Genomic DNA, 57671 nt, shown 5'->3' on the forward strand with positions numbered 1-57671 from the left:
TTACAAGTTGGGGGCTTAATGATGTTTCCGTAATAGATGCTCTAAACAATGTTGTAACTGCAAACATAAAAGTTGGAATCTCGCCTATGGGGATAAAAGGGAATTTCACAACCAATAAAATATATGTTACAAATACGGGGAGTGAGAATGTTTCTGTTATAAATGCTTCAACTAACTCCTTAATAAAAAATATATATATTGGAAAGTGGCCTGGAGATGTTGCCGTAAATCCAAATACCAATAAAGTTTATATTTCAAGGGATGACCATAATGTTTCGGTAATAGATGGGGGAACTGATTCCGTGCTAAAAACCATAAGTATTAACGGAAGGTCCGAAGGAATAGGTGTAAATCTAGTAACGAATAAGGTATATGTAGCAAATATTGACAGCGCTATTCTTGTAATGGATGGCTCAACAGACTCAATAATAAAAATTGTAGGAGAAGGCAAAAAATGGCCTCACAGCATAGGTGTTAATTCGCAAACTAACAAAATATATGTTACAACCGGGGGAGGGAATCTTCTTGTAATAGATGGAGCCACCGATTCGCTTATAAAAACTATAAAAGTTGGTGAGTATCCATGGGGAATTGGCATAAGTTCGAAGATAAATAGAATCTATGTTGCAAATACCGATACTACTATTTCCGTAATAGACGGAACTACTGATTCGGTAATACAAACGGTTACTGTCGGAAGGTGTCCTTGGTTTATCGCTGTAAATGACAGTACAGGAAGGATTTATGTGCCCTGCCTTTTTGATGGCGCAGTTTGGGTATTAGTGGATACGAAAGGAATAGAGGAGAATACGCCATCGCTTGGGCAGGGTATTGCTACGCTCCGGATAACTAAGAATCCTTTTATTAAGTCAACAGTTATAAGTTATTACATCCCTGCTAAAAGTAAAGTGTCATTAAAGCTTTATGACGTTTCTGGTAGTTGTGTGAAAACATTAGTTAAAGAAGAGAAAGAAGCAGGAAATTACAGCGTGGGCGTGAGGGGGATGAGCGCAGGAATATATTTTGCTACCCTCATAGCAGGGAATTATAAGGAGACAAGGAAATTGATATTAATGAAGTAGGGAGAAAACTATGAAAAAACTAAATATGTTAATAGTTTTTACAATTACAATACTGAGTCAATGTGTATGGGCAAAAGTATCAGTAGTTGACAGTATAATGTTATGCCCGCAAACAGGAAATGGATTGGGCACAATTGGCGTAGCCATAAACCCAACAACTAACAAAATCTATGTGGCAAATTATAATACTTGTAATGTTTCGGTCATTGATGGGACTAATAATACAGTGATTGCTACAGTAACCGTCGGGTCTTCCCCCTATGCTATATGTATAAACCCGACAACAAATAAAATCTACGTAGCAAATGTAGGCAGTAATAACGTTTCAGTCATTGATGGTTCTAATAATTCAGTGGTTGCAACAGTAGTTGTTGTGTCTGGGCCTGCTGGGTCTGGTCCTCATTGTATATGTGTAAATCCAACCACAAATAAAATTTATGTGGCGAGTTGGTATAACAATAATGTTTCAGTAATTGATGGAACAAAAGATTCAGTGGTTGCGAAAGTGTCCGTTGGGTCTACCCCAGAGGGTATATGTGTAAATCCGGCAACGAATAAAATCTATGTGGCAAATTATAATGACGATAATGTTTCAGTAATTGACGGGACAACTAATTCGGTCATTGATACAGTAGCAGTTGGGTCTTATCCTCAGAGTATATGTGTAAATCCGACAACAAATAAAATCTATGTAGCTACTTATTATGCGAACGTTTCGGTAATTGATGGAGCGAATGATTCAGCTATTGCTGCAATACCTGTCGGTCAATATCCTTGTGGAATATGTGTAAATCCGACAACAAATAAAATCTATGTGGCAAATCATAATAGTAGTAATGTTTCAGTTATTAATGGAACAAATAATACAGTGATTGCAACAATATCCGTCGGGTTTTACCCTTTAGATATTTGTATAAATCCAACAACAAACAAAATCTATGTGACAAATTATGATAATAATAATGTTTTGGTAATTAATGGGACAAATAATTCATTAATTGGGACAGTAGTCATTGGGGTTCAGCCTTATGGTATATCTTTAAATCCGACAACAAATAAAATCTACGTGACAAATTATTGTAGCAATAATATTTCGGTTATTAATGGAACGAATGATTCAGTAATTGCTGCTGTAACCGTTGGGACTTCTCCCGCTGCTATATGTATAAATCCAACAACAAACAGAATCTATGTTGCAAATGCGGGTAGCGATAACGTTTCAGTAATCAATGGTACGAATAATTCAGTAGTTGCGACAGTAACCATTGGAGGTTCTCCTTATGGTATCTGTGTAAACCCGACAACAAATAGAATTTATGTGACAAATTCGGATAGTAGTAACGTTTCAGTCATTAATGGAACCAATAATTCAGTTATTGCAAGAGTAACTGTTGGGTCTGACCCTCGTGGTATATGTGTAAATCCGGTAACGAATAAAATCTATGTAGTAAATCGAAGTAACAATAATGTTTCAGTCGTTAATGGAACAAATGATTCAGTGCTTGGGAAAGTATCTGTTGGGGATTATCCTTGGGGTATTTGTGTAAATTCGGTAACAAATAGAATCTATGTATCAACAGAAAACAGTAAAAATGTCGCAGTAATAAATGGGACAAATGATTCGGTCATTGCTACAGTAGCCGTTAATAAGTGGCCACTTGGAATCTGCGTAAACCCTACAACAAATAGAATCTATGTGGCAAATTGGGATAGTCATAATATTTCCTTAATTGACGGGACAAATAATTCAGTTATACAAACAGTTTCTGTAGGGAAACAGCCGGGATTTATTGCAGTTAATCCACAGGACAGTTTGATATATGTAAGTTGTTATTACGCGGGTGGAGTTTGGGTGCTTAAAGAGGATGGAGTAGGGATAGAAGAGAATCCCAATCCTAAAATCTCAAATTCCAAATTACAAATCTCCCCAAACCCATTTATTAAATCAACAATTATCAAGTATCAAATACCTGCCACAAGTAAAGTTTCGTTAGCCATTTACGATATTTCAGGAAGCTGTGTGAAAACATTAATTAACGAAGAAAAACCCGCAGGGAGTTATAATCTAACCCTGAATGCAAAGGATTATCCGTCAGGGGTTTATTTCCTGAAGCTGAACGCAGGAGAGCAAAAGATTGTGAAGAAATTAACATTGATAAAATAAGAGAGGTACAAATGAAATACTTTAAGGTATGCTTCGTAACGGGATTTTTTACCCTTTTATTAACGAACGCTTTTTCTGCAGAAAGGCGTGAAACCCATAAACCATGGTTTATGGGAAAATTTGGGAAACCGGAAAGGATACAAACTTCTCGAGATAGTTCCTTTGTGAAAAAAGAGAATAATACATTTTTTCAGAGCGGTGATACACTTGGAACTATTATGGGAACGGTAACCGATACCTACGGGAATCCAATCAAGGGCGTAGGATTTAGGGTCTCTAATTTTATTGAGAATAGTGGCTACAGTAGTGGAAGTTGGAAAACTGATTCTCTTGGGCATTATACTATTCATTTCTTTGCGGGAAAGCCTCTTGAGTTCACTATTTGTAAGCTTCAAATCAACAATGCAAATTCAATAGGCTACATAAGTGAATGGTATGATAATAAATATAACGAAGGCAGCGCAAATATAATAACCGTAGTTTTTCCCGATACAATAAAAAATATTGATTTTGAATTGGAAATTGGTGGCTCTATATCAGGATATGTTACCAGCGCTAAAGGTCCACTTAAAAATGTCTATATTAATGTTTATGATGCCGTTATCGATGACAATAGTTCTTATGGTTACACGGATTCAATGGGATATTATATTGTAAAGGGCTTACCGACAGGAAGCTATAATGTTCACACCTCTTGTTGGGAAAGCGGTTATATAGACGAATGGTATGATAATAAGTTAAGTCGTGAAAATGCCAATATAGTCTCTGTTACAGTCCCTGATACTACAAAAAATATTAATTTTGAATTAGAATTTGGCGGTTGCATAGCAGGATATGTTACGAGCGCTAAAGGACCTCTTGCGAGTGTAAGCGTTGGTGTTTATAATGCAACTACTAAAGGATGGGTTGGAAATGGAGGAACAACTGATTCCAACGGGTATTATATTGCAACTGCCTTACCAACGGGAAGTTATAAAGTAAAAGCCGGACATGATAGTGGATATGTTACCCTTTACTGGAATAATAAACTTGACTGGAACTCGGCAGGTTTAGTAAACGTAACATTACCGGATACCGTAAACAATATTAATTTCTCTTTATATATTGGCGGGAAAATCAAAGGCAGCGTGTATAGTGCCAAAGGTCCAATTGGAAACGTAGAAGTTGATGCATTCAATATAAATTCAGGGGAAGTAGTAGGTGGTGAAGATACTGATTCAAGCGGGAATTATACAATTAAGAGTCTGCCGACAGGATATTATAAACTCTGGGCTTTCCCTAACATTTGGGGTGACAATGAAGATACTATTCATGCATTTGAATGGTATAATAATAAAAACAATTGGTTAAGCGCAGATTCCATATATGTTACTGCACCGGATTCAATAATTAACAAAGATTTCACACTTGAACAATGCGGTTTTATCACTGGCACGGTTTGTGGAACTCCAAAAACATCAATAACAGGTGCTGAGGTAGGAGGTTGGCTCTATATCAACAATTTTTATGGTTGGTTGCCTTTCTTTGTAGACGAAACAGGTACGGATGGCAAATATACCTTAAAAAATCTCCGCACAGGTAATTACAAAGTATTTGCAATGGCATCAGGATATGGAACTTTATGGTATAACCAGAAGCCTGATTCAAATACTGCCAATTTAGTTTCTGTTACAATGCCGAATGCTACTCCAAATATTGACTTTAATTTAACAGGTATTGAAGAGAGTGCAGGATTAAAAGATAGGATACCAAAGATAAAAACAACTCAAAATCCATTTATTCGGACCACAACAATTTCCTATCAGATACCGGTGAAAACTAAGGTTTTACTAAAAATTTATGATATTACCGGCAGACCCGTAAAGACATTGGTGAACAGTGAAAAAGAAGCAGGGAGTTATGATGTTAGTTTTAATGCCATGGGACTTTCTTCTGGTATCTATTTTGTAAGATTTGCCGCCGGCAACTATAAATCCACAAAGAAACTTATTTTAATGAGATAGGATTTACCGTCAATGCTTAGAGTTAGTTGACGGAAGGACTTTTTGTGAACTAACAAGGAGGAATTAATATGAATAAGGTATACAGAATTATAATAAGTTCTTTTGTTGTTCTCTTAATAACGGGAAATGTGTTTTCCAATGAGACTGTCGCAAATAAAAAAGATTTGTTAGTTAAGGGAAATAATACTTTTGCTTTTGATTTATATGCTAACTTAAAAAACAATGAAGGCAATTTATTCTTTTCGCCATACAGCATTTCAACTGCATTAGCAATGACTTATGCAGGCGCAAGAGGCAATACTCAAACACAAATGGCAAAAGTTTTACATTTTGACTTATTAGATACAACAAGTTTACACCCGGCATTTAAGAATTTAATTGTCGAAACCCAGAGCAAAAACAAAAACTACCAGTTAAACATTGCCAATACTTTATGGGGACAAAAAGGATATAAGTTTCTTAATGAATTTCTTAAAATTACAAAAGCTAACTACGGAGCAGGATTCAAAGAAATTGAGTTCGGGAATACGGAATTGGCACGCAAGACTATTAATAGTTGGGTTGAGGAACAAACCAAAAACAAAATTAAAGACATTATTCGACCGGGAACTATTAGTCCATTAACTCAGCTTGTTTTGACTAATGCGATATATTTCAAAGGCAATTGGGTTAAAGAGTTTGATGAGAAGGGAAATAAAAAGGGAACTCAAGAAGCTCCATTTTATGTGAAACCAGATAAAGGAATTCAAGTGCTTATGATGTCTCAAAAAGGAAACTTTAATTTTGTAGAAACGGATAAATTTCAGGCAATCGAATTGCCATATAAAGGGGGAAATTTATCAATGTTCGTTTTACTGCCGAAAAAGGTTGACGGGCTTGCTGAGTTGGAAAACTCTCTTGTATCAGACAATCTGAGCAAGTGGATAGAAAATCTCCAAAACCATGAAGTTAGGGTTTATTTTCCACAATTTAAAATGACTTCGGAGTTTAGCATGGCAGGAACACTTAATTCTATGGGAGTGACGGATGCTTTCTCTTCACAGTCTGCAGATTTTTCAGGAATGGCTGGCGACACGGGATTGTTTATTTCAACTGTAATCCATAAAGCTTTTATAGATGTAAATGAAAAAGGCACTGAGGCAGCAGCGGTGACGGTTGTAAAAATGCAAGTAGAATCGCGACGACCAATGGTTAGGCAAAAACAAATTCCGGTTTTCCGGGCAGACCATCCTTTTATATTTTTAATCCGGGATAATCGTTCTGGGAGTATTTTGTTTATCGGAAGATTAATAAATCCGATTAAATAAAATAAGAGAACAAAAAGACAAAACCCCTATTTTCTGTCCGTGCCATAGAACTCAAAGCCATAGAACTCAAAAGTCAGATACTCAGAGTTATTCATGGAAGGACTTTTTCATAAATACAGTATTTCCCCTATTGACAAGACTGACAAAAAAGCTCATATATGAATTAGAACATCGCAAAAATGAGAGACGGATTAATTTTTACCGGAAGTATTATAGCAATAGGAATTTTACTCCCTATTTTAGTTATATGTGGCATTGTATTGTTTTTTAGTCTCTTCAAAAGAGGAATTGAGATAGATTGAAAGCAAAGGCGCATGACTGGAAATCAGAAAAAGGCATTTCTCGAATGTCCTTGATAGACAAGGAAAATCGGTGCAATGGCTTGTTCTTAATAATCAACCTGAGTTGTTATCTATTTTGATTAGTTTTGATTTAGGTTTATGGGTTTTTATCTCTCTTAGTCACAAAAGATCCTATCCATTTGGCACAGGATTTTATCCCTGTTTATTTGTGAGAAAATGTTTATCTGTTCCTTCAAAAACAATAATGAAAAGAGAACGTCCAGTTCTCAGTCGGAAATTCATAAAGACGCGAATCCAAAGCAATATCCGCGCTTACCCCTTTAACCTTTATACCAAGACCAAAAGTAGGACCGCTCCTCTTGCCGGTTATGTCAGAAAAATATCCCCATCTTGCCGAGAAAATCTTATAAAACGTATATTCCAATCCAATCCCTTTCCATGTGTCACGGTAAATATAATCAAATCCCGATTCTTGCCAGTCTTGAAAAACCCCGACAAGGACTTTTGTTATATCTCCCGCAATAACGAGTTTATTGTTCGGCTTGTATGATATCCCGGCTCTGAGTATCCGTGGTAACGGCTCACCTATCCCGGCTTCTATATACGTTATGTCAGACCCGAGATTCTGTACTGATAACCCAAGCTGCAACCGTTTGCTAAAAACATAAAGACCGGAAAAATCAAATGCAAATGCTTGTCCTGAACCTCCATATCTGATGCTTTGTCCGTAAAGTAGCCTGATTGTCTCCACAGGGCAGAGAAAACTATAGATATATTTCACTCCCGCTCCTACGCTAAATTTTTTAGTTATCCTGTTAGCGTATGAAACTTTTGCTGAAAAATCCCAGTTTCCCCAGGGACCTATTTCATTTCCGCGGTTGTCCGTGCCTTCGGAAGTCCCGGTATGTAACCATATAACGTTCACGCCTATTGCCTGTTTGGATTCTTTTAGTGAATCCGGTTTAAAAATTGGAAAAACGGATGACAGGGTTTCGTAATATATACCGGGATATAATCCCGGCAGTAAGTTCATATGAGTAAACGCGATATTATGTTTCTGTTGGAACGCCATCCCTGCATCGTTATAATAAGTGGCCAGAGCGTCGTCTGCGACTCCGGTAAATACGCCTGCCATTCCGTTTTGTCTGGCATCAGGGAAAATGAGGAGAAAAGGCACGCTTAGCTCAGATACCCCGGAATAAGCACAGAACGGGCATAATATCACCGCTCCAAAGATTAGTGTTTTGTACGTTTTCATTTATCTATAAATTAATCAAACAGTCCCCTTTAGTCAACATTTTTCTTTTATTCTATGAATAGCCTCTGTTCTCAGCTATTCGTGTTCAACCGCGAACAAAATCTCCTTGATGTTAGAGACGCAATTCACCCCGATTCACCGAGGAATAAAAAAAGTTGGCATTAAAGATTGACAAAGATAGTTTTTGAGAATATTAAGTAATTGGTCTTGTTGGAATATGATTTTAATTAGGAGGAAAGATGAAAACGTATAAAACAATTGGAGCGCTTTTGTTAACATTAAGTATATCTTTTTTGGGAGGAACAAAAATTATTGGGGTAAATTTAAATATCCCTGGTGGTAATGAGACTACACAACTCAATAAAAAGGAAAATGAGAAAAAAAATATTATTCATGGTTCGGGAAGTAGTAGAAAACCTATAAATAAAATGTTTCTGAAAAAGAAATACAAAGAGGATGAGGGAATTGGGTTAAAAGAAGCTACACCCATAGAGATATGTAGTGCTTCGGTATTACACGATGGGCAAGGGCATGGAATACCAAATCAAATTAGTAGTAAGAGAAAATATGTTTTGCATAATTTTATGGCAAATGGAAATTTTCTTATGGACACCAATAATGATGGAACCCCAGATGGCTGGGGTTCAAATATCGAAGGAAAAATATTATATTCTCTTAATGGGGAACCTGTACGAAAATGTGCAAGGATATTGAGAAATGGGAAAGATATCTATCTTGCTCAATATTTAATAATTGAGCCAAGTGCCAATTACAGTTTATCAGTAAAATATAATTGTAATACAGATATCAATTTAACCATATATGAATATTCCAAAGAAAATAAAGTTATTAGTCCCCTATTTAGTAATGATATAGCAAAAAGCATCTCGTGGAATACGATAACAAAATCATTTACTACAAGTAAGAATGCAAAAAATTTGTTAATAAAATTTGAGTTAAAAAATGATGGAGTGTTATTAATAGACAGTACTTCAATTATTTCAGAAGATTATTACGAATTCTGATTCGACAAATATCGTTAGGTGTTAACAGCCCAATTATTGCTTTAATTTATAAAACGATAAAGAAGGTTTTTTTGTAGTAAGGAGGAAAAATGAAAAAAAATATAGGTTATTTATTAATTTTTGCTTCAATAATTGTTCTTAAGGGTGAATTATTGGGAAAAGTAGAAAATGTATACAATCTTTTACCCTGTAAGGCTTTAATAGATTCGGTAAGGAGTATTACAATAGCTGATACAAACATTGAAAATATAGAAGGAAAAGCCTTTTTATTTGCAGAAGCTCTTGTTTCTAAAAAAGATTCTTCTCTGCCATATCTTTCTGAGACAATAAAGGATAGTATGAATGATTGGAAACTTCGGTTTGTCTCTGTAGAAATGCTTTCTCAAATTTCTCAAAACGATGAATCGGCTGAAATATTAGCAAAAATCTTAAAAAATGAGAAAGAACACCCTTACTTACGGGGTGTATGTGCTTTTAGATTAGGATCTATGGGAAAAAAAGAATATTTCCCCCTTCTTATTCACAATCTAAAGGATAAAAATATATATGTGCGAGAAAGAGCAATTTGGGGATTAGATTTGCTCAATGATCCCAGAGCTATTCAACCTTTGATTCAATGTTTAGATGATTCATACTATATGGTACAGATATTAGCAATCCAAACATTAGGCAATCTAAAAGCTAACGAATCTTTTGCCCCATTAAAAAGGAAATTAGATGCTAATGATATTCCAGAATACCCTGAAATAGTGAAACATAAAGTAGTTCGTGCTATAACTTCTATTGGCGGGGCTGAAGCACGAACCATATTACTTGAAATTGTATCGGATCACAATTATGGAAAGCTTCGTGTCATAGCAGTTGAAGGGTTAGAAAATTATAAGGACGAAGAAGTTAAGAATAAACTTTTTTCTGTTTTAAATGATAAAGACGAACGATTTCAAGTTTGTGTGGCAAAGGTCCTTATGAAAATTACTCCACTTAAAGCAAAACCAGTTATAGAGGGAATACTAAATGATACTAAAAGTGAATATATAAAATCTGAAATAAAAGAGCTTTTAAAAACTTATTAAAACATAAAAATGGGGGACATATGAGACAAAAAATTATGATTATGGTATCATTGATTTTAGGCATATTTGTTGTGCCTCTTCCTATAAATGCTCATATTCCTACCCAAGCTACAAATCAAATTCTATATCCTTCTCCAGGGGATGTTATGTTTAGATATCTTACTGCTGCTGGTATGGAAGGAGGGCATGTTGCTATTTTTTACCGATATAGAAGCGATGGAGTTCGAGAAATTATGCAAGCGGTGGGACCAGGAAGCATTAGTGCGCTTGTTGGTTGGAATTTTTTTATGAATGATATGAAACCCGATACTTCATATTGGGGATCATATTGTCAGACAAGAGGAAAAACATTACAAAAGAGAGAGGAATTAATAGACGCCGCTTATGATTGTATAGGAATTGCATATCCTGCATGGCCTTATCTTATTGGATATAAAGATCACCCTACTACTTTAAGGTGTGATGGATTGGTTGAATGGACATATGAACATGTTTTCAATGAACCAATAAGCCCAGACGAGACCAGTTCAAATAACACTGGTATTGTTCCTCAAGATTATAGTAATGGTCTAGGACAACCAGTAGCTACTTGCCCTATTCATGGAGGACATCATAATATGTGTCCTACTCTACAACTGGAATGGCTCAATAATGAATCACAAGCCGTAGATGGACACGATATTTCTGGACCTCGCCACGGGGAACCATCCTATAATAGTTCTCCTATTCTATTAAATGCAACTGTTATACCATCAAATGGGAGTCCAAGTACAAAATTCTATTTTACGACTACTTATATAGATAATGAATTAGACGAACCTAATTATTCTTGTTCTGTTATAGTTGATGGGAATTATTATAATATGAGTAATGTTGGTGAAACTCGCTATAATGGAGAATATAGATATCCAAGTTCAGGAGGGCAGTCATTCAGTGTTGGAGAACATCATTATTACTTTTATTTTAGAAGTAACCGAGAAGGACAATACGATACAGTTCGTTATCCTGCTTCCGAAGATTTGATTTTCTATGTTACAAATTTACCAACAACAATTTTGGTTAGTGAAATAGTTAATCCTTCTACTTGTGAGCCATATCAGACAGTTAATGTTTCTGGAAGTGCAGTTTATGATAATGGCCCATCAGTAACAAGCGGAACAGTTACAATTACAATATCTGGTGTCAATGTATGGACAACACCCTTAGATGTAAATGGTAATTATAGTAGAAATATAACTGCTCCAGGTTCTAATGGTAATTATAGCGTAAATGTAAGCGTATCTGACGGAAGCATAGCAGGAACTACTTCTCAATCATTACAGGTTCAGCCGGGAGGTGGAGGGAGCGGATATACATTTTATCGTAGTACCGTTTGTAGAGATGTAGACGATCCTTCGCCCTATGATCCTATTCATGAGACAATAGCATTTAATGAAAATTGTGACAAAGTTTATGTTTGGGTACATCTTACGGATATATATAAAGCTTTGACAGTAAAATGGAAATGGTATAAACCCGATGGTAGTTTATATAAAACAAATACCTTTAATGTCCCGGACCCTTCTTCCGAAGGCTACGACTCTTGGGATTGGTATAAATGCTGGTATTGGTTGTCAAACATATCGGACATAGAGGGAGAATGGTCTTGTAGGCTTTATGTTGATGATGGTAGTGGATATGACCGTTGTGCAACAGAAAAATTCGTGATTAGGTATGACTTAACAGAACACAAGATGTGTAAAGACATTGAAACTTCAGACCCATATGACCCGATTAATCCTACAAATACATTTTATCAGACGGACAATAAGGCTATGACATGGATGAACATGGATGTGGCTTCGATTGGAGCCAAAGTGAAATGGCAATTCTATGAACCGGCAGGGAGTCTCTATTCTTCTTTTGAAGATAGCGGGGATGCGCCGACTGATGACTATTGGGATTGGTATAAGTTTTGGGGTTGGATAAATATAACCGGACATGATGCAGTAAATAAATGTGGAAATTGGCAAGTTAAAGTACTTATTGAAGACCCTTCGAGCAACTGGGATGAAGAGTATGTGGACTATTTTCAAATACTGGAGTCTCCTGATAGTATACCAATTGTTGATGTAACAGTATCTCCAGAACAACCAATTGAAGGGACCAATATTTCTTTAAATATTTCGGCTACCGATAATACCTATCTACAAAAAGTTACCTTATATTGGAATGACGGAACTCAACATATTCAAACATGGGATAGTATTTTCAGCAGTTCTTTTTCTAATACAAAAAATATTGGTACATATTCAGCAGGGCAGTCTATTTGGTACTATGCTAAAGTATACGATACTTCTGAGAATGAAGGACAAAGTATACTCAAAAATTTTGTTGTGTTGGATATTTCTCCTAACATAGTAGTTATACCAGATACTTTGCGATTTAAATGGGATGGGGGGAGCAAAAAAGAAACCTCTCTTCTTAGTTCCATTGAAGATACTATTTTCTATGATAATGGAACTCCATCATATATTAAACCTTACGACCCCTCTGATGTATCAAGTTGTAAATATTATGGAGTAAAGTTTACTCCAACAGAAAAAACAGGTTCTAAAGTTACAGGAGCAAAAGTTTATATAGGAAATCAAACAGGTTCTGCTTCAACATTTGAGATACATGTCTATGATGATAATGGTGGTAATCCTGGAACTCTTAAAAGTCAAGGGACGTTTAATGTTGGTTCAAGCAGTGGATATTTTTCACCAACTTTATCTACACAGCCATTGATAGTGGGAGATTTTTATATATTTGTAGGGCCGCAAACAATGGATGCTAATATAGGAATAGGGTTAGACAATGGACTTAGTTATGCTGATAGAATGGGTGCTACAGATATCTTACCTGGTTGGTATAATCCGGGATATCCCGGAGATTTTGTGTTAAGGGCGAACGTAACTTATGAAAGCAGTGACACTTGTGATACAGTAAAAACAATGATAGTAACCAATAATGGGAATGCAGACTTAACTGTATCTAATATTACAAAAAATTATAAATGGATAACATCAATTACCCCTACTAACTTTACTCTTATACCAGGTGATTCTCAAAATGTAATTGTAACAGTTGCTTGTAATGGATTGAGTAATGGAACTAATATTGGTTCTCTCAGTATTTTTTCAAATGATACTGATGAAAATCCATACATTGAACCAGTTAAGTTTGTAGTGACGAGTGTAGGCACAGAAGAAAAGCCCATATTCCCTGGTAAGTTTGTGCTCTTTTCACCATCTCCAAATCCTTCTATGGCAGGCACTGTAATTAAGTACGGCTTACCGGAGCAAGCAAACGTCTCATTAAAACTTTATGATGCATCGGGCAGATTGGTTAAAAATTTCTGCTCGGATGTCAAAGAAAAAGGCTATTACACAGCTAATATAAAAAATGGGGAGCTTAACGAAGGGATCTATTTCATTAAATTTGTTGCAGGCAATTTCAAGGCAACACGGAAACTTACGATATTAAGATAAAGTAGAAATTAAAAGGTAGATAAAAAGCCCTTCTCGGAGTTAGTTGACGGAAGGTGTATAGCGTTGAAAAATAGTTAGTCCCCCGTATTATCCCTTTCGGTACAAATTGAACGGCAATTCACTATTAATATCTGGAAGTCAGTTAAGTAGTAGTGATAGTTTTTTCTCAGTAGAACATTTTATAGAACAAAAATTGTTCTATCGTAACCCGCTGAAATATAAAAACTTAACGTATGTAAACCTGTGGAGAACATTCATGATTATATTCTTGATTATAAAGAACTTGAAGAATTGGGTTTGGAAGTAGAATTTTGCAAAAATGGAACTAGACACATAATGGGTGAGTTAATTAATTTTCTTGAAGAATATGATGGCAATGAGGTTATTGTTTGTAAGAAAAATTCTGCAAGGGAAAATAACATAACGCAACCGAGTTCCCCCATCGTTCCCGGGGGAGCTTTTTATTTATCGGGGGGGACAGAAACCTATTGACAGGGAAAGGTTTTGATATCAATATGTTTTATATATGATTCTTAAAATGTTTAACGTTGGTTTTGGAGACTGTTTTTTATTCTTAGATGGGGACAACTCTCTTTGGGTTGACTGCGGATCGAAGAGTTTTAATCCTAAATCTAAAAGTAATCATATACTTAAACTCTTAATAGACCAAACGTTATATAAATATTATGGTAACAAAAATAGTTCCGCATTAATTACGCATTTTCATGGGGATCATTATAATGGTTTCCGATATTTAGCTGAAACTAAGAATGAAGAGAAAATTTTTGATAAGATTTACGTTCCTTATTTAGACATTGAGGATGAAAAAACAGGGGAGTCAATGTTACTTGAAGTGGCGATTTGTTGTTACACTTTTCTGAATAAATTTACTTACTCACATATTATTTCAAAAAACATACTCAAACACATTGAAATGGTAACAAAATTAGCAAATAATATAGAGTATCTCTCTACTGGTAAAAAAATAAAATTTGGAAACCTAGAATTTGATGTTATTTGGCCTGACAAGAAATATGATTTTACCCAATTTAAATTCAAGGATTTCTTAGATAAGATAGATAGTATATTAATATTAAAAGGCGGACAACTTTTTAATGAATTTAATGCTCTTAAGAAAAAAATATTAAAAAATATGAAAGAATGGTATGTGTTAACGGAACATCCTGAATCTGATATGAAAAATTTCAATACTATTATAAGAACTCAAAACAGTCTAATTGGTTTAGAAGATGCGTCATATTATAGCTTAGAAGGTTTCAGACGTAGAAATAATATAAATTTATCAACGGAAAATACTATAAAAAAATTTATACCCTCTTATACTTCTCTTTTTTCAAAAAGTAACAACTCGACAAGCATTGTTTTTCACGATAAAAATAGAAAAATACTAATGACAGGGGATGTAGAGCGGAGTATAATTAATAAGCTAAATTTACAAGATAGTTATCAGTTTTTGAAAGTGCCACATCATGGGACCAGTAGCCATTACACTGATAGTTTACCAGCAGCATTACATTTTTTAATTTCTACAGGGAAGGGACGCGTTGGGAAAATAGGAGTGCAATATATGACACATTCTTGTCCTCTGGGAAAACGATATTGTACATCAGGCGGTAAGTGGTGTAATACTATTGATAATAAGCAAATTTGTTTCAACAATAGTTGCTTAAATAACCAAGAAGTTACATTGCCATTATAAAACGAAAAATATTATATCGAGTTAATATAAATGAAAAACCTATGTGACATGGATCCACGTAATGAAGGGCTTACCTTGGAACATTTTGAGAAGGCAATAAACAAAGAAGTCCCGATAAGTAATAAAGTTCCTGAAAAAATTTGTGAAATGTTGGAACTTGCAAAAAAGATATGTTTTTATGCATATTATGAGTATGATTTTTATTGGTTGTGTAACATTAACTTATTTCTTTTTACTGAAACGGCTATTAAGGAAAGATTTCTTGATGCATTGCCTCGAGAATGTAAGTTGATAAAGAAAGAACAATCAAGAACTATGATTAAAGATATAAATATTTATAAATTTCTTAGAGAAAGATGGAGAATTGTGGGTTATGAAGACGTAGATGCTTCCTTAAAGTCTATTTTGAAATGGCTTAAAAAAGAGAAAATTATACCTAAGCGTATTGATAATGATAGGCAATTAGAAGCTATTTCAAACTTACGTAACTCTGCCGCTCATCTTCACGGAAAATCAGTTTATAACTTTGCTATGGCAATCCCAATATTGTGGGTAACTATAGACTTTGTAAACTGTTTATTTGATACTGAATGTCATGACAAAGAACCGGAATGCATAAAAAGACAACGTGAAGATTATGAGAGACATATGAAAGAGTTTGAAGAGTTAGATAAAACTACCGAATGAACCTTTATCTTATTATGCGGTTACGATAGATTCTGTGGAGGTTTTGACTGGGATAGATTTTTTTCAGAGTTGCCAGATTCGGTAGAAAATAAGATAGAATCACATGCCGATATTAATAGATGGGAACACTTAAAAAATTAACAAAATATATTTTAGAAATAGTGGAGGTGAAATATGTGGTTTGAATGCAAAAAAAAAGAGACCCCATTTCAGAAAACAATAAAAGGGAAAAGAGGTTTTGAAGTAGAAAAACCTCCCTTTATACTTAATTGTAAAGAGTGTGATAACAAAAAATGCAGGAATGAAGAAAAAGAAGCTTGTTGGGTATTGTGGCCACATTATAAAGCTCCAGGGGGAAATAAAGAACCTATTGGAATTTTTTACATAGACGATATGGTAAAACCTAAAGAAGTTTATAAGGAGGATAATAAGAATGACCCACGTGGAAAAATAGAATGCTATTTTAGAATATTTAAGATGCGTAGCAATCTCAAAGAAGATGACACTTCTTTTTGGTTACCCTATTGGATTAGAATAGAAAAAAGCGGAGACGAAGTGCGATTTGGGCAATATTCACCTATGATGCCAGAGACACAACTCGTTGAGCTTATAACAGAGGCAATAAAAAAAGAGAATTTTTTTACACAAAACTCGAAAGATAAAATACACGATGCTTTGTCAGAGTGGTATTCTAAAAAGGAGAAGAAATGACAACATTTTTGGAAGGGATAGCAGGAACACTTGCCGGTTCTCTTACCATATCTTTAGTTATTCATTTATTAAGAGAATCCGAACAACGTAAGCGATATTTGTTAGAATTGTTGAGTGAAATCAGATATAATCAACTTCTTATAGAGACTGCCACAACTACATTAAAAAAACAGATTCCAACAGGAACTACGACTACAAGCTTGGGATATCTTTTACATAATCAGGCATTTCAAGCATGTCAATTAACTGGATACATTTTTTGTCTTCCCCAAAAAGATGAATTAATGATAAGCTATGGCATTATCTATTTAGCTATTAAAACAACACCGCAGATGATAAGTTATAATCAGTTACAGATATTAAGAGATCTATTGAGAAAAATCACTCCAGCACTTGAAAAAACACTTAACAAAAGTTGGTGGTGGCAAGATAAAATTCAAAAATCAAAAAAGATTTTCCATAATATTTTAGGGAAATTAAAATGAAAAATTATCTGTTGAACACAAAGTTGAATGCTAACAATACGGTGTTAACTGATGTAAATCAAATTTTATTATTTAAGGATGCAATTTTGAATAAAAATCATTATCAAATTCAATACTAATTTTGCACTTCTTTCATTTGCATATTCTTCTTTGGGATGTGGGTCCCCAGATTCTTGTCTTTTTTGCATAATAATTGATTGAATATCCTTGAATATTTTAGTAGAGAAAGCGTCAGATGAAATCACCTTTTTCCTTTGAGCTTCTGAAAGTAGATCATTTAAATCCCCTTTACCAATTTTATCGTAAACTAAAATTTGTAAAAATCCTTGTAATGCGGATATTGCATGAGTAATGCAACCACTATAACCTTGGGGAGTTTTTTCTTGAAATCGTCTAAATGCATCGGATAAATCTCTGTTAACCGGCCCCCATTTTTTACCTGAAAGATAAGTCAAAACTGGTATATAAATGTCTTCTGTTATTTTTTTATCCTGACGAAAAACAATGCCATTCCTTGTCAGAACAACATTAAGATTAAACTGTTCAAAGATATCATTAAAATCTTCTGCAAATTTATCAGCTTTTTTGTAAGCAAGGTTTATAATTTCTTCTTTTTTAGCTTCTTCATCAGATTCATCTATGTTTTCGATAGAGAATGTATTTACATTCTGAAGTACAAATAATGACAGCATTTCATATACAACATCTTGATTTTCATTTAAAAAAATGAGTAAGAAATCATCTAGTGTAACTTTAAGGCAACATGATTCAAAGTATTTAATACCATTATTATGTACATTAAAATGTGGTCCCCCATGTTTAAGTAAGCCTTGCCCATAACTTTTTCTTTTATAACGTTCATTTAAGTTTTCAATTGTGTAAAAGACACAATTAGATTTGGTAAACCAGTCTTTATTGGAAAAATACGACCAAATTTTGTGTTTTTCGTCAGGACCGAGGGCACTCCATTCTCGCATCCCCAAATCTGGACATATATTTTTTATAGCATTGGGATTATTAATACTCCATAATTTAAATAATAATTTCATAAAATTTTATTTATTTTATGTAATATAAACTAATCTCAAAAGTTTGTCAACTTTTCCTGGGACAATTAATTTTCCTCTTGCCAAACAACAAGATTAAACCTACAATCCTTTTATGGTTATCAACTACATAACCCTCCAAGACATCCAGAAAGGAACACACGAAAAGAATCGGATGGTCATAATCCAGTGCAGGAATTGTAAAGAACAAAAGATAGGAAATCACATAGATTGGGTGAAAGATTGTATAAGAGACCCGGGGCACTATTCTTTGCATAGATGTCCGGTTTGTAAGACGGAGACAAAACTGAAGAATACTGATATAAAGAAAATTAAAGAGGTGCTGGGGTAGGATGAAATAGGTAATTTGTAAGAGATATAAGATGTAGTGATTTTCTCAAGATTTTACTTGCAAGACAGTATGATTGAGATATTATTTCATAAAAAGAATATGAGGAGGAAAACATGCCGACAGCAATAAGTCTGAATTACAAACTTGAAGACTTTCCTAATGGAGAAATGACAATAGATGATGATATAAACGTTTTTGAGGATCGTGTCAATGGTTGGCAAATAGATATAGCAAAACAATGTGGAAGTATTCCTAATGCTGGTTTTGGAGTCCTTCATATTATCTTAAGTTACTTTGAAAGTATAGCAAAATTTCGTGAAGGTTACGTTAATAATAGGGCATCTATGAAGTATTTTAAGCTTGGTATCATGAAAGCAATCCCGCAACTAAGCAAGTTGTCTTCTACTAAATCAAACGATGTAGTAAATACTTTATACTCAGAGATGAGATGTGCTCTCTATCATGCAGGAATGACAGGTAGAGGTATTTTGATTACGCAAGACATAAATGAAGCGATTTCAATAGAAAGCAGATGTATTTACATTAATCCAGCCAACCTCGTTGAAGCAGCTCAGCAAGATTTTGATATGTATATTAAGGAACTAAGGGATCCTAAGAATATCCAGCTTAGAACTAATTTCCGGAAAAGGTTTAAAATAAGTTAATGTATAACCTACTTTCAAAAGAAGAAAAAAGAGGAGAATTTATTGGTGGTTGATAAGCCAGAGATAGTAAAGATTTATCAAGAAAGATTAAAGTATTTTTAAACTTAATTATGAGAAGACCGCAATGGGAAGTAAAAATAGAACAAGAATTGAGAAATAAACTTTTAGAACCACGATTACATCGAATATTAGATATACTTGCAGATAAAACTCCAAAACAATTATCTGGTAAACAAAAAGGGAAATTAAAAAACGAAATAGAAGTACATATTGAAAAAGCTCTAAAAAATAGATATAAAAAAGAAATAGAGAGGTTGAAAAGTAAATCCTTTATATTGAGAGGCTCTGCTCCATATACATATTATCACATAAAAAGAAAAATTCCAGAGTATGAGGAAGAAAAAAACCAAGAAATAAAAAGATTCATCTACACATTTTGGAGAAATAAAGAATGTCTTTATGTAGGGCAAACTAAAAAAGGAGTGTCGGAAATACTTTTTAAATATGGCAAAGGACGACTTTTTACTAACGCTACTAAATTGAAAATTTATTTAACTGATAAAATTCACTTGGATAGATACGAAAACATTGCATATCATGTTTTTGCACCGAGTTACAGGTATAATTTGATTCATACAAAAAACCGTAGAAAAAAATGTCCTTTCTGTAAAACAAAAAGGAAAATTGATGGAGAAATTGATTGTGCATTTGTATTAAAATGGTAATATATGGACCAATTTAGAATCTCCGCTAAATCTTAGATTCGCTGACTCTCCCCGATTTTTGTTCCATGTGTTTCTGAATTCAAATGTACTGAAAAAGCTATTTTTAGGTTTTATCAATTTATTTATCTCTTCCAATATCCATAGGGTAGAAGTTTTTGTAAGTATCTTAAATACCATTTGATTGTTCACTCCCCCTTGTATTAAAAAACTTGACTTTCTCTCTATAGTTTATTAGATATTCCTCTATGATAACCAAGGAGCAAGCCAAACAAAAAATCCAAAAACTCATTGATAAATACAATATAGAAAAAGAAGAACTTAATACCTACAACGAGGAAGCCACAAAAACTGGTTTTATTCAACCTTTTCTGAAAGATGTTTTAGGCTGGGATGTGAATGATCGCAACGAAGTTAGTCCCGAAGTAAAAATATCAAAAGGTAGGGTTGATTATGGACTCAAGATTGATGGTAAAATTAGGATTTTCGTTGAAGCAAAATCACTAAGTTCTAACCTTAATAAACATATTGAACAGGCAGTCGGGTATGGTTACAACAGGAAAGATGTTCCTTTTGTCCTTCTTACTGATTTTGAAGGAATAAAACTTTTTGACGTAACAATCAAACCGGATTCCAAAAACCCTCTAAAAGGTTTAAAAATGGACCTTCACTGGGACCAATATATTGACCAGTTTGATAAATTATGGTTGATTTCAAAAGAATCTGCAATCTATGGGAAACTTGACAAATTACTTCTGATAAAACCTAAAGACAGACTCCCGGTTGACAAAGCTATTCTTAAAGACCTTAGCGAATGGCGAGAAATCTTGGCTAAAGACATCTTTAAAAACAACCCCAAACTTTTCCACTCGGAAGACACGGAAAAAGATGCTGACTACCTGAGAGAAATAACACAGAAAATCCTTGACCGTCTAATCTTTATGCGATTCTGCGAAGACCGTGGCTTTATTGACCGTAGTTTCTTAAACGCATTATTTGAGGGAAGAACGGATTCTGTCGGCACTATTACAATGGTATTTCTTAAAGAAGAGTTTAAGCATTATAATGGCATATTTGATAGTGATCTGTTCAGACCTCAGGAATGGGAAAATAATTTAGCAATTGACTTCAAAATTATGCGAAAAATCGTTCTGGATACTTATAATCCTTACCAGTTTGATGTTATCCCGCTGGAGGTTTTGGGCAATATCTATGAACAGTATTTGGGTTATACTATCAGGTTGACCGAGCATCAGGTAAAATATGAGTTAAAACCGGATGTCCGCAAAGCAGGCGGAGTTTATTATACCCCCGAATATATCGTTGACTACATTGTCAAAAATACTGTTGGCAAATCATTACAAGAGTTATCCAACAAGAAAATAAAGAAACTTAGAATATTAGACCCAGCTTGTGGCTCAGGCAGTTTTCTTATCAGGGCTTATGAAGAAATGCTAAATTACTACCAGAATCAGAAACCAAAAAAACAGAAAAAAATATCAACAAAACAGTCAGAATTAAATTTAGGGCACGAAAAAAAAGAACAACGCCTCACAATCCACGAAAAAGCAGACATCCTGTGCACCCATATATTCGGTGTAGATATAGATGAACAAGCAGTAGAAGTAACAAAGCTTTCCTTGATGTTAAAAATGCTTGAAGGCGAGCAGGATAGAATCCATGGCAAAGATCTCTTGCCAATGCTAAATAAAAACATCAAATGCGGCAACTCTTTGATTTCCGGCAATGTCTTAGAACTCACAAGATACTTTGGCAACGACTACTATAAAGTCAAACCTTTCAACTGGAACGAGGAATTCAAAGAGATTATCGTTGACGAGAAGGGGTTTGATGTCGTAATAGGTAACCCACCGTATTCACTTATTGGTTCTGATAGAAGGAAGGAACAATTGTATTTTAGAGATGGTAATTTCGTTATGGAATCTTATAAAACTAATACCTATATGCTATTTTTAGAAAAAGGCTTAACTCTCTTAAAGAAGAAAAGTGCAGTTTTGGGATATATTATACCTAAATCTTTAGTATTTAACACTTTTTTTAATGATGCAAGAAAATTTTTATTATCTAATTTTGCAATCCCCGAGATTATAGAGATAAAAGAAAAAGTTTTTGTTGATGCCGAGGTAGGAGATAGTATTTTGTTTTTTGCAAAAAAGGATAAAGATTCAGTCAAAAACCTTCTTAATTATTATAAAGTAAAAAATATATTCCCAGTTTTTGATATTATTGAACATCACAAAAATATTCAAAGTAATTTATTACAGCAAAGTGAAATAAGATTTTTTGAGGACACAATAAAGATAAGAGCCAAAACACAAAGACTTGGCGATATATGTGTCGTATCCAATGGGCTTAACCCTGGGAATATAAGACATATTTTATTATCATCTTCACCGGAGACTTCTAATCATAAAAAAATGTTACTTGGTAGAGACATAAAGCGTTACTTTACTCATTGGTCCGGAACATGGGTTAATTATGATTCAACCTTGAAAGAAAAGATTAAAATGACAGACATAAAATCAAAAGCAGGAATGACAGCACAAAAGAAAGTAGATTTTGCTTTAAGAAATCCAAAAATATATTCCCCTAATAAAATTGTTATTAGAAAAACCGCTGATTGTATTTTAGCAAGTTATGAAAAAGAAGGGTTTTATTTTGATTCTTTATCCCACGGAATTCAACTCAAAAAGGAAGTTAACGGGTCAATCCTTTATATTTTGGGACTCTTAAATTCTAAATTCATTAATTATATACATAGTAATATATCACAAAATAAGGGAAAAGTATTTGCAAAAGTTTTAGGTAAAAACTTAGAACGACTTCCTATTCGCACTATTGATTTTTCTAACCCTGCCGATAAAAAGCTTCACGATGACATTGTTGCATTAGTTGATATAATGCTTGACTTAAACAAAAAACTCCAAACCGCAAAAGGCAACGATAAAGACTACATCCAAAAACAAATCACCCAAACCGACAACGAAATTGATACCATAGTATATAAACTTTATAACATAACTGAGGGAGAGAAGAAGATAATAGAGACTGTCGAATTACAAAAATGAACAATGCAAGTTTTTGCATAGATTTATTTAATACAAGAGAAAAAGCAACCATTATTTGGTTGTTAATTTTCGGGGTTTGGGCATTATCTAAAAAAAATATTAGAAGTTCGTTTTGGATAAATATAAAAGGGTTATTTGAAAAAAAGATTTTGGTCTTAATAATGGCTATGCTCGTTTACATTGGTTTTATATTTGCTATTCTGTCAAAAATAGGGATTTGGAATATTTCTTTGACAAAAGATACGGTTTTTTGGGTTTTGGGTTCAGCATTTGTGCTTCTGATAAATGTAAATAGAGCTATGGAAGACGAACATCATTTCAAAAAAATAATTTTAGATAACTTAAAGTTGATTTTAATAATTGAGTTTATAGTGAATCTTTACACCTTTAACTTTTGGATTGAGTTAATACTAATACCAGTGCTTTTCATGCTTGTTGCCGGAAGTGCCTTTACAAAAATAAAAAAAGAGAAAAAAGTAATTGATTCTATTTTGTCAGCTTTTGGTATTTTACTTATCGTTTTTACTCTCGTTAAAATATTTGAAAATTATCAAGCTTTTGCGAGTTTAGAAAACTTGCGTGCTTTTACCCTACCGCTTCTATTAACTTTTGCGTATTTACCATTTTTGTACTTTTTTGCTCTTTTCATGTCTTATGAAAGTTTATTTGCTCACCTTGATTTTTTTCTAAAGAAAGACCTAAAGTTAGCAAAATTCGCAAAACAAAAAGTTTTTACTTTATGTCATGTTAATCTTGGCAAACTTAACAGATTTTCAAAGGGAAGTGCTCAAGAGTTGATAAGACTAAACAATAGAAATGATATATTGAATATGATTAAAACTTTTAAAAGAGCCCGAATTGCCATTTCAAAAGAAAAAACAATTCAGAATATTAAATATTTTAGTTACTCACTGTTATTATCGTTATTTATTACCTGCATGATTCTAATTGTTTGTGAAAATAGTGGCTTTATAAAAGATTTTTCAAATAAGATTATAGATATAGCTATTGTATCTTTTATACTACTCTTTTTTTTACATTCTTGGAGTACAACACAGAAGTTCTGGCAGAGATATAAAAATACTAAACAGTTATCTACCCAATCCTTCATTAGCAATCTTGATTGTATAATTTTAACTACCGCATTAGTCATTATTTTCCTATTGATTTGTTTTTTAATTTACTCCGCTAAGCCTATTTTAATTTTTACAGGAGTTAATAATATTAGGCGGATAATACTAACTTTTATATTTATATTTATGTGGCTTTTATTAAGTTATTTCTCGAATAAAAAAACAGGAACAAAAAGCGTTGGGAATAAAAACATTTCTTCGCTTTCCGATGAACCTATAGATAATTCGGGACGGGATTTATTAGGACGCGAAAAGTTTATTGATACTCTATACGATTCAATTATAAAACTTCCCTTCGAAGATTCTTTTGTTTATGGGCTTTCTGGACGCTGGGGAGAAGGCAAAACATCGGTAATTAAGCTATTACAAAATAAATTAGAAGAAAATAAAGAGTTTTTAATTGTAGACTTTAAGCCTTGGTACTTTAATGATGAAGAAACTATATTTACTGCCTTTTACTCTCAACTTGAACAAGCTTTAAGTAAAGAGGCTATATTCCCAAATATAAAAAGAACATTTAATAAATATTTAAAACTCATTTCGGTAAGAGTGCCACAAACAGATATTAATATTAAACTTCCACATTGTGAGGAAACTTTAGAAGACGTTAGAGATAATATGCAAAAATTCATACAACAAACCGAGAAGAAGATAATTATATTCATTGATGATATTGATAGATTAGAGAGAAAAGAAGTCTTGCTTGTTTTTAAGCTTGTTCGTCTTAATATGAATTTTAAGAATACAAGATTTATCCTGAGTTTTGATGTAGATGCGGTTCGAAAGCTTTTGAAAGGCAGTAAAAAGGAAGGGGATTTTGAAGATGCTAAAATAGACCCCGAATTTTTGGATAAAATTATTCAGGTTACTACTGATTTGCCAGCTATTGAACAAATATATATCGACCAGTTTTTATATAGTTATATTGATGGAAGAGTAAATAGAACATTACTTAAAAATATCCTTCGCAAGTATCCAGATAAGTGGGAACAAATCTTTGATAATCCAAACGATGGATATCTATATTTTAAAAAAGGACTTCAAGAAAATGATTTTGTATTTATGACAGATTTAAAAGAGAAAGCAGAGGTTATAAAATTCTGGGAACCATATAAAGAAAATCTTTTCGATAAACTTGATGTTTCCCGAATCGATAGAGCAGAGTTTAGAAATAATTTTGACAATTTATATGAAACTCAAATTAAAACATTATTTAAAACTTTGCGTATCACTAAAAGATATTTAAATAGTTTATGCTTAATGCTTCCAGCGGTTAAAGATGAAGTTGATTTGCATGATTTCTTTGTTTTAGAAGTAATACGGACTTTTTATTCGACAGTTTATGAAGATATATGGTTAAACCAAAAGTTTTATATTACAGAAAAAGAGGAAGAAAACAGAATGCCAAATGAAATAATTACGCATATAAATAAGATTGTTGAAAATCAACAAGAGAAGGATATTCTGATGAAGCTATTAAAGGCTATTTTCCCATTGGTAAATGCAAGTTATTATAACGCTAAAGAATCTAAAATGCCTGATGTAGTGGCATGGAATAGAGAAAAAAGAAAAATTCACCATTTTGAATGTTTTAAGAGATATTTCATGCTTAGAGTCCCTCCATTAGAGATACCGGATGCAACGGTAAAAAATACATTAATCGAATGGAATAAAGATAAAAACAAGATTGAAACTTCTATTTTAAAATTTCGCGAGAAAGATCAACTTTTAGAGTTTTTCCGTAAAATAAGTGTGTTTAGGAATGTTATAAATATAAAAGAAGAAATAATTCCTGATATTGCAAATATTGTTCTTAATAAATATAAAAAGGAATTAGAAGTTTATGAATACAGTGCGGCAAAAAAATTGTTAATGGAATTATACAGGGATAAAAAAGTTAATAAGTTTCCTGCAATAATAGATACTACAGGGAACAATGAATTTATTATAAATAATTATTTCCTTGGAGAGAAGGAGGGAACTTTTTCTATATGGGCTAAAGTAACAGACGAACATAATTCATCTACGAAGCATATGTACATAATAGGGACTGCTTCTGATGGTGGGCGAAGAATAGGGATTAGCGCTTCGCAAGGAACAGTAGACTTTTATATGAATGTATTTGCGATAGCAAGAATGGGAAGTAAAAAATGTTGGAGTTTCTGGTGTACAAATGATAAAGGAGAGGAAAAACTTATCGATTCGGATTCCAATAAGGCACTTTCCGTTGGATGGCATTTATTTACCGTTTGTTGGTCAAAAACAAAAGGTTTTGTTAGTTTTTATATAGATACTATGTCAATTAATAAACCAAAGGAGGAGAAAGTTATTGAATCATGGCCTGTAACTTACGGAGAATGTGTTATAGGAACTTGGCCTAATAGAGCCAAAGAACATTATTTTAATTCAGAAATTGGGTACTGGGAAATATTTAACAAAGTAATATCTGAGGACGATATAAAGGAAATCTATGATGAGAAAATCAAATTTTTACCATGATATAATTAGAAACACAATATAGATTCCCTATTTTAATTTTCCCGCATTATAATACCTCTACTATCAATAAGTTCATCTCCGAAATCCTCAAACAAGTATTTTAAATTTTCTAACTCTTTTTATTGGTTTTTCCATACAGAAACCGTTCCTTTTCTGTATGAAATATTCCTATGGGAAATTTCCGCATATATCATGCTGTTTTGTATGTTCCTGTTGCCCAAGTAATAACATATCGGCGCCAGCGTCAATGTGCTTATTAAAGTGGAAATAAACACTGGTAAACACTAGAAGAATTGTAGGAAGCAAACCTATAAAAGCAGTTAAAGGAGGTAGAAAAAATGGTTTTTAAAGTATTTTCTCATTTTTGCCTTGAACGTAATTGCGGCAAGGATTGAACGGGTTTGAACCAGATTGAACAGGTCTCGTTCAAAGCTGTTCAATTTGAACAATTGAACAGAGGTAAAAACTAGGGACAATAACTATTTGTTTTCTTCCGTATAAGCATGTTTTTTAATGTTTTCCAACTGAATACCTCATTACAACTCTTTGGGGTTTTCCCTTTAAGGGTTGTTTAATTAGAGTTTGCGACGTGGGAGCATTTCCGCCTCAGGCGGACTAAGTTATCCAGCTCGCAGGATATCCATTTTCTCAGGTTATGGAAAAAATTACTTTCCCCTTGACTTTTTGTTATCCCCGTTTTACATTGGAATCAGTTCTTTGATACTTAATTTGTAACTTGCGTGTGTAAAAGCTCCGACAGAGCCATGTAAGTTACCTCAGTAGCGTAAGCTATTGGGGGTGGTCTATTGCTCCTAAGTCTCTGTCGGAGTAGCTACGACTTCGGTCGTAGCCGAGCAATTTGGCTGCCCCTTTTTTATTTGCGGGCAAGGAGGGAATAAAATGAAGCTGAAGAGATTTAGATATAAATTATAAGATTTTTAATTAAGCCTTTTAAGGCTTGAAAGGGGGAACGATGTCTAAAAAATTGGGTATAGTTTTAATCAGTGGAATGTTTGTTTTTTCTTCCTTATCTTATGGTAAGGAGAAAGAGCCTGTTGTTTCTGGTTGTATGTCTTTTTTAATTCCTGGACTTGGACAGGTATACAATGGGCAGGTTGCGAAGGGTTTTTCATTTTGGGGAGCTAATTTATTTGGAGACTACTTAATGATAGTAGCGACAACCTCAACTGACCCCACAACATCTTGGCTTTGTTTTATTCCAGGTTTAATTATTTGGGGAGGTAGTGGCATTTGGAGTATTGTTGATGGTGTAACTGTTGCCAATAAAATTAATAGTGGTCAAAAGGTGGAACTGGAGCTCAAATCTGTAAATTTAAGTGAGTTGAATCTTTATCCCCAAACCAAAAAAAACGGTCTTGAATTAGCTTTTACTTATAAGTTTTAAGAAGGAGGAAAAATGTGGAAAGAATCAAGTCTCGTAGTTTTGATAGGTATATTGTTATTCACCGGGTGTGGAAAGAAAAACCCTACCGATGGGAGTAATAGTAATCATCCCCCATATACTCCTGGGAACCTTATCTATAGTCCTTCTGACGGTGCAACAGGAGTTGTTACTTCTGCTCAATTGAATTGGTCAGGTGGTGACCCAGATGCAGGTTCTACGGTGAAATATACGGTCTATTTTGGTACCCAATCACCACCACCTTTAGTGTCTTCTGACCAATCTAATACAACTTATAACCCCGGAACGATGATTGGAGCTACCACGTATTACTGGAAAGTTATGGCAAAAGACAATTTCGGTGTCACTGCAACAAGCCCTGTATGGTCGTTTGAAACTTATGGAGCCCATAGAAATGAATGGAATTGGACTAACTCATCATGGAGTACTCTACCAGGTAATTATACTTATCTTGGTCCGTATTCTTTAAATGCTGGTGATTCTTTGAACATTACTGTAACAAATGTTTCGTCAAACACTGGAGGACTGTTTTGTTGTACTGCCCAAGATTTCGCCAACTGGCAAGCAGGAAATACTTCTTATTCTATCTTTTCTGTTAATGGTTCTACAGGAGGAACTTGGAAAGTATGCGTTTCTTCAACGGATAATTATTATTTTGTTAATGATAATACCAGTTCTATTGTTACAACAGTTACATTTGATCTTAAAGTTGATGTGATAAGATGGGCATGGTATAAGTAGATAATAAAACCAGCCTGCTCTTTGCAGGCTGGTTTTGTTTTACCCAAAAGTTAAATTGACATACCTTAGGCAACTATTAAACGAATTTCCTCCTTGACACTCTTATAGCTATGCAATATAAATTTTCTTAATTGGATATCATATAAGCAAATGAGAAATATAGGTAAAAAAGAAGCGATAGAGAATCTTAAAAACTGGGGAAAGGTTTGTCACCACCCACAGAAAGAAGTTCAAAAGCATATTAAACACCCCAGTCAACAGAAGAAAATAGATGAGATATTAAAAGATGTGCCTTTATTAAAAGTAAAGAGGGCAAAAGCTTTTTGGAATAAATGGTGCAAAGAGATAATGAAAAATGAGGAGTTGGAACAGATTTATCGTGCATTGGACTCAAGTCTTAAAACAAACCGTTCTTATTGGCAATTCAAACGCGTTGCGATATTATTCTTGTATATTTATGGATACATATCAGATAAAGAGTTAGATTTGATTAAAAAAGATATAGATAAAACCGAGCAGATTTTTGATAAACATAGAAAAGAGATGAAAATAATTAAAGAAATAGACGACGCCCTGCGAGATAAGAAGTTCCGGGGACATATTCCTATGAATGTTTCCTGTCTGGCTATAGGAGCAAGCATTACGTTTACAAGAGCAGTAAAAGCAATTTTAGACGTGATTGAAAGACTGCATAAAGATAAGGATTACAGAGAAGGACATTATTACGGTGGCACAATTGACTGGGATGAAGCTATTTTATTCAGCGGACAACCATATGAATGGTGCAAAAAAGGAGGGAAAAATGAAAGAGATGACAGTTAAGTGTTTCAAAAAAGGGGATAAGGCGTTGGATGTATTAAAACTCAAACACAATCTTGAGTTTGATAAGCACAACAAACATACTGCATTGATTGAAACTTATAAAGTTTATTTTTATCCGAATAAAACCCTAATGATGATTGAAGGATTAAATAAAAAAGGCAAGATGATATTTCTTAAAAATTGCTCTACTGCTTCATCTTTTGGAGATGATAATAGCGTTTATATCTATCGGAAACGAAATAAAACAGACAAGAAAGTCCCCGATAAAGATTATAACTTTATTGTATGCAATAAAAGCGGACAGGTTATAGAACATGAATACTGTGGTGGATCTAAGAGTACTTACAAATATGACGCCAATAATCGTTTAATAGAAGAGGTCTCCGATGGCTCAGTTATCTGGAAATACAAATATGATAAAAAAGGCAGGAAAATATCGGAAACAAAATATGATGACGATAACTCTATAAGGAATATCAGAAAGTATTATTACGATGATACAGACAGACTGTTGAAAAGAAAGCTTTCGGAAAAAATACTTTCCGGAGAATATCTAGATTCTTATTCTTTGTTTCATTACGATAAACATTCTAACCTTATTAAAGAGGAAAATTTTGACTGGAATAAAAAGGTATGCAAAGACTGGAATGAGTATAAATATTCTAAAGATGGGAAGCTGGTAGAAAAACGAGATTGTTGTATAGCAAAATCTAAAACAAGAGAAAGAGAAAAAATTAAATATTTTTATGAAAACAAACTGCTTAAAGAGGAAATCGTGTATCTTGAAGAACAACCGGGATTATCTGATACAAGCGCTATAAAGAGTAGATTATATTCAAAGACCTGTTACACCTATGATTCTCATGACAGGCTGATTAAGAAAGAAATATTTCAAGCTGATGGGAAATTAGACCATCGTTATATATGGGAATATGACAACAAGAAAGTTGTTATGGATAAAAAAGCGTTAGCAACTCTTTCATATTTTCAAAACGAAGGATATAAAGTATTAATTAATAATAACAGAGTATTAAAGGAAAAGGAAAAAATGTTTGCCCCTACCCTCCTTAACGATTGTCATTGGGAATTTATAACTACTTACGAATATGATAAGTATGGCAGGCTTGCTAAGGTCACTATGCGTTGAGAGATATAATACACCAAACAGTTAATAATAGTCAATAACACTAAATTAAAATAAAACTTACAAAAAAACGATTGATTATATGCGCGAACAAGTAGACAACGGATATGAAACCCTCTATAAACAGGAACGCATGGAATTTCTCTTCGGGTAATTCAGAGAAGATATTTGCTATATTTTATCAACTGGTTACTATAAAGATGTTGTTCGTACTTGCCGGTTACGGTATCGTCAAGTTTTTAAAGAGAGACAAAGAACTTGAGCCAGAATTAGGAATTAGATAGATTTGGGCGTATCGTTTAAAACGTCTCCCAAGAGACTCGGAAAAGCCAGACTTACCAAAATTCTCTTCACGGAGGCCATCCACAACATCCCCCTGCGTCCCATAAACTCTTTTTTAAGCACTTTTCCCAATGTATGCCTTTTTGCTTCTATACGCCCCAAATCGCTTAAAAAGGTCATTTAGGACACCCCTTAAAAAATACTCTACCCTGTGTCCTGCAATTTTTTTAGTCAAGTATAAGGAAGGGGCTAATTATGGTTCTTGTTTGAAAAAGTGTTCCGTTTTGGGAAAACAAATATTAGATTAGAGGGTAAACAAATTTTATTCTTTAAAATATTAAAGGTAAGTTTGTGATTACATAGGGAAAGATTAAAGCCTGAGAAATTGGGATTTAATACGCTTATTGAAGTAGAAATAAACACTGGTAAACACTAGGAAGAATACTAGGGAGTAAACGTATAAAAGCGGTTAAATCAGGTAGAAAAATGGATTATTAAGTGTTTTCTCATTGGTAGCGCTGGTAATACTTACAATAACGACTGCTAGGCTTTGCTGGATTTTGAAAAATCCTTCAGCAATTCCTAGCTATTTGGTAAATTGCTGGAATTGTTAGAATGAAAATAGGGGATAGATTACTAATTTCTTGTCGAAGTTTTCAACATTCTCGATTAAATACCTAGTTTCCTTTGAGGTGAGGCGAGTTTAGTCGGTGGAGTTAGTTTAGTCCAACAGAGCTGGATAGCAACCCCCAAGGACTATCGTCCAAGAGTTTGTTATAAGTTGAGTTAGTTAAGTTGGTTTCCACTAAAAAAGGCGGCCATGAAAAGAAGTGGCCAGTAGAAAGTCCTGCGAGCAGGATAGAAATCCCTCCAGTAAAAGACTCTAGACAAACAATCCTTAATTAACATAAGGGCTTGTAAGTAATCGCTAAAGCTTCAAAGGCTTCCTATAGATAGACATAAAAGAGGGATTAAATAGCGCACAAAATCACTTTTTTCTTATTTTTCCATTGTTAGCGTTGACAATGTTTCTAGCAAGGATTGACAAGTTTTGACAAAATCCATCAAAAACCTCTGTCAATTTTTGTCAATTTGACAAATTGACAAAATGAAAATAGGGGGCGGGTTACTAATTTTTTGCCGAAGTTTTCAATCTTTCCGAGCAAATACCTTATTACAACCCCTTGGAATTTTCCCCTTAGGGGGTTGTTTAATTAGAGTTTGCGACGTAGGAGCATTTCCGCCTCAGGCGGACTAAGTTATCCAGCTCGCAGGATATCTATTTTTTCAGGTTATGGGAGAAATCACTTTTTCTTGACTTTATAAAATAATCCCTGTATACAATAAAAAACTTTATGGAAGAACCTAGAGAAGAACAAATCCATCTGGAAATCTTAGAGTTAAAAGAAAACCACCCCGAATTATTCTCGCAGGAAGTCTTTAATTCGTTAATCAAAGAAATATCTATCAAAGAATCAAGCATTAAAGCATATATTACCCTTTTTTTCGGATTCATATATGTCTATAATGACAAAAATAAACTTTCTAAAGAAAAACAGGATTTGAGAACGGAAGATATATGGCGAATTTTTAAGCTTTTTGTATCGTTGAATAAATCAGAACAATATTGTGAGCTTTCCAGAACTATTCTTTTCGAAGAGAAAGATAAATTACATCCCGGGGTACAAAGTCATTGCATTAGAGCAGCAAACCTTTTTCATAAAATAAACTCTGTAAATATTGACGGGATTGGAGTTATAGAGTGTTTATTTGAAGGAAGCGTTAAAGAAATGTTAGAAAAATCCCGTTCCCATGAAAAAGCCAAAAAATTCTTTTATGAATTATGTTATCAAGAAATTCTACATTATAAAATGCTTAAATTCCAGTTGATAAAATGTTTTAAGAATGACTTTTTGTACAAAATAGGAAAAGATGAGATAGAAAACATTTTAGTTCAGCTATTTTTAGGCGGAAGCGAAGAAGTAAAAATAAAAGAGCCTATTGTAGGACAAGAAAAAGGAAAGCTTAAACTGGAAAGATACGAATGGCATAATGTTACAAAAACTCACAGGGACGCTGCAGAAAACATCTTATCTTCTTATAAGGAATTCGTAAAAGAAATTATAAAAACTTATCGTTATATCAGTTTAGAAAGTAGAAAAATACCGATTAAAGATAAAAACATCTATGGAGGTAGACCGGCATCTGGAATGTCTTTTAAAAAATCATTATATGATCTCGTAGAGTTATTAAAGTCATTAAAAACAGGAAAAGTATACGAAAGTGTATTGTTATGTCTTATATTTTATGGCACAGATTCATTTGAAGAATTTAGGAATGATACTATGGATGCTGAAACTCTAATAAAGCAAATTGAGAATAATACGGGAGAATATAGCCTAGATGCTAAAGGAAAGAATATTTTTGACAACCAAGATGAACCTGTCCGTAGCTATTTCTGGACTTGTAGAGAAACGATACGAAAAAAAGTAACTGAATATAGAAAATTTGTTAGAGAAACGCCCTTGCCCCAAAAAGAGAATTTAACAATTAACATCCCTTAAACTCTAAAACCCTTTGTAGTTCTAACTATTTAACCAAATTTTTCAACCTTAATCCCATTCCAGTGGGAAGGTATTAACAACAAAACTACCTCAATAACTTCCCATGGGATACTATTACCCCTAAAACTAGCTTAATAATCGGGCTTTGCCAAATCAATAAAAATGTAGTATAATATACTATAAAATTAAAATGTTACTATTGAATTGGTTTCATAACAGTCGAGGGACTATTGAATAAACAAAAAAAGGTGAATAAAGGGAAAAAACAGAAAGTTAAACAGAATAAGACAAAGGGAAATCAAATAAGTTACAAAAGTTCCAACTTAATTTCAGCAAAGAAACATAAAAATAATACCAGTTTGTGTAATTTATCTCTGGGAAGCGTTAAGTTCGAGACAGATGACTTTACCCCAAGTACTTTAAATATACTTGCAAGATTTATAAAGGATTGTAGTAATAAAAATCATTCTGATGGGCAAAATACAAAGTAGTAAAAAAGTGAGTATGATTTTCTTGACAATAAAAATTTATCATCGTAATATAACAAATTATTAAAACATGGAAAACAAAGAATTAATAAGAGCTAGTATTTATGTCAGGGTCAGTACTGAACTCCAAGAAAGAGAGGGCTGTTCACTTGGTGAGCAAGAGAGAAGATGTAGAGCGTACTGTGAAAGTAAGGGATGGGTACTTTACAAGGTTTATAAAGACTCGGACTCCGGTCGGAATATTAACCGTAAGAAATTACAGGAGCTGATACAAGATGCAGGATTAGGATTTTTTAACGTAGTAGTTGTTTTCAAACTCGATAGGATGAGCCGTAATGTTAAAAATATGCATCATATAATAGAAGAGTTTGATAAAAGAGAAGTGAATTTTGTATCTATCACTGAGTCCCTTGATACGAGTAGTTCTGTCGGAAGACTTACCTTTAATATGTTATCTTCCATTGCTGAGTTTGAGTCTGATGCCATAGGAGAACGGGCTTATATGGGAATGCTTGGCAAGGCGGGAAAATGTAATTATAATGGCGGAACTATTTCTGATGGATATAAAGTAGAGAATAAAAGGTTAACAATTGATGAAACCAGAACTCCAATTATACGGCAAATTTTTGAATTATATTGCCAAGGCCATCCTGAAACTAAACAAGAAATGAGCACCAGCACTATAGCTAAGTGGCTCAATGAAAAGAACTACCATACAAATCAGCACACTACAAAGGCAGGCAAACTTATTGGAGGAAAAAAATGGGGAAGTGAAACAGTAAGAATAATTTTGTCTAACCCTGTATATTATGGTGTTTATACGTGGAATAAATATCGTATTAAACGTAAAGATGGTAAAGTAATTAGCCAACAAAGAGATAGGAAAAATTGGGTATATATAGAAAATGCCCATGAACCTATTGTTTCAAAGGAAATATTTTTGGCTGCACAAGAAAAGCTTAAAGTGAAAAGGAAAGCCAGCGATAAAGAGTGTCAAGAAAACTATTTATTTAATGGATTATTACATTTTTCTCCCTGCGGAATAAAATTAGAGGGCTGGAAGAAAACAAGAGCAATAGAAGAAAAAGATGAAATAAAAACTTATGAAGATAAATACTACCGTTGCAATCCTTCCGGTTGGCGAAGGATAAGAGGTTTAAAAAGCGATGAACCACTTACTCCGCATTGTGAAGATTGCAGGCTTAAATATGTGAGAAAAGAGGTGATTGAACCTTTTCTTATAGAACAAGTTAAGAATCTTCAGGGAAGACTACCAGAGATTAGGGAGTTAGTGGAAAAGCTGAAAGTATGTAAAGATACTGAAACAGAAGATTTAGATAATAAAGAGCAAAATTTTATAAGGGAAAAACGTATACTTGAAAATGAGAAACAGAGGCTATTTGACCTACTAAAGAAAGAGAATATTGCATTAGATAAATTTAGCCAACAGATAAAAGAAATTGCTGAGAGAGAAAAAAAAGCAGAAGATGAACTTTTTCTTGTTTCTGTTCAAAAGGCACAGTTATCTTATACTGAACAGGATGCTTCAGTGGCGGAGGAGCTTATACTCCAGTTTAGAGATTATTTGACTTGGGCTACTGATACGGAGAAAAAGCCACTTGTTCAAGCATTAGTAAAAAGAGTAGATATCGAGTCAAATGGTAAAGTAAATATAACGTTCAGACTTCCTCTTCAGAATAGGGAAGTCAGTAGTTCTGTTGTAACGATGGCGACGTAGCTCAGTTGGTCAGAGCAGAGGAATCATAATCCTTGTGTCGGGGGTCCGAATCCCTCCGTCGCCATAAAAAAATAAATAACCCCGCTAGCATGGTTTAAACTCCGAAAAAATACTTACCCAACAGACTTATAGAAAACACTTATAGTCAAACTGGGAGATAGGTAGAAGCATAAAGTTAAGAACTTAAAGAGAACAAAAAAATAAGATGTTTGTTTGAAATTAATTATTTTCTATCATCGTTACGCCTAATCCAGATTTATCAGTTACCTTATTTTCACCGTTTTCGGTAAAAACTCCTCCATCGACTACATCTTTTCGTAGCATTAGATGTCCGTCAAGGTCTGCATATTTGATGTTTTTTGTGGCAAGTGCTAAATGTGTTGCAGCCGCGATGCCAATTCTTGTCTCGACCATACAACCTATCATACAGGGGATACCTGCACTTTCTGCGATTGCTGCAATTTTTGCTCCTGCTTTTATTCCACCAGCTTTCATTAATTTTATATTGAATAAATCACAAGCTTCTTCACGGATTAAATTTATTGCATCATAAATAGAATGTATGCTTTCATCTGCCATAACGGGGATATCAGTGTTATTTTTTACGAATTTTAATCCTTTGATATCCCAATAAGCAACGGGTTGTTCGACAAATTCAATTTCATATTTTTCAAGTTTTCTTAAAACTTTTATTGCGGTGCGTGGATCGTATCCCTGGTTAGCATCAACTCTTATAGCCAGTTTATAACCAAGTTCTTCACGGAGTAATCTTATTTTTTCTATATCTTCCTCCGGATCCAGACCGATTTTTATTTTTATTACTTTTGCTCCGTTTGTGACAAAGCTTTTCCCTTCTTCTATAGTTTCCGATATAGATTTGATACCTATAGTAATGGAAGTTGTTATAGATTCTCTGAATCCACCAAGTATGGTTTTCAATGGCATACCAAGATATTTGCCGAGTATATCGTGCAACGCAATATCAACTGCACATTTTACACTTGGATTAAATATAATTCTTGCATTGACTTTATCCATTAGTTTTGCTATAAACAAAGGATTTTCGTCCATAATCTGTGGTATTATATCAGTTTGCATTATACTAATTGAAGCTCCTACTGTTTCACCTGTAATTCTGTGTGAAGGGGATATTTCTCCAATGCCGGTTAAACCGTTATCAGTTTCTATTTCTACAACTACACCTTCATATTCAACGTCTTCTCCAAGGGCAATCTTAAATGGAACTTTTAGTGGTAAAAGTATAGGTTTTACGTTTACTTTCGTGATTTTCATTTTATTCAACCTCCTGATAGGGGAAATTATTTATTTGTAAGTTTATTTTTTAACCACTCTACTGCTTTTTCTCCGTGATATAAATTTTTTAATTCTTCATCTATATTTGAAGTTCTAACGATTATTATCCAACCGCTGGCATAAGGTTCTTTATTTATAATATTAAGGTTATCTTCTAATTCCTGATTTACTGTAATAACCGTACCGGAAACAGGAGCTATGAGTTTATCAAATTGAATTCTACCGCATGGGTCTCCCTGTATTAGTTCATCGTTTTCAAAGGGGAAATCAAGATAAGTTATTTTTCCTGCTAATTTTTGATAAAAGTCGGTTACGCCTATCCGTACATTTTCTCCCTGTAGTTTTACCCATGTTCCATTTTCGTGATAGTAAAGATTATCAGGTAAATTATATCCTTCTATTATTGCCATTTTTTTATGGAGTTTTATACTTAATAATAACTAAAAAGTCAAGGGAAAATTCTCACTTTCATAAATATACTTGATATTATCGTATAATTATTAATTTATTTCTATATTTAACCTCATTTTCATCCTGAGATTGAGTTTCTTCTGCCTTAGATATAAAATGTATAAAATAGACTCCTGTAGACACTTTATTCCCGTGCGAGTTGGTTCCATCCCATAATGTACTGTGTAATCCCGGCAGTACTCCTTTAAATGCGAATTTTTTTGTGATTCTTCCACTTATGTCATAAATTACGATTTTTACTTCAGATGTTTTCGGCACGGAATATAGTATAAAAGCTTTGTTTTTTGTTGGGTTTGGCATACAGGGATATAATTTATAGCTCAAAGGTGTATTTTTCTCTTTATCCTCTATGCTGGTAATTATTTCTGCCATATCACTATTGTATTTAAGGTCTGAGATACTATCTCCTCCAATAATGGCAAATGATATTGTTGTGTCTTTACCTGCATCCAGATTAAAAGGTCCTGTCGAAGCCAGTATGCCCCAATCATCTGTTGTGTCAAGAACGGTAGAAGTTAAAGCCCCATTAAGAAATTTAATTTTAATGCTATCTTGAATAAACCATCCCGGGTATACATAAGTTTTACTGTTGATTGCGCTGAGGTTTGCAGGGTTTAGAGGACTGATAAGTTTTATGCCGACACATCTGGAGTTTATTTTGGCATATTGATATATTAAATGTTTTGAAGAATCTATGCCGACTTTGTCTTTCAGTGAGTTTAATGTGTCTACATCAAACTCCATATATTGTCCTGCATATAAGTTATTTATCGGGGATGTTCCGGTGTTTGTTATTTTATATTTCATAATTACGAAGTCATTGTAAGGTTGGGTAGACCAAGCTGAAGATAATTGGTTTACGGTTATATTTTTTGGAGCAGGATGATTTGCATCATTATAAATAGCAATCCCGTCCTGATTGGAGAATTTATTTCCTCCCATTCTTAGTTTTCCATCCGGGGTTGAGGTTTCTTTCCAATCGCCGGTTCCTTCCGCATTAAAATCTTTATTTACTACATAATTTGAAGCGTTCCCGACCCATAATGAACCTATCCATAAGAGATTGCTACTGTTATGTGGGTATTTGAAGCCGGTGCCTTCGCCGTTTTGTTTTGTGAATCCGCATACACCATTACAAGTAACGGTAAATTGGAGGTTCCCTACGTCGTGGTCAGCGTACATTAATCCGGGAAGACCAACTTTCACAACAATCGTGTCTGAATTTGAATACTGAATTAGTCCATTCCATCCTATTATTTGTATTTCAAATATTATGCTATCGCCAATATTAATACTGGGAGTTGTATTGACCTTAAAGGGTATTCCGTTTCTAGTTTCGGTATGAGGTATTTCGCCGAAGGTTGACTGTGAATCTATAATTGCTGTATAGGGGCTGGTTGTTCTTAAAACTGCTCTTACAGAATCTAGATTACCGGTTCCCGTATTTTTGACACGGGGCGTAATTTTTGCTTCTTCGTCGGGGTCCAAATATCCGTTAGGAGTATTGCCCTCGGAGTCATTAAGTTGATAGGACTGGTAAATTGGTTTTGGTCTAGCAACTTGAATGTTTAAACTATCATACCAGATATTAGCCGAATCATCGGTAATTTTTATACGAATTTTTATGATATGCATATCAGGGGTATTAGGTGAAATTGAGATTTTATATGTCCCTGAGTTTGTACAGCTGTCTTTTGATAAAATGTTGCCATAACTTTGAGTTGTATCTGATATACCGGAAACAAGGGTGTCATTTGTTGTAATTGTTCCGCTAACGCCTGATGCGGTTATAGTTCCAGGGTTCCATAATGTAAGGTATAAATCTATTGTTTCTCCCGGATTAACAGTACTGTCTGCATTTCCTATGTTGTCTGTAATGTCATGATTTTTATAACTAACATAAGGCCCCTGTCCCACCACAGTAGATGTCCCTTCGTAAGGATAAAAATTATGTGCAGTTGCAGTTACATAGATATTCCCGGGGACTGCAGGTGAAATATTAAATACTGCATTTCCTGCCGAATTTGTATATCCTGTTTTATAGATTTCAGTTCCTTTCATCAGGCATACTAATGTACTTTCCTTAGGACTGCTATTGTGCGAACAATACACATTAAAGTTTTGTGAGCCTGTTCCGATATTAGATAGATAGTTAACAGTGAGGCTTTCCGGGGCTTCTGTCCAGACTGGTAATTCCGGGTCTCCGAATAATGTTAATTCATAAATAGAATATCTCCAAAGAGTATCTGTTTGAGCTATACCACAGTATGGATTTTTAGAAAGTGTGTGAGCAATACCTAGATGATAAGCTCCCGAGTTAAATAATTGGTTATAAAATTCAAGGTCCAGTAATTCGGCGTAACCCATATAAGGTGGTGTTCCCCAACCATATCTTGTATTCATCACGGAAGCTACTCCACCGCCGTTAGGGCTGTTTACTATATGCTCTGCAAGGCAATCATAATTATAATCACTAGTGTTAATTTCATCCACTGCTCCCGTAAAACAGGAAATTGCATTGTGAATACCGAATTTATTAGTATTGTTAAGAATATCCACAAAGGGAATTGAAAAGCTTTGACCTGCTACCATTATTACGGGTGCGCCTCCATGTGCTGCATAATGTACAAGTCCAAATCCAGCATTGACAGAATCAACAACTGCATCCCGTGATAAGTTGCCATTTTTGTAATATAATTTGCCTTCTGACCAGCCTGATGGAGTAATGGATATTATTGAGTCACTAACTATATCTCCATTATAATTTTTTGACGGCCATAATTCTGCACCTACGAGTAATATTTTTTTTGCATATCCTTTCAGTGAATTTTTTTCATAAGCAAGGATTTTATCTACAAATATTTTTGCCTGATTTATGTCTTTTGCGGGAGCTCTGCCGACATATACATCCGAATAAAGGTCTATACTGTCGTCCATTTCTCCGTATATGCCATTTCCATTTTTATCCCATGTCCCGTCTAAATCAGAATAATAAAGATCGCTGGGGATAGTATCTCCGTCCGGATAAGGACATATGTCAGTATTAACACAAAAAACATCTCTTCGTGGGACAATTTCTTCATTGTTTTCGAAATCAGATTGTCCCCCTAACAAAAAGTATTGAGTTCCCCAGTTGGTATAAGCGTATCGTATAAACTCACGAATTTTTGTTTGTCTGTCTATCCCGGAAAAAGTATTGTAAATAGAATCTACAATCATAACTTTAGATTTAATGCCTTTACGGGTTTTCCAATCTGCAAGACGCTGAAACTCGCCGGACAAGGCATTATTAGTTATTATGCAATATTGAAATTCATTCTGTTTGTTTGTTATCTGGGGCGCATAAGTTTCTATATTTTCGGGATTTAATACTATGTTTTTAATTTCCTGTTTAATTGTATTATTCTGAAATGGGGTTAAAAGGTTGGTTTTGGAAGTATGAGTATAGTTTAGTTTTATTTTTATTGAGGAATAAAATATAATTTGTTTTTCTGATGGGATATATTGGACGGGATAAATTAGAATACTTGCAATTTTATATCCTCCTTTATTTCCTGTCCCAACAAGTTTTGCGAGATTTCCAGGATAAGTTGTAGGTGAATTGTAAATTACAGGATTGGGAGAAATAAATTCGGGGACTGGAAGATTGTAAATCATTGGTTGAGGGCGTTGTGCAGGGAATAAAAAATATTTATCAGGTAGTTTTTCATTGCTGGTAGAAATTACGTCTAAAGAGTTTACTATGGCATCTTGAGGAATAAGTATATGAATTTCATAAAAAGGAATAATAGGTGAACCTGCTTCTGTAGTATGTAGAATTGCTCCGGGAGTTAGTTTGTCCGATTTTAAAGATAATATTTGATATCCATTGATTTCTTTATTGGACAAGGATGACTTATTGAATTGTATTTCTTTTGTTATTTTTTCTGCGAATAATAAGGTAGTGTGGATTTGTGTGGCAGTAAGTAAAATAAATAAAAAGACTTTGGAGAAATTCTTATAAAAAAGCGAATTATTCATTTTGAATATTATATATTACAGACTTTTAAAGTCAATACTTAACTCATTTCTTTTAATTTTTTTATCAATATCGGACAGCATCGTTACCCCTGATTTTCTAACCAGTACTTTTTTGTCTACTCAAAAAGTTTTGTTTGTCGTTCTTTTTGATTGCTTTTTAGGGTATAGTGATTTCTCCCATATTTTTTTACAGTTTGAATTGTTTCCATTTCCTGCAAGTGAGTTGTCAATTTTTTTGTCGTCCAATCCAATTTTAATTTTTCAAGAATGTCTTTTACAGAAAGTGTTTTTCCGTTAAGTATTTTTAGAATTCTGTCTTCAATAGTTTCTATAGATGGTTCATTTGCAATTGATGCTGTTACCATTTGTTCAGCATTTGGATTTCCTACTCCATTGAAGTCAACCGGAATAGCGCCTTTTTGAATAAGAAGATTGTTTGCATTTTTTTCGTTTGGTTCAGGTTGTCTCACGTAAATTTTACGTCCTTTTCTAAGACCGTCAATTACTCCTGACCATGTTCCACCTTTTTCGCTTGACTCTGCTACAAATATTTCGTCAGCAAGTCCGTAAATAACAGGATTACGAGCCATTGCCAAACCGGCTGACCAAACTGCTTTTGGATGAAATACGCTTAACACTAAAATATTACCGTCAACAATTTGCCTGTAATATGTTTTGAAGCCCGAAATAAAAGTTGTTATACCTTGAGGAAGAACAATTATACTTTGTCCTGTGTATTTTATTGCAGAATCTAAAGCCTGTTTATCAACGCCTTTTGCAAAACCACTAACGACTACTTTAAAATCCTTACTTGCTAATTTGGCAATGTTGTCGGCAAATTCCAATGATTTCCTTCCTGCATCTCTTGAACCAACAATAGCAATAGACTTTTCATAAAGTATTTTTTTGTTACCTTTAACATACAATAAAGCAGGGGAATGTGCCGCTTTTAAGTTTTGTTTTAAGGTTTTTGAGTATTCCGGAGAAGTAATAGGGATTAACTCAAACCCCTGGCTTGAAAGATTTTCTGCAAAAAACGCGTTATTAGGTAATTCAGATTTTGCTTTCTGTAAATCAGAAATATCTTCTTGGTTAAGTTGATATTTATTGTTCCATATTGATTCAGGTAAGTTGAAAAAGTCTTCTATGGAGATTTTTTCTTCATGGAAAAACTTGATGATTAGGTTATTGATTTTTAAATAACCCCATTTTGGCAAATGTGCCAATGCTATCCAATATGAATAATCTTTTGTGCCCATAATTTTATTCCTTTAACTTATAAGTTATTAATAAGTTCAATAATCTCTTCGCCAAATTTCTTAATTGTCTTTTTGCCTAATCCTTTTATGTCCAGAAGTTCTAAAATGGAAGTAGGTTTTCTTTCGGCAATATTATTTAAGGTTGCATTAGGCAAAATGCAGTAAGTAGGCAAATTACTTTCTTTGGCTTTTTCAAAACGCCATTTCTTTAATATTTGGTAAATCTTATCTTCATCCTTAGGATTTGGATACTTCCGACGAATTTCTGCAAAAGGTTTTTCTTTCTCATTCACTGCTTTTTTAGAATCTACTACATTCCTTTTAATTAAATTTGGAGTGTTATCTATTATATCCCCGCCAATTGTCTTTGCTATTACCAATGGTGCAATTTTATTCACCCCCAATTTACTCATTAAATTTCCGATTTCCTTAATTGTTTCTTTGCTATCACAAATGTCATCAATCAACAGAACGTTTTTCCCTTTAATCTCGGCGGGATTGTTGTAGCCAAAAACACCTTTTACGTTATCCTTTTTTGATATATAATTTTGAAATACCTTTTGGGGTTTCATATCTTGCCGCTTTGTCAATCCGTGGGAAATAGGTATCTCTAAATTCTTGGATACTTTTTCGGCAAAATTCTTAACCAAATCACCCGATTCAGTTGGAAGAACGTAGATAATTAAATCGAATTTTTCATCTTTAAAATAGCTTCGATAGGCTCTCAAAACTCCAATCAGAAGGGAATCGGGGAAGTCTCCACCATCCTCATATTTACACCGGTGAATCATAGATCCTACGTTTGAAAAGCCATAATACGAAAATGCAACCCCGTTGACCAATTTATCCTTTCGCTCTAAAAGAGGTTTTTCTTGTTGAGACATAGAAACCAATTGAATTTCTGGAAAATCATTATTCTTAAAATCATCCACTTTTTCCTGCCAGTAAGCATTTATTTTATGGGTAAATTTTTCCGTCCTACAGTTATCGCATTTATGGCAAATTTCAACAATACTCTTATCATCCAGGTAATCACAAAGATAAAACATTCTGCACTTATCCATCTCAGCGTATTCAATGATTTTCTCAAGTTCGTTTAATTTAAATTCCTTGAGCTCTTCAAAAGTCATAGTGTTAAGCCGAGGGGCATTAAATTTGTACTCATATTTTTTGGAACGACCAAAAATAACTTCTTTTATTATACCTTGCTCGATTAAATCTGTTGTTATTATTTCTATTTTGGTTTTATTTAGATTGGTTTTTCTCATCAAATCCCATTTGCCTGAAGGTTCTTTTTTTAATTGCTCAATAACCTTTTGGTAATGCTTAAAAGGGGGACGACTGTTTTCAATAAAATGTTCCGGCAATTCTCTGTCTTCAGGATTGTATAAAAGGATAATTCTAGTTTCTTTCCCATCTCTACCTGCTCTTCCAATCTCTTGATAATAATGAATTGGAGATGCAGGTATTTGCGTATGAATGATAAATCTAATGTCTGGTTTATCAATACCCATACCCAGGGCATTTGTGGAGACGACACATTTCCAGTGGTTATTAATCAACCCATCTTCTATAGATTTTCTTGTTTCTGCGTCGAATCCGGCATTATAATTTACAGAGCTAATGTTTTGGTAATTTAAAAAATTTGAATAAATTTCAGTATCAACCCTTGTGCCGGTATAAATGATACCTGTCCCGTTCAGTTTAGGTAAGTACTCTGCTAAAAATGCCAGTTTATCATCTTCGGAAGAAACTTTTACTACGTTCAGCCTAAAATTTTCCCGTAGTAAATTACCACGAAGATATTTTATATTCCCCCCCATTTGTTGAATGATGTCTTGAGCTACTCTTTCTGTGGCTGTTGCCGTTGTGGCTAAAATAGGAAATTTCTGTGGTAACAATTTTATTAAGTCAACGATTTTTCTGAACGCAGGGCGGAAATCGTGTCCCCAGACTGAAATACAATGGGCTTCGTCAATAACGACCATTGAAAGATTCATTTGTCTTGTAGCTTCAAGCCATTCACTGTTTTCTTGTCTTTCAGGAGCTATATAAAGAATTTTAACTTTTCCTTGTTTGGCTTCTGATATAATTTGAGAGTTTTCCGCCATTGTCTGTTCGCTATTAATACATTTTGCAGAAATGCCTAAGCTGTTTAATTTTTTTACCTGGTCACGCATTAATGCAATTAGTGGCGAAAAAACTACAGTTGTCCCATTGAAAATTGTCGCAGGAAATTGAAAGCACAATGATTTTCCAAAACCTGTTTTTTCAATTAGTAAAACTCTTTCTCCTTTTAAAATTCGGTTAATAGTATCCCATTGGTCGTCATAGAATCTGTCAAGCTTAAAGGTTTGTTTAAGTTTATATTCTAATTCGTTTCTTGTCATTATAGTTAGTTTACGATACGTTTAAGGTAGAAATGGAAAAAGTCAAGAGTAAAAGTGGTACCTGAAGGGTATATGCAAAATAAAAATGAGTAAGCAATTGCTCTAACTCATTTCTTTTAATTTTTTTATCAATAGGAGAGCGTCTACGGGAGTTATTTTATCAGGGTCTATGTTTGCGATGGTTTCTAATATTTTGGACTCCGGTTTATTTAATTCTTGTTTATTAGGAGTTGTAAAGAAGTCTGTTTGTTTTGATTTGGAACGGATTTTACTTGATTTTAATTCTTTGATTTCCAGGGATTCCAGGACTTCTTGCGCTCGTTTTATTACTTTCCCCGGCACCCCACCCAATTTTGCTACTTCTATTCCATAGGAATCATCACATTGTCCCGGTTTTAACTGGCGTAAAAAGATTATTTTGTCTTCATATCGTTTAACCGCTATATGATAGTTTTTTATCTCTGAAAAGATTGTGGCAAGTTCGGATAATTCGTGATAATGAGTTGCAAAAAGTGTTTTAGTTCCGATTTTTTGCAACAGGTATTCGGCGACTGCCCATGCAATTGACATCCCATCGTAAGTACTTGTTCCCCTTCCGATTTCATCAAGCAAAACAAGACTCCTATTTGTTGCATTATTTAATATATTTGCAGTTTCGTTCATTTCAGCAAGGAAAGTGGAAACGCCCCGTGAAAGGTCATCACTTGCGCCGATTCTTGTAAATATGCGGTCTCTTACTCCTATTCTGGCATAAGAAGCGGGAACAAAAGAGCCAAGTTGAGCCATAAGAGTTATTAATCCGACCTGTCTTAAATATGTGGATTTTCCTGCCATATTTGGTCCCGTAATTATGTAAATTTGTTGTTCATCATCTAATGTAGTCGGGTTTGGGATGAATTCGTCTTTTGAAATCAGTTTATCTACAACGGGATGTCTCCCGTCTTTAATGATAATGGAATTTTCTTCGGTTATTTCGGGTTTTACATAGTTGTTTTGGGTCGCTATAAAAGCGAATGACGCAAAAACGTCCAGTTCAGCAAGTTTTCTGGCAGTATCCTGAATTTTATGGACTTCCGAAGCCACTTTTTTTCGTACTTCGGAAAATATTTCGTATTCCATTCGTTTTATCCGTTCTTCTGCGGACAAAATTTTATACTCGTATTGTTTTAGTTCTTCGGTAATAAATCTCTCGGAGTTTACTGTAGTTTGTTTTCTTATGTAGTCTTGAGGAACGAGTTTAAGATTTGACCTTGTAATTTCTATATAATAACCAAAAGTGTTATTAAATCCGACTTTCAGGGATTGGATTTTTGTCCTAATTCGTTCACGAGATTCAAAATCCGAAACCCATTTTTTACCGGAATAAGAAAGTTCCCGTATTTCATCAAGTTCTTTGCTAAAACCTTGTTTTATGACTCCACCGTCTTCTATAGTTGGAGGCGGGCTAGCAACGATAGCTTTTTCAATGTATTGAGCAATATCTTTTAAGTCAGGCATTTTATAACTTTCGAATTCCTTAGGAAGTATGGTGTTTATCCCGGGTAGAATTTTTAGGGTATTTGAAATAGCGGTAATATCTCTCGGGGTAGCTCTTTCCATAGAAACCCTTGTGGCGAGTCTTTCGAGGTCTGATACGCAGGCATTGGAGGAAATTATGCCTGTAAATTGTCCTAAAAAAGATAGGTTTTTAACGAAATATTCTACTTTATCAAGTCTGTTATTTATTTCTTTTATGTCAACAAGAGGGAAAAGAATGAAGTTTCGAAGTAATCTTATTCCCATCGGGGTATAAGTATGGTTTAATACCCATAGAAGTGTACCTTCGCCTTCGGTATTATTAATTTTTTGTATAAGTTCAAGGTTTTTTCTTGTAGGTTCGTCAAGAAGCAGATATTTAGATAAAAAGTATGGTTTGGGTGGATTGATGTGGGGGAGAGACGATTTTTTTACGGATTTAAGATAAGATAAGGCAGCTCCTGCGGCTGAAACGGCAAGATGCAGATCTTTACATCCAAAACCATCCAAAGAGGCTACATTAAAATGTTCAATCAGTTCTTGTTTTGCAATATCATAATTAAATTTATAAGTATCTATTTTTGAGGTATGTATGAAATCAAAGTCTACGGAAGTAATAATTTCTCCCGGTGATAATCTTTTCAGTTCGTCTATTAGTTCTTCTTTATTGAGTTCAGTGACTTTGAATTCTCCTGTGGAGAGATCTATTAGGGCAAGCCCGTAATTTATGTCATTCTGAAATATTGATGCCAGATAGTTATTTTTTGTTGCTTCAAGCAATGCATCTTCAACTAAAGTCCCTTGGGTAATTACTTCTATCACGTCTCTTTTAACGAGTTTCCCTGGTTGGGGAGGTTCGAGTTGTTCGCATATTGCCACTTTATAATTTGCTTTAACAAGTTTAGCGATGTATGGAGTCGCCGCATGATGAGGAATCCCGGCAAGCGGAACCCCGGATTGTCTCTGAGTTAAGGTTATTCCAAGAATTTTTGATGCCAAAACGGCATCCTGATAAAATGTTTCATAAAAATCACCCAGACGGAAGAGTATTATGGCATCCGGATATTGCTTTTTTATTTTGTGCCACTGTTCTAAAAGTGGGGTAGATGTTTCCATAATTATTACCTTATATCAACTTGCTTTCAAAATGGGGAAAAACTTGTATCGTGTGGCAGTCTTTATACATTTTGATAGCATTTTAGTATTCTATCGCTTACAATTTGAACTCTTCCATCCATCTCAAAAGAAGGTGTTCCGTTTATATAGAATTTAATTATATCAGTTGAAAAGATTGTATTTGAGTCAATATAATACTGACATTTTATATAAGGCTCAATAGCCTTGATGAATTTATCCACAAATTCTTTGTTTTGAGAGTTACATATTATTGTTATTGGATGGTCGGGAAAACGACCTATATATGTATTACCTTGTGCATATTGCCCTAAATTAAAACTTTTCAGCAAAGTTTCTAAGTCATATGCTACTTTATTTCTCATGGAGTTACCACTTTCAATTTCAATAAAAATTTTAGGTGGTTGGGAAAACTCTCTAATAAGTTGTTTTAAGTTTTCTATAACTTGTTCTCTTTGAGATTCTGTAAGCTGTTTGTAGTCTTGGGATGAGATTTGGTTGATAATGTTGTTATTACCAGTTTGATTTTGTGTCACTATTAAAGCTTTAGGTGCATTAATAGTTGTTTCTATTTTATTGCCTTGTACGTAGTCTTTTTTGGCGTCTACTTTTTTACTGTCTACTGTTATTTTATTTGAATTTCCGGTTGAAACTACTTTTATAGGACTTTGGGGAGTAATCCTAATTATTGCTGCGATTATAGTTGCGATAGCAATTATAATTGCACTTATTATAGATGGAGATTTTAAATTAATTTTTTTATTTTTTTTCATAATTATATTTCCTATATTTTTTTCTATTAAGTTATGTAATTTTAATCATAGAATTTCATTCAGTCAAGCCATATTTTTCAACCCCAAGTACTGTTGCTTTATACCGATATTATGTCATTTTCAATTTGAAATATCAAAAATAATAAATCACCTAAGCGGAAGAGTATTATGGCATCCGGATATTGCTTTTTTATTTTGTGCCACTGTTCTAAGAGAGGGGTAGATGTTTCCATAATTATTTACGTTTTATAACAAACCCGTTTATTTTGCTTCGTAATAAAAACTCGCTTGCTTCCAGTTCAGAATTAAAGTGTCCTATTTTTATTTTGTAAAGGTTGGCTTCCTGGTTAATCTGGATAGAAAGCTCATTTCCTAATAGACTATCGGAAGATAGAATGGGTGTAATTTCCTGTTGAAGTTTTAGGGCATTTTCTTTGGTTGAAAAAGCTCCTATCTGGATGTATATTAAGGTAGAAAAGATTTTTAACTGTGAGTAAGCATATTTAGTGTATACAGAGGAAGGGTATTTTGTTGTAAGGTCATTATAAAATTTAATTGCCGAATTATAATCTTCTACAGCATAATAATACTGGGCAATATTGTATAAAGCTTCGGGGACAAAATTACTTTCCGGATACAAGGATATAAATTTTGTATAATATTCCATTGCTTTATCGGGATTGGATTTTAATTTTGCCGTCCAGAACATAGCTTCGGGGGCAAGTACGTTATCAGGATAATTAACTAATAGTCGTTCAAACCTTTTGCCTGCAAGTTCAAAGTCTCCGGACTTATAAGCTTTATGGGCTTCCTTGTAGAGTTCCGAAGGTAATAATAAAAAAAGTATTAATATAATCATTGCATTTTAAAAGGAACCGGGACAAAAGTTAAAACAAATATTGCCAGAGCTACGATTCCGATAATTTTATGTTTTGTATCTAATTGGCTTATATTGTTTAATGGCGCAGGATGTCTTAGTTTTATTACCAGGAGAATGAAAAGTACCCATAAGAACCATCCCTCCCAATAAAATCCAAGTACTGCTATCATTCCTATTATTGCCCATCCTACGAATTTATTTTTTTCGCCAATAAGAGCATAAATTATATGTCCGCCATCCAGTTGCCCGACAGGCAATAAATTAAGTGCAGTAATGAATCCACCAACCCAACCGGCGAAAGCTATTGGATGTAAAACTACATCATAACCCAGAGGTATAGCCGGGGCAAATAATTTTGTTAAAATGGAAAAGAGCAAAGAGTTCCCCATAAAAGTTTGGTCTCCAGCGCCGATTAAGGTTATTTTAGAGAGTTTTAAGCCTATTATGGCGATAGGGATGGTAAGTATAAAACCGGCGATAGGACCTGCGGCACCGACTTCAATTAGACCATTTCTGTCTTGTATAGGGGATTTTATTTTTATTATAGCCCCTAATGTTCCGAATAACGAAAATGGGAAAGGAATGAAATAAGGAAGTGTAGCGGAAATTCCTCTCCTTTTACAGGCAAAATAATGCCCAAGTTCGTGAGTCCCAAGTATTATAAGCATAGAACAGGCGAATAAAATGCCGTAGGTTATGAGTTGACTGGTTTGATAAGTTTCCCCGAGTGTTTTGAAGAAACCCATAGTAAGAAAAATACCCGCTCCTATTGTGCTGAAAAAAGTAAGAATTAAAAGCAATAGATTAATCCAGCGTTTGTCTGCTTTGACTATAGGGGCAGGAATAAGTTTAAGAATAGTCTGAAAATTATCTTTTTGTGAGAACAGCGGTAATAAATTGTAAGGTTTCAGACGCTTACTTATGGTATCAAATGCGAATTTTTTATCTACAATGAGAGTTCCGCGGACTATTGTGATATCGTTTTCAGTTGAGATTTCCTGTACGTTTATGCAATCATAGAGGATTCCTGATAATTCGTCGAGTGTTGGGTTCATTTTTTTATAAAACGTAAAATCAAACTTAAAATTACGGATAATAATATACATGTAACGATAGGAAAATAGAATGTAAAATTATTGTGTTGAATTTTGATATCGCCCGGTAATCTTTCTAATCCAAGCTTATGGAATATGAAGAATAAAACACCGGAGATAATAAAAATACCTCCAAGAAAAATAAATATTTTGCTTATACTTAACATTTGATATAAATTTTGAGGATAAAATTATTTACGAATAAGTGCTAATCATATGTTTAACCTGAGCAAGAGTATTCTTCATATCTCCATAATCCAGGTATTGTTTAAGTATTCTCAAACCTTCATTTATTTCTTCGGGAGAAAGATTATTTTTTGTTTCCAATACAAGTATTTTTTCATCAGGAGTCATTTTCACTTTTTCGCCTTTACCGATAAGTTCTTCGTCAAGTTTTTCCCCTGGTCGTAAGCCTACGAATGAAAATTTAATATCTTCTTTATTCAGACCGGATAAGGTAATAAGGTCATTTACAAGGTCAACTATTTTTACCGGTTCTCCCATTCTAAGGATAAATATTTCTCCGCCTTTCCCCATTGTCCCTGCTTGTATTATAAGCTGGGAAGCTTCGGGTATAGTCATAAAATATCTTCTCATATCGGGATGTGTAATGGTAATAGGTTCTCCCGCCATTAATTGGTTCTTAAAGATAGGGATACAACTTCCCTGAGAACCAAGAACATTTCCAAATCTAACGGAAACGAATTTAGTTTTCGAGTTTTTGGATAACGACTGGACATAAATTTCATCAAGCCTTTTAGAAAGTCCCATAGTGTTTATAGGATTTACTGCTTTGTCCGTTGAGACCATAACAAATTCGTCTATTTCATATTCTTTGGCTATATCGGCAAGGTTTTTTGTGCCAAATATGTTATTTTTTATAGCAGCGCTCCAATTTCTTTCTAATAGGGGAACGTGTTTATAAGCAGCTGCGTGATAAATTATGTCGGGTTTTAGTTTTATTGCTTGTTCTACTTGATATTTGTCTTTTATATCAATAAGAAAGGGTGTTATGTTTAGTCCTGGGAAGTTTTTTCTTAATGAACGTTCTATGTGAAAAAGAGGTGTCTCTGCCATATCCACTAAAATAAGTTCTTCAGGGTTGAATTTTGCTATTTGTCGGCATAATTCGCTACCTATTGACCCTGCTGCACCCGTTACCATAATTTTCTTGCCTGATATGTGGTAAGATACAAGACTTGTATCTAATTTTATAGGTAATCTTCTAAGTAAATCCTCAACATCTACTTCTTTAAGTTGAGAAAGCGATACGGTATCGGTAATTACTTCGCTGAGAGATGGAACGGTTTTGAATATTACTTTTACCTTTTTGCATTCCATAACGATATTTCGTAATTCGTTCCCGGGCGCGGATGGTATGGCTATTATAACTTCTCCGATTTTATACCTGCGAACAAAATGCTGGATGTCATATCTTGTCCCTATTACAGGAACTCCCTGTATAGTTCTGCCTTGTTTAGCTCTATCGTCATCTATAAAACCTATTACTTTGTAGGGCAAAGCCGGATTATTCTTTATTTCTCTTAGTATCATTGTTCCTGCATCCCCGGCACCTACAATCAAAATTCTTTTTAAGGATGGAGAGGAAGATTTAATAAATTCACTGTATACTCTTGGGATAATCTTAAATCCGCCTATCATTACAAACGTAAGACACCAATCAATCATTGGTATTGACCTTGGATATCCTGCGAAAACCGTGAATACTACAATAGTTATACCTATTGTGCTAAAAGATGTTGCCTTGAATATGGTTATTAAATCTTCAATGGAAATATATTTTGAAATCCCCCTGTTGACTTCAAAGAAGTTAAATATGACAAATTTTATCAATACTACAATTAACAAAGTTTGTAAAAACAAGGAAAATTGGTTGCCTAATAAAAATGTTGAAAACCTCAATACAAATGCAAGATAGTAAGCAATTACGCCGATTCCTGTATCTACCAGAGTCATCCAGTTTAACCCTTTTGTTTTCATTTTCAGTCTTGTTTTCATTGTTTTTTAACTTAAAATAAGATTACGGTTTTTTATCAAAAAATTACATCAAATATTGTCACGGAACATAACAAAGTTTCTTATATCTGTCAAGGAAATTAAACTTTTGGCTTGAGGGAAGTTCTCGGGGATGTCTGACTGACAGTTTAATAGTCGGGAACCTCGGTGCTACTGTTTTAAAAAGAGTGGGAAAACTCCTTAAGTATAAATAGTTGACAAGTTTGATTAATATAGTAAAGTAGCTCTTAAATAATATGGATAAAATGTTAAGCACCACTATTCTCGGGTTGAGGTATAAAAACAAAGTAGCAATGGGTAGCGACGGGCAGGTTACTCTTGAGAATACAATAGTAAAAAGCGGCGCCTGTAAAATCCGTAAATTATACAACAATAAAGTACTTGTGGGATTTGCAGGCGGAGCAGCGGATGCGCTTACTTTATTTGAGAGGTTTGAAGCAAAACTTGAGGAATATCACGGGAATCTTGACCGCGCCGTGGTTGAACTGGTAAAAGAATGGCGAACGGATAGAGTTTTACGCAGGCTTGAAGCTATGATAGGCATACTTGACCAGAAACACTCGTATATAGTTTCCGGAAATGGTGACATCATTGATGTAGATGACGGCATAATAGCTCTTGGTTCGGGCGGCCCGTATGCTTTAGCGTGTGCAAAAGCGCTGATTAAACATTCAAACTTAAATGCAAAAGAAATAGTCGAAGAATCCATTCGTATAGCTGCTTCAATATGCATATATACGAATACCCATATAACGGTGCAGGAACTATGAAATCAAACGAATTAACTCCCTCACAAATAGTAAAAGAGTTAGACAGGTATATAATCGGGCAAACAAAAGCCAAACGCGCAGTTGCGATAGCTTTGAGGAATCGCTGGCGCAGGCAAAGAGTGCAAGGGGCTATAAAAGAAGAAATAATGCCCAATAATATAATCCTGATTGGACCTACCGGTGTGGGGAAAACCGAGATAGCCCGTCGATTGGCAGGACTTTCCGATGCGCCGTTTGTAAAAGTTGAGGCGTCAAAGTTTACCGAAGTCGGTTATGTCGGGCGGGATGTGGATTCTATAATAAGGGATTTGATGAACGTTGCCGTAAACCAGACGCGCGCAAAAGAACTTGCCCTTATAAAGGAAAAAGCAGAGTCGGTTACGGAAGAAAAAATAATTGACCTTTTACTACCGGGTTCCGAGAAAAATGGCAGTGCCGCGGAAACAAGGGCAAAACTAAGAACAATGCTTAGAGCGGGGAAATTAAACGATAAACAAGTAGATATCACTATTGATGTGCAGGCTTTTCCTTTTGTGGAAGTTATGTCTCCTATGGGAATTGAAGAACTGGACTCGTCCGTTCACGATATGATTAGTTCTATAATGCCTAAACAGCGCAAGAAAAGGAAAATGTCCGTAGAAGAGGCAAAACGTATTTTATTACAACAGGAATCCCAGAAACTTATCGATATGGATGAAATAATCAGAGAAGCAAAGACCGTTACGGAAAACTCGGGAATAGTTTTTCTTGATGAAATAGATAAAATCGTCGGAAAAGAAAGCGCTTCGGGCCCGGATATCTCGAGGGCAGGCGTTCAAAGAGATTTATTGCCTATCGTTGAAGGAAGTTCCGTATCAACAAAATACGGGATAGTAAAAACGGACCATATTCTGTTTATTGCCGCGGGCGCTTTTACTTCTTCAAAACCTTCAGACCTTATCCCCGAATTGCAGGGTAGATTTCCGATAAGAGTCGAACTTTCAAATTTGAATAATGAAGATTTCAGGAGAATCCTTACTGAACCTGAGAATGCTTTATTAAAACAATACATAGCTTTAATTGATACCGAGAAAGTAGAACTGGAATTTAATGAAAAGGCAATAAATAAAATAGCATATTACGCATCGCTTGTGAATGAAACTACCGAAAATATCGGCGCAAGACGTTTGCATACCATAATGACAACGGTATTGGAAGATTATCTTTTCAATTTACCGGGAAAGACTAAAAACAAAATAACGATTACTGAAAAATATGTAGAAGAAAAATTGAAAAATATAGTAAAAAATAAAGACTTATCAAGATACGTACTATAAGAAAATTAAATATAGGGGGTGTGTAATGAAGGTAGGAATAAATGGATTTGGTCGAATTGGACGGCTTGCTTATCGTATAGCGATGAAAAGCCCTGAAATTGACATTGTCGCTATAAATGATATAACCGATGCCAAAACACTTGCGCATTTGCTCAAATATGATTCAACTTATGGAATCCTTGATGCAGATGTCAGCGCAACCGAAGATGCGATAATCGTTAACGGTAAAAAACATCAGATATTGGCGGTAAAATCTCCGGAAGAATTGCCGTGGGCGAAACTCGGCGTTGAATACGTTATAGAGTCAACGGGAAAATTTACGTCTAAAGAGAAAATAGAAGGGCATTTCAAAGCAGGAGCCAAAAAAGTCATACTTACTGCCCCTGCAAAAGGCGAGATAGATGTTACGGTTGTTTTGGGCGTAAATGAGGAAGATTATGATCCTAAAAAACACAACATAATTTCCAATGCTTCCTGCACCACTAACTGTCTTGCGCCTGTCGTAAAAGTTTTGAACGATAATTTTGGCATTGAAAGTGGTTTTATGACTACCATTCACTCGTATACGGGAGACCAGCGTCTTCTTGATGCTCCACATAGTGATTTAAGAAGAGCAAGGTCGGCGGCGGTATCTATGATTCCGACTTCCACAGGTGCGGCAAAAGCAATAGGTCTTGTTATTCCCGAACTCAAAGGCAAACTTGACGGTATTGCGGTAAGAGTACCTACGATTGACGTATCGGTAGTTGATTTGGTTTGCACTGTAAAAAAAGCAACAACGGCTGAAGAAGTCAATAAGGCAATGAAAGAAGCCGCTGATGGTAAAATGAAAGGTTATCTCCAGTATTGCACGATTCCTCTTGTTTCCTGTGATTTCATTGGCAATAATTATTCTTCAATATTTGATGCCGAAGAAACCAAAGTTAAGGGGACGCTTGTTAAGATATTAGCTTGGTATGACAACGAATATGGTTACGCATCCAGAATAGTTGACCTTTTGAAGTATGTAGCAAATAAATAAATTAAGATAAAAAAATAGGGGAGGAGGTAATTTAAAATTATCTTCTCCCTTTTTTATTATGTAGGTTAGGACACTTACTGAATTTGCTATTGGATTTCTATCCTAATCTTGTGTTAATCTGTGGAATCTCGTGGTTGCCATTTTTTTAGATCTATATAAGATACCAATAAAAAAGCCCTTCCGTTTTTACACGAAAGGGCTTTCTTTTATTCTTAAAAAACTACTTTGTAAGTATCAATTTCTGTGTTGTTTTATAGCTTTGAGTCTGGAGAGTTACAAAATATATGCCTGAAGGCATAGTATTTGTCGTCAAATCAATCGCATGAAGTCCTGATGTCTGGTATTCGTTTTTCAGGGTTTGCACTGCTTTCCCTGTTATGTCGTAGAGATTTAGAGAAACGTTTTCATTCTTTGCCAGCATATACTCTATAGTTGCTTTATTGGAGACAAGATTCGGAGTGAGCTTCAGAAAAGGTTTATTTGCGGTTTGTGATTTTTCTTCTACTGCTACTGAGAAGTAAAAATCAATTCCCGTAATATTACCTGTAACTAACAGATTAGTGTCGCCTTCCATGTGGTACCCCGGGAACTCAAACCATGTTCCAATGTTAAAAACAGCTCCCGTAGTCCCAAAATTTATCGTATAATTTCCAAGAGAATCGGTAAAAGATCCCCAACTTTCCATAGGAGGAGATGCTTTAAAAGCTCCAATCATCATGTTTTTTAGGACATTATTCGGAGGAGTAACTCCTTGAACCGTTACTGTGCCTGAAACTGTTGCTAATGGTGATGGTATAGGGGTAACTGTAAGATAGTCCTGTGCGCTGGAACTGTCTTCATCAACAGCTCTTACGCAGTATTTCCCGGGTGCAGAGCCGTCACGGTTGCCAGGGCAAATAATCATTCCGTCAGGAGTTGGGTTTACATCATACGACCCCATTAGAGGAACGGTGTCTCCATCTCTTGTATACCAGCTGGCTAAAAACATATCGGTTACATCTATAGTGTGGTTTCCATTAAGATCAAGGTAATATTCAAATCTAACGGAATCGCCGACACCGCAATTACATATCCATCCAAGCGTATCTCCCTGGACTTCCGTAGTAGCAGAAGTGTCGTTATTGACCATAAACTTAAAATAAGTAGTCGCATTTGCATTTGTACCCCATATTACAAGTGCCACGCCAACCACTGATACCAAACTTCTAACAAATTTGTGCATACGCACCTCCTTTTATTTCGTAGTAAGCTAATATATAAGGGATTTTTTGTCAAATAAAAACTTGTACTGGCGCGTTACTTCCCTTTGTTTTTTTTTACTTAGAGTTTGTGAGGTAACGAACATTAATCTAACTTATCCAGCTCTGTTACAGTCTCTTTGATGATAGTCCTTAGAGGCTGTCATTCTGAGCGTAGCGAAGAATCTCCTTTTATCATCTCAAATATCATAAATGAAGGTATTCTTTGGTGTTTAGCTAATTTAGGCATCTTTTTCACTTGTTCATTTGTTGGAATTGGTTCATACAATTTTGAAATAAAAAGTCCCGCTTTTGCGAACGGATTTATATAATCCGAAAGGGTTCGGTGCAAAACCGTCATTCGACCTAAGTTATATTTACCTGCGCCTAAGGTAAATTCAA

At 34.4% G+C, this 57671-nt stretch carries 44 protein-coding genes, 1 tRNA gene and 1 pseudogene (1 of these 46 running past the window's edge); 30 read left to right on the forward strand and 16 right to left on the reverse strand.

Annotated features, from left to right (window positions below):
- From WC614_01470 to WC614_01490, 5 genes are all read left to right on the forward strand, one after another.
- Positions 1-1082: T9SS type A sorting domain-containing protein (locus tag WC614_01470; protein MFA5031665.1), on the forward strand; the 1082-nt coding region annotated here is incomplete at its 5' end.
- A 10-nt stretch (positions 1083-1092) separates the two neighbouring features.
- Positions 1093-3246, forward strand: a complete 2154-nt coding sequence (locus tag WC614_01475; protein MFA5031666.1) for a T9SS type A sorting domain-containing protein — start codon at positions 1093-1095, stop codon at positions 3244-3246.
- An 11-nt stretch (positions 3247-3257) separates the two neighbouring features.
- Positions 3258-5249 (forward strand): T9SS type A sorting domain-containing protein, encoded by a 1992-nt coding sequence (locus tag WC614_01480; protein ID MFA5031667.1) that lies wholly within the window; start codon positions 3258-3260, stop codon positions 5247-5249.
- 68 nt (positions 5250-5317) lie between these two features.
- Complete coding sequence (locus WC614_01485) at positions 5318-6556, forward strand: serpin family protein (protein ID MFA5031668.1); 1239 nt, start codon at positions 5318-5320, stop codon at positions 6554-6556.
- Positions 6557-6735: 179 nt separating this feature from the next.
- Entirely contained in the window at positions 6736-6858 is a 123-nt protein-coding gene (locus tag WC614_01490) for a hypothetical protein (protein ID MFA5031669.1), read from the forward strand.
- Positions 6859-7090: 232 nt separating this feature from the next.
- Here WC614_01490 and WC614_01495 read toward each other — a convergent pair whose 3' ends face one another.
- Positions 7091-8116: a PorV/PorQ family protein gene (locus tag WC614_01495; protein MFA5031670.1), complete on the reverse strand. Its 1026-nt coding sequence runs from the start codon at positions 8114-8116 to the stop codon at positions 7091-7093.
- A 239-nt stretch (positions 8117-8355) separates the two neighbouring features.
- On the opposite strand from WC614_01495, the gene WC614_01500 reads away from it, so the two are divergent.
- From WC614_01500 to WC614_01540, 9 genes and pseudogenes are all read left to right on the forward strand, one after another.
- Positions 8356-9141, forward strand: a complete 786-nt coding sequence (locus WC614_01500; protein ID MFA5031671.1) for a hypothetical protein — start codon at positions 8356-8358, stop codon at positions 9139-9141.
- Between the two features lie 89 nt (positions 9142-9230).
- Positions 9231-10214 carry a HEAT repeat domain-containing protein gene (locus tag WC614_01505; protein ID MFA5031672.1) on the forward strand — a complete coding sequence of 328 codons (984 nt, stop codon included), beginning with the start codon at positions 9231-9233 and terminating at the stop codon, positions 10212-10214.
- 20 nt (positions 10215-10234) lie between these two features.
- Positions 10235-13726, forward strand: a complete 3492-nt coding sequence (locus tag WC614_01510; GenBank protein MFA5031673.1) for a T9SS type A sorting domain-containing protein — start codon at positions 10235-10237, stop codon at positions 13724-13726.
- Positions 13727-13969: 243 nt separating this feature from the next.
- Positions 13970-14218: a hypothetical protein gene (locus tag WC614_01515; protein MFA5031674.1), complete on the forward strand. Its 249-nt coding sequence runs from the start codon at positions 13970-13972 to the stop codon at positions 14216-14218.
- A gap of 34 nt (positions 14219-14252) precedes the next feature.
- The gene (locus tag WC614_01520; protein MFA5031675.1) at positions 14253-15446 is read left to right on the forward strand and encodes a hypothetical protein; all 1194 of its coding nucleotides are present in this window, start codon (positions 14253-14255) and stop codon (positions 15444-15446) included.
- Positions 15447-15494: 48 nt separating this feature from the next.
- Complete coding sequence (locus tag WC614_01525) at positions 15495-16133, forward strand: hypothetical protein (GenBank protein ID MFA5031676.1); 639 nt, start codon at positions 15495-15497, stop codon at positions 16131-16133.
- Positions 16132-16274: pseudogene (locus tag WC614_01530) on the forward strand (DNA/RNA non-specific endonuclease). The gene WC614_01525 and the pseudogene WC614_01530 overlap by 2 nt, the downstream one beginning before the upstream one ends.
- A gap of 33 nt (positions 16275-16307) precedes the next feature.
- On the forward strand, positions 16308-16844 hold the full coding sequence (locus WC614_01535; GenBank protein ID MFA5031677.1) for a hypothetical protein: 537 nt from the start codon (positions 16308-16310) through the stop codon (positions 16842-16844).
- On the forward strand, positions 16841-17329 hold the full coding sequence (locus tag WC614_01540; protein ID MFA5031678.1) for a hypothetical protein: 489 nt from the start codon (positions 16841-16843) through the stop codon (positions 17327-17329). The genes WC614_01535 and WC614_01540 overlap by 4 nt, the downstream gene beginning before the upstream one ends.
- A gap of 68 nt (positions 17330-17397) precedes the next feature.
- Here the strand turns inward: WC614_01540 and WC614_01545 are convergent, their stop codons facing one another.
- Complete coding sequence (locus WC614_01545; GenBank protein MFA5031679.1) at positions 17398-18378, reverse strand: hypothetical protein; 981 nt, start codon at positions 18376-18378, stop codon at positions 17398-17400.
- A 112-nt stretch (positions 18379-18490) separates the two neighbouring features.
- Between WC614_01545 and WC614_01550 the strand changes: the two genes are divergently transcribed.
- The 10 genes from WC614_01550 to WC614_01595 all read left to right on the forward strand — a co-directional run bounded on the left by WC614_01550 (position 18491) and on the right by WC614_01595 (position 31249).
- Positions 18491-18727: a hypothetical protein gene (locus WC614_01550; protein MFA5031680.1), complete on the forward strand. Its 237-nt coding sequence runs from the start codon at positions 18491-18493 to the stop codon at positions 18725-18727.
- Between the two features lie 113 nt (positions 18728-18840).
- Positions 18841-19392 (forward strand): hypothetical protein, encoded by a 552-nt coding sequence (locus tag WC614_01555; protein ID MFA5031681.1) that lies wholly within the window; start codon positions 18841-18843, stop codon positions 19390-19392.
- Positions 19393-19541: 149 nt separating this feature from the next.
- The gene (locus tag WC614_01560; GenBank protein MFA5031682.1) at positions 19542-20117 is read left to right on the forward strand and encodes a hypothetical protein; all 576 of its coding nucleotides are present in this window, start codon (positions 19542-19544) and stop codon (positions 20115-20117) included.
- A 245-nt stretch (positions 20118-20362) separates the two neighbouring features.
- Entirely contained in the window at positions 20363-23203 is a 2841-nt protein-coding gene (locus WC614_01565; GenBank protein MFA5031683.1) for an N-6 DNA methylase, read from the forward strand.
- Positions 23200-26835 (forward strand): P-loop NTPase fold protein, encoded by a 3636-nt coding sequence (locus tag WC614_01570; GenBank protein ID MFA5031684.1) that lies wholly within the window; start codon positions 23200-23202, stop codon positions 26833-26835. Before WC614_01565 ends, WC614_01570 begins: the two co-directional genes overlap by 4 nt.
- 973 nt (positions 26836-27808) lie before the next feature.
- Positions 27809-28240 carry a hypothetical protein gene (locus WC614_01575; protein MFA5031685.1) on the forward strand — a complete coding sequence of 144 codons (432 nt, stop codon included), beginning with the start codon at positions 27809-27811 and terminating at the stop codon, positions 28238-28240.
- 12 nt (positions 28241-28252) lie between these two features.
- Positions 28253-28999 carry a hypothetical protein gene (locus tag WC614_01580; protein ID MFA5031686.1) on the forward strand — a complete coding sequence of 249 codons (747 nt, stop codon included), beginning with the start codon at positions 28253-28255 and terminating at the stop codon, positions 28997-28999.
- Between the two features lie 150 nt (positions 29000-29149).
- A complete protein-coding gene (locus tag WC614_01585; GenBank protein MFA5031687.1) occupies positions 29150-29821 on the forward strand; it encodes a hypothetical protein in 672 nt (223 codons plus the stop codon).
- Positions 29802-30968, forward strand: coding sequence for an RHS repeat domain-containing protein (locus WC614_01590; protein ID MFA5031688.1), 1167 nt, complete (start codon positions 29802-29804; stop codon positions 30966-30968). The genes WC614_01585 and WC614_01590 overlap by 20 nt, the downstream gene beginning before the upstream one ends.
- A gap of 104 nt (positions 30969-31072) precedes the next feature.
- Positions 31073-31249 carry a hypothetical protein gene (locus WC614_01595; protein MFA5031689.1) on the forward strand — a complete coding sequence of 59 codons (177 nt, stop codon included), beginning with the start codon at positions 31073-31075 and terminating at the stop codon, positions 31247-31249.
- Here the strand turns inward: WC614_01595 and WC614_01600 are convergent.
- Positions 31242-31427, reverse strand: coding sequence for a hypothetical protein (locus WC614_01600; GenBank protein MFA5031690.1), 186 nt, complete (start codon positions 31425-31427; stop codon positions 31242-31244). The two genes, WC614_01595 and WC614_01600, sit on opposite strands and share 8 nt — an antisense overlap.
- Before the next feature lie 1175 nt (positions 31428-32602).
- On the opposite strand from WC614_01600, the gene WC614_01605 reads away from it, so the two are divergent.
- From WC614_01605 to WC614_01615, 3 genes are all read left to right on the forward strand, one after another.
- Positions 32603-33811, forward strand: coding sequence for a hypothetical protein (locus WC614_01605; protein MFA5031691.1), 1209 nt, complete (start codon positions 32603-32605; stop codon positions 33809-33811).
- 558 nt (positions 33812-34369) lie between these two features.
- Positions 34370-36037, forward strand: a complete 1668-nt coding sequence (locus WC614_01610; protein MFA5031692.1) for a recombinase family protein — start codon at positions 34370-34372, stop codon at positions 36035-36037.
- A tRNA-Met gene (locus WC614_01615) sits at positions 36028-36101 on the forward strand. Before WC614_01610 ends, WC614_01615 begins: the two co-directional genes overlap by 10 nt.
- A gap of 155 nt (positions 36102-36256) precedes the next feature.
- On the opposite strand, the gene WC614_01620 is transcribed toward WC614_01615, so the two are convergent.
- The 11 genes from WC614_01620 to WC614_01670 all read right to left on the reverse strand — a co-directional run bounded on the left by WC614_01620 (position 36257) and on the right by WC614_01670 (position 52906).
- Positions 36257-37330: a dipeptide epimerase gene (locus WC614_01620; GenBank protein ID MFA5031693.1), complete on the reverse strand. Its 1074-nt coding sequence runs from the start codon at positions 37328-37330 to the stop codon at positions 36257-36259.
- Between the two features lie 26 nt (positions 37331-37356).
- Complete coding sequence (locus WC614_01625) at positions 37357-37761, reverse strand: glycine cleavage system protein H (GenBank protein ID MFA5031694.1); 405 nt, start codon at positions 37759-37761, stop codon at positions 37357-37359.
- Positions 37762-37837: 76 nt separating this feature from the next.
- On the reverse strand, positions 37838-41842 hold the full coding sequence (locus WC614_01630) for a C25 family cysteine peptidase (protein ID MFA5031695.1): 4005 nt from the start codon (positions 41840-41842) through the stop codon (positions 37838-37840).
- 116 nt (positions 41843-41958) lie between these two features.
- Entirely contained in the window at positions 41959-43101 is a 1143-nt protein-coding gene (locus WC614_01635; GenBank protein ID MFA5031696.1) for a DNA-processing protein DprA, read from the reverse strand.
- A 17-nt stretch (positions 43102-43118) separates the two neighbouring features.
- Complete coding sequence (locus WC614_01640) at positions 43119-45491, reverse strand: RecQ family ATP-dependent DNA helicase (GenBank protein MFA5031697.1); 2373 nt, start codon at positions 45489-45491, stop codon at positions 43119-43121.
- Between the two features lie 102 nt (positions 45492-45593).
- Positions 45594-48122, reverse strand: coding sequence for a DNA mismatch repair protein MutS (gene mutS / locus WC614_01645; protein ID MFA5031698.1), 2529 nt, complete (start codon positions 48120-48122; stop codon positions 45594-45596).
- Positions 48123-48184: 62 nt separating this feature from the next.
- Positions 48185-48913: a hypothetical protein gene (locus tag WC614_01650; GenBank protein MFA5031699.1), complete on the reverse strand. Its 729-nt coding sequence runs from the start codon at positions 48911-48913 to the stop codon at positions 48185-48187.
- Positions 48914-49148: 235 nt separating this feature from the next.
- Positions 49149-49772 carry a tetratricopeptide repeat protein gene (locus WC614_01655; GenBank protein MFA5031700.1) on the reverse strand — a complete coding sequence of 208 codons (624 nt, stop codon included), beginning with the start codon at positions 49770-49772 and terminating at the stop codon, positions 49149-49151.
- Complete coding sequence (locus WC614_01660; GenBank protein MFA5031701.1) at positions 49769-50899, reverse strand: site-2 protease family protein; 1131 nt, start codon at positions 50897-50899, stop codon at positions 49769-49771. Before WC614_01660 ends, WC614_01655 begins: the two co-directional genes overlap by 4 nt.
- Complete coding sequence (locus tag WC614_01665) at positions 50845-51054, reverse strand: DUF2905 domain-containing protein (protein MFA5031702.1); 210 nt, start codon at positions 51052-51054, stop codon at positions 50845-50847. Before WC614_01665 ends, WC614_01660 begins: the two co-directional genes overlap by 55 nt.
- A gap of 28 nt (positions 51055-51082) precedes the next feature.
- Positions 51083-52906 carry a nucleoside-diphosphate sugar epimerase/dehydratase gene (locus WC614_01670; protein MFA5031703.1) on the reverse strand — a complete coding sequence of 608 codons (1824 nt, stop codon included), beginning with the start codon at positions 52904-52906 and terminating at the stop codon, positions 51083-51085.
- A gap of 254 nt (positions 52907-53160) precedes the next feature.
- On the opposite strand from WC614_01670, the gene hslV reads away from it, so the two are divergent.
- From hslV to gap, 3 genes are read left to right on the forward strand one after another with little or no spacing between them, the layout of a single operon-like run.
- Positions 53161-53694 carry an ATP-dependent protease subunit HslV gene (hslV, locus tag WC614_01675; GenBank protein MFA5031704.1) on the forward strand — a complete coding sequence of 178 codons (534 nt, stop codon included), beginning with the start codon at positions 53161-53163 and terminating at the stop codon, positions 53692-53694.
- The gene (hslU, locus tag WC614_01680) at positions 53652-55010 is read left to right on the forward strand and encodes an ATP-dependent protease ATPase subunit HslU (GenBank protein ID MFA5031705.1); all 1359 of its coding nucleotides are present in this window, start codon (positions 53652-53654) and stop codon (positions 55008-55010) included. The genes hslV and hslU overlap by 43 nt, the downstream gene beginning before the upstream one ends.
- Before the next feature lie 25 nt (positions 55011-55035).
- Positions 55036-56031: a type I glyceraldehyde-3-phosphate dehydrogenase gene (gene gap / locus WC614_01685; protein ID MFA5031706.1), complete on the forward strand. Its 996-nt coding sequence runs from the start codon at positions 55036-55038 to the stop codon at positions 56029-56031.
- 220 nt (positions 56032-56251) lie between these two features.
- On the opposite strand, the gene WC614_01690 is transcribed toward gap, so the two are convergent.
- Both WC614_01690 and WC614_01695 read right to left on the reverse strand, forming a co-directional pair.
- Positions 56252-57253 carry a T9SS type A sorting domain-containing protein gene (locus WC614_01690; GenBank protein MFA5031707.1) on the reverse strand — a complete coding sequence of 334 codons (1002 nt, stop codon included), beginning with the start codon at positions 57251-57253 and terminating at the stop codon, positions 56252-56254.
- Between the two features lie 179 nt (positions 57254-57432).
- On the reverse strand, positions 57433-57671 hold the end of the coding sequence (locus tag WC614_01695) for a class I SAM-dependent methyltransferase (protein MFA5031708.1). The gene runs 559 nt beyond the window's last position; only the last 239 of its 798 coding nucleotides appear in the window; its start codon lies beyond the right edge, outside the window — the gene reads right to left on this strand; its stop codon occupies positions 57433-57435.

The organism is bacterium, from assembly GCA_041649255.1.
In the GTDB taxonomy this organism is placed as follows: domain Bacteria; phylum Hydrothermota; class UBA3073; order JACQXS01; family JAQTXJ01; genus JAQTXJ01.

Bases quoted from the DNA above. Each gene is read 5' to 3' on its own strand.
- WC614_01520 (MFA5031675.1), top strand. From the start codon at position 14,253: ATGATTCTTAAAATGTTTAACGTTGGTTTTGGAGACTGTTTTTTATTC.
- WC614_01525 (MFA5031676.1), top strand. From the start codon at position 15,495: ATGGATCCACGTAATGAAGGGCTTACCTTGGAACATTTTGAGAAGGCA.
- hslU (MFA5031705.1), top strand. From the start codon at position 53,652: ATGCATATATACGAATACCCATATAACGGTGCAGGAACTATGAAATCA.
- WC614_01635 (MFA5031696.1), bottom strand. From the start codon at position 43,101: ATGGGCACAAAAGATTATTCATATTGGATAGCATTGGCACATTTGCCA.
- WC614_01585 (MFA5031687.1), top strand. From the start codon at position 29,150: ATGAGAAATATAGGTAAAAAAGAAGCGATAGAGAATCTTAAAAACTGG.
- hslV (MFA5031704.1), top strand. From the start codon at position 53,161: ATGGATAAAATGTTAAGCACCACTATTCTCGGGTTGAGGTATAAAAAC.
- WC614_01650 (MFA5031699.1), bottom strand. From the start codon at position 48,913: ATGAAAAAAAATAAAAAAATTAATTTAAAATCTCCATCTATAATAAGT.
- WC614_01490 (MFA5031669.1), top strand. From the start codon at position 6,736: ATGAGAGACGGATTAATTTTTACCGGAAGTATTATAGCAATAGGAATT.
- WC614_01565 (MFA5031683.1), top strand. From the start codon at position 20,363: ATGATAACCAAGGAGCAAGCCAAACAAAAAATCCAAAAACTCATTGAT.
- WC614_01640 (MFA5031697.1), bottom strand. From the start codon at position 45,491: ATGACAAGAAACGAATTAGAATATAAACTTAAACAAACCTTTAAGCTT.
- WC614_01575 (MFA5031685.1), top strand. From the start codon at position 27,809: ATGTCTAAAAAATTGGGTATAGTTTTAATCAGTGGAATGTTTGTTTTT.
- WC614_01590 (MFA5031688.1), top strand. From the start codon at position 29,802: ATGAAAGAGATGACAGTTAAGTGTTTCAAAAAAGGGGATAAGGCGTTG.
- WC614_01600 (MFA5031690.1), bottom strand. From the start codon at position 31,427: ATGACCTTTTTAAGCGATTTGGGGCGTATAGAAGCAAAAAGGCATACA.
- WC614_01630 (MFA5031695.1), bottom strand. From the start codon at position 41,842: ATGAATAATTCGCTTTTTTATAAGAATTTCTCCAAAGTCTTTTTATTT.
- WC614_01690 (MFA5031707.1), bottom strand. From the start codon at position 57,253: ATGCACAAATTTGTTAGAAGTTTGGTATCAGTGGTTGGCGTGGCACTT.
- WC614_01655 (MFA5031700.1), bottom strand. From the start codon at position 49,772: ATGATTATATTAATACTTTTTTTATTATTACCTTCGGAACTCTACAAG.
- WC614_01670 (MFA5031703.1), bottom strand. From the start codon at position 52,906: ATGAAAACAAGACTGAAAATGAAAACAAAAGGGTTAAACTGGATGACT.
- WC614_01570 (MFA5031684.1), top strand. From the start codon at position 23,200: ATGAACAATGCAAGTTTTTGCATAGATTTATTTAATACAAGAGAAAAA.
- WC614_01620 (MFA5031693.1), bottom strand. From the start codon at position 37,330: ATGAAAATCACGAAAGTAAACGTAAAACCTATACTTTTACCACTAAAA.
- WC614_01545 (MFA5031679.1), bottom strand. From the start codon at position 18,378: ATGAAATTATTATTTAAATTATGGAGTATTAATAATCCCAATGCTATA.
- gap (MFA5031706.1), top strand. From the start codon at position 55,036: ATGAAGGTAGGAATAAATGGATTTGGTCGAATTGGACGGCTTGCTTAT.
- WC614_01540 (MFA5031678.1), top strand. From the start codon at position 16,841: ATGACAACATTTTTGGAAGGGATAGCAGGAACACTTGCCGGTTCTCTT.
- WC614_01535 (MFA5031677.1), top strand. From the start codon at position 16,308: ATGTGGTTTGAATGCAAAAAAAAAGAGACCCCATTTCAGAAAACAATA.
- mutS (MFA5031698.1), bottom strand. From the start codon at position 48,122: ATGGAAACATCTACCCCACTTTTAGAACAGTGGCACAAAATAAAAAAG.
- WC614_01475 (MFA5031666.1), top strand. From the start codon at position 1,093: ATGAAAAAACTAAATATGTTAATAGTTTTTACAATTACAATACTGAGT.
- WC614_01595 (MFA5031689.1), top strand. From the start codon at position 31,073: ATGAAACCCTCTATAAACAGGAACGCATGGAATTTCTCTTCGGGTAAT.
- WC614_01510 (MFA5031673.1), top strand. From the start codon at position 10,235: ATGAGACAAAAAATTATGATTATGGTATCATTGATTTTAGGCATATTT.
- WC614_01665 (MFA5031702.1), bottom strand. From the start codon at position 51,054: ATGTTAAGTATAAGCAAAATATTTATTTTTCTTGGAGGTATTTTTATT.
- WC614_01555 (MFA5031681.1), top strand. From the start codon at position 18,841: ATGCCGACAGCAATAAGTCTGAATTACAAACTTGAAGACTTTCCTAAT.
- WC614_01610 (MFA5031692.1), top strand. From the start codon at position 34,370: ATGGAAAACAAAGAATTAATAAGAGCTAGTATTTATGTCAGGGTCAGT.
- WC614_01500 (MFA5031671.1), top strand. From the start codon at position 8,356: ATGAAAACGTATAAAACAATTGGAGCGCTTTTGTTAACATTAAGTATA.
- WC614_01480 (MFA5031667.1), top strand. From the start codon at position 3,258: ATGAAATACTTTAAGGTATGCTTCGTAACGGGATTTTTTACCCTTTTA.
- WC614_01625 (MFA5031694.1), bottom strand. From the start codon at position 37,761: ATGGCAATAATAGAAGGATATAATTTACCTGATAATCTTTACTATCAC.
- WC614_01495 (MFA5031670.1), bottom strand. From the start codon at position 8,116: ATGAAAACGTACAAAACACTAATCTTTGGAGCGGTGATATTATGCCCG.
- WC614_01505 (MFA5031672.1), top strand. From the start codon at position 9,231: ATGAAAAAAAATATAGGTTATTTATTAATTTTTGCTTCAATAATTGTT.
- WC614_01660 (MFA5031701.1), bottom strand. From the start codon at position 50,899: ATGTATATTATTATCCGTAATTTTAAGTTTGATTTTACGTTTTATAAA.
- WC614_01605 (MFA5031691.1), top strand. From the start codon at position 32,603: ATGGAAGAACCTAGAGAAGAACAAATCCATCTGGAAATCTTAGAGTTA.
- WC614_01485 (MFA5031668.1), top strand. From the start codon at position 5,318: ATGAATAAGGTATACAGAATTATAATAAGTTCTTTTGTTGTTCTCTTA.
- WC614_01550 (MFA5031680.1), top strand. From the start codon at position 18,491: ATGGTTATCAACTACATAACCCTCCAAGACATCCAGAAAGGAACACAC.
- WC614_01580 (MFA5031686.1), top strand. From the start codon at position 28,253: ATGTGGAAAGAATCAAGTCTCGTAGTTTTGATAGGTATATTGTTATTC.